The organism is Myceligenerans halotolerans, from assembly GCF_054782975.1.
The window spans coordinates 1-57,671 of record NZ_BAAGRL010000018.1 but is presented as its reverse complement, the minus strand read 5'-3'; the positions used below and the strand labels follow the sequence as shown (position 1 = coordinate 57,671).

40 protein-coding genes (1 of these 40 running past the window's edge) are annotated in these 57,671 nt (G+C 72.6%); 11 read left to right on the top strand and 29 right to left on the bottom strand.

The genetic code is table 11. From position 1 onward, the window contains the following. From ACYVK5_RS12880 to ACYVK5_RS12855, 6 genes are all read right to left on the bottom strand, one after another. On the bottom strand, positions 1 to 52 hold the 5' portion of the coding sequence (locus tag ACYVK5_RS12880; RefSeq protein WP_460705517.1) for a polyketide synthase. 1,667 nt of this gene lie to the left of the window's left edge; only the first 52 of its 1,719 coding nucleotides appear in the window; its start codon is at positions 50 to 52; the stop codon falls past the left edge of the window. Next, positions 49 to 16,857 (bottom strand): amino acid adenylation domain-containing protein, encoded by a 16,809-nt coding sequence (locus tag ACYVK5_RS12875; protein ID WP_460705515.1) that lies wholly within the window; start codon positions 16,855 to 16,857, stop codon positions 49 to 51. Before ACYVK5_RS12875 ends, ACYVK5_RS12880 begins: the two co-directional genes overlap by 4 nt. Before the next feature lie 50 nt (positions 16,858 to 16,907). Beyond that, a complete protein-coding gene (locus ACYVK5_RS12870; protein WP_460705513.1) occupies positions 16,908 to 17,420 on the bottom strand; it encodes a flavin reductase family protein in 513 nt (170 codons plus the stop codon). Next, on the bottom strand, positions 17,413 to 18,438 hold the full coding sequence (locus ACYVK5_RS12865) for a MupA/Atu3671 family FMN-dependent luciferase-like monooxygenase (protein WP_460705511.1): 1,026 nt from the start codon (positions 18,436 to 18,438) through the stop codon (positions 17,413 to 17,415). Before ACYVK5_RS12865 ends, ACYVK5_RS12870 begins: the two co-directional genes overlap by 8 nt. Positions 18,439 to 18,615: 177 nt before the next feature. Continuing rightward, positions 18,616 to 19,272 carry a biliverdin-producing heme oxygenase gene (locus ACYVK5_RS12860; RefSeq protein WP_460705509.1) on the bottom strand — a complete coding sequence of 219 codons (657 nt, stop codon included), beginning with the start codon at positions 19,270 to 19,272 and terminating at the stop codon, positions 18,616 to 18,618. A 302-nt stretch (positions 19,273 to 19,574) separates the two neighbouring features. Then, positions 19,575 to 20,498 (bottom strand): undecaprenyl-diphosphate phosphatase, encoded by a 924-nt coding sequence (locus ACYVK5_RS12855; protein WP_460705507.1) that lies wholly within the window; start codon positions 20,496 to 20,498, stop codon positions 19,575 to 19,577. A 38-nt stretch (positions 20,499 to 20,536) separates the two neighbouring features. Between ACYVK5_RS12855 and ACYVK5_RS12850 the strand changes: the two genes are divergently transcribed. Beyond that, a complete protein-coding gene (locus ACYVK5_RS12850) occupies positions 20,537 to 21,478 on the top strand; it encodes an aldo/keto reductase (protein WP_460705505.1) in 942 nt (313 codons plus the stop codon). Between the two features lie 16 nt (positions 21,479 to 21,494). Here ACYVK5_RS12850 and ACYVK5_RS12845 read toward each other — a convergent pair whose 3' ends face one another. Further along, positions 21,495 to 21,821: a primosomal protein gene (locus ACYVK5_RS12845; protein WP_460705503.1), complete on the bottom strand. Its 327-nt coding sequence runs from the start codon at positions 21,819 to 21,821 to the stop codon at positions 21,495 to 21,497. Positions 21,822 to 21,966: 145 nt separating this feature from the next. Between ACYVK5_RS12845 and ACYVK5_RS12840 the strand changes: the two genes are divergently transcribed. Together ACYVK5_RS12840 and mshC are read left to right on the top strand one after the other, a co-directional pair. Further along, entirely contained in the window at positions 21,967 to 22,182 is a 216-nt protein-coding gene (locus ACYVK5_RS12840; RefSeq protein ID WP_460705501.1) for a DUF5703 family protein, read from the top strand. Positions 22,183 to 22,257: 75 nt separating this feature from the next. Next, entirely contained in the window at positions 22,258 to 23,529 is a 1,272-nt protein-coding gene (mshC, locus tag ACYVK5_RS12835) for a cysteine--1-D-myo-inosityl 2-amino-2-deoxy-alpha-D-glucopyranoside ligase (protein ID WP_460705499.1), read from the top strand. Between the two features lie 9 nt (positions 23,530 to 23,538). Here the strand turns inward: mshC and ACYVK5_RS12830 are convergent, their stop codons facing one another. Next, positions 23,539 to 24,441, bottom strand: a complete 903-nt coding sequence (locus ACYVK5_RS12830) for a PAC2 family protein (protein WP_460705497.1) — start codon at positions 24,439 to 24,441, stop codon at positions 23,539 to 23,541. Positions 24,442 to 24,566: 125 nt separating this feature from the next. Here ACYVK5_RS12830 and ACYVK5_RS12825 point away from each other — a divergent pair, with 125 nt between their 5' ends. After that, the gene (locus ACYVK5_RS12825) at positions 24,567 to 25,013 is read left to right on the top strand and encodes a nitroreductase family deazaflavin-dependent oxidoreductase (RefSeq protein ID WP_460705495.1); all 447 of its coding nucleotides are present in this window, start codon (positions 24,567 to 24,569) and stop codon (positions 25,011 to 25,013) included. Positions 25,014 to 25,049: 36 nt separating this feature from the next. Here ACYVK5_RS12825 and ACYVK5_RS12820 read toward each other — a convergent pair whose 3' ends face one another. After that, positions 25,050 to 25,910: a Crp/Fnr family transcriptional regulator gene (locus tag ACYVK5_RS12820; protein ID WP_460705493.1), complete on the bottom strand. Its 861-nt coding sequence runs from the start codon at positions 25,908 to 25,910 to the stop codon at positions 25,050 to 25,052. A gap of 150 nt (positions 25,911 to 26,060) precedes the next feature. Between ACYVK5_RS12820 and ACYVK5_RS12815 the strand changes: the two genes are divergently transcribed. Continuing rightward, the gene (locus ACYVK5_RS12815; protein WP_460705491.1) at positions 26,061 to 26,621 is read left to right on the top strand and encodes a hypothetical protein; all 561 of its coding nucleotides are present in this window, start codon (positions 26,061 to 26,063) and stop codon (positions 26,619 to 26,621) included. Positions 26,622 to 26,758: 137 nt separating this feature from the next. Here the strand turns inward: ACYVK5_RS12815 and ACYVK5_RS12810 are convergent, their stop codons facing one another. From ACYVK5_RS12810 to ACYVK5_RS12800, 3 genes are all read right to left on the bottom strand, one after another. Further along, entirely contained in the window at positions 26,759 to 28,117 is a 1,359-nt protein-coding gene (locus ACYVK5_RS12810) for a M20/M25/M40 family metallo-hydrolase (RefSeq protein WP_460705489.1), read from the bottom strand. 80 nt (positions 28,118 to 28,197) lie between these two features. Then, positions 28,198 to 29,577 (bottom strand): ricin-type beta-trefoil lectin domain protein, encoded by a 1,380-nt coding sequence (locus ACYVK5_RS12805; protein WP_460705488.1) that lies wholly within the window; start codon positions 29,575 to 29,577, stop codon positions 28,198 to 28,200. Positions 29,578 to 29,657: 80 nt separating this feature from the next. After that, on the bottom strand, positions 29,658 to 31,748 hold the full coding sequence (locus ACYVK5_RS12800; protein ID WP_460705486.1) for a M3 family metallopeptidase: 2,091 nt from the start codon (positions 31,746 to 31,748) through the stop codon (positions 29,658 to 29,660). 172 nt (positions 31,749 to 31,920) lie between these two features. On the opposite strand from ACYVK5_RS12800, the gene ACYVK5_RS12795 reads away from it, so the two are divergent. After that, positions 31,921 to 32,538, top strand: a complete 618-nt coding sequence (locus ACYVK5_RS12795) for a DUF6314 family protein (RefSeq protein WP_460705484.1) — start codon at positions 31,921 to 31,923, stop codon at positions 32,536 to 32,538. 332 nt (positions 32,539 to 32,870) lie between these two features. Here ACYVK5_RS12795 and ACYVK5_RS12790 read toward each other — a convergent pair whose 3' ends face one another. From ACYVK5_RS12790 to ACYVK5_RS12745, 10 genes are all read right to left on the bottom strand, one after another. After that, positions 32,871 to 34,325 carry an FAD-dependent oxidoreductase gene (locus ACYVK5_RS12790; RefSeq protein WP_460705482.1) on the bottom strand — a complete coding sequence of 485 codons (1,455 nt, stop codon included), beginning with the start codon at positions 34,323 to 34,325 and terminating at the stop codon, positions 32,871 to 32,873. Between the two features lie 128 nt (positions 34,326 to 34,453). Continuing rightward, the gene (locus ACYVK5_RS12785) at positions 34,454 to 34,981 is read right to left on the bottom strand and encodes a DUF4190 domain-containing protein (protein ID WP_460705480.1); all 528 of its coding nucleotides are present in this window, start codon (positions 34,979 to 34,981) and stop codon (positions 34,454 to 34,456) included. A gap of 154 nt (positions 34,982 to 35,135) precedes the next feature. Further along, positions 35,136 to 35,690, bottom strand: coding sequence for a DUF4190 domain-containing protein (locus ACYVK5_RS12780; protein ID WP_460705478.1), 555 nt, complete (start codon positions 35,688 to 35,690; stop codon positions 35,136 to 35,138). 92 nt (positions 35,691 to 35,782) lie between these two features. After that, positions 35,783 to 36,631 carry a GNAT family N-acetyltransferase gene (locus ACYVK5_RS12775; protein ID WP_460705477.1) on the bottom strand — a complete coding sequence of 283 codons (849 nt, stop codon included), beginning with the start codon at positions 36,629 to 36,631 and terminating at the stop codon, positions 35,783 to 35,785. Positions 36,632 to 36,692: 61 nt separating this feature from the next. After that, positions 36,693 to 37,157, bottom strand: a complete 465-nt coding sequence (locus tag ACYVK5_RS12770) for a DUF4190 domain-containing protein (protein WP_460705475.1) — start codon at positions 37,155 to 37,157, stop codon at positions 36,693 to 36,695. A gap of 66 nt (positions 37,158 to 37,223) precedes the next feature. Then, entirely contained in the window at positions 37,224 to 39,026 is a 1,803-nt protein-coding gene (aspS, locus tag ACYVK5_RS12765; RefSeq protein WP_460705473.1) for an aspartate--tRNA ligase, read from the bottom strand. Between the two features lie 159 nt (positions 39,027 to 39,185). Next, on the bottom strand, positions 39,186 to 40,967 hold the full coding sequence (locus ACYVK5_RS12760) for a M16 family metallopeptidase (protein WP_460705471.1): 1,782 nt from the start codon (positions 40,965 to 40,967) through the stop codon (positions 39,186 to 39,188). Beyond that, positions 40,964 to 41,911, bottom strand: coding sequence for a hypothetical protein (locus ACYVK5_RS12755; protein WP_460705469.1), 948 nt, complete (start codon positions 41,909 to 41,911; stop codon positions 40,964 to 40,966). The genes ACYVK5_RS12760 and ACYVK5_RS12755 overlap by 4 nt, the downstream gene beginning before the upstream one ends. Beyond that, positions 41,908 to 43,674 (bottom strand): M16 family metallopeptidase, encoded by a 1,767-nt coding sequence (locus tag ACYVK5_RS12750; protein WP_460705467.1) that lies wholly within the window; start codon positions 43,672 to 43,674, stop codon positions 41,908 to 41,910. Before ACYVK5_RS12750 ends, ACYVK5_RS12755 begins: the two co-directional genes overlap by 4 nt. Then, positions 43,671 to 44,615, bottom strand: a complete 945-nt coding sequence (locus ACYVK5_RS12745) for a hypothetical protein (RefSeq protein ID WP_460705465.1) — start codon at positions 44,613 to 44,615, stop codon at positions 43,671 to 43,673. Before ACYVK5_RS12745 ends, ACYVK5_RS12750 begins: the two co-directional genes overlap by 4 nt. A 233-nt stretch (positions 44,616 to 44,848) precedes the next feature. Here ACYVK5_RS12745 and ACYVK5_RS12740 point away from each other — a divergent pair, with 233 nt between their 5' ends. Both ACYVK5_RS12740 and ACYVK5_RS12735 read left to right on the top strand, forming a co-directional pair. After that, positions 44,849 to 45,319, top strand: coding sequence for a PPOX class F420-dependent oxidoreductase (locus tag ACYVK5_RS12740; RefSeq protein WP_460705463.1), 471 nt, complete (start codon positions 44,849 to 44,851; stop codon positions 45,317 to 45,319). A gap of 303 nt (positions 45,320 to 45,622) precedes the next feature. After that, positions 45,623 to 46,627, top strand: a complete 1,005-nt coding sequence (locus ACYVK5_RS12735; protein WP_460705461.1) for a DUF2332 domain-containing protein — start codon at positions 45,623 to 45,625, stop codon at positions 46,625 to 46,627. Positions 46,628 to 46,753: 126 nt separating this feature from the next. Here the strand turns inward: ACYVK5_RS12735 and ACYVK5_RS12730 are convergent, their stop codons facing one another. From ACYVK5_RS12730 to ACYVK5_RS12705, 6 genes are all read right to left on the bottom strand, one after another. Continuing rightward, positions 46,754 to 49,138, bottom strand: coding sequence for an exo-beta-d-1,3/1,6-glucosidase (locus ACYVK5_RS12730; RefSeq protein ID WP_460705459.1), 2,385 nt, complete (start codon positions 49,136 to 49,138; stop codon positions 46,754 to 46,756). Beyond that, on the bottom strand, positions 49,135 to 50,013 hold the full coding sequence (locus ACYVK5_RS12725; protein ID WP_460705457.1) for an ABC transporter permease: 879 nt from the start codon (positions 50,011 to 50,013) through the stop codon (positions 49,135 to 49,137). The genes ACYVK5_RS12730 and ACYVK5_RS12725 overlap by 4 nt, the downstream gene beginning before the upstream one ends. A gap of 1 nt (position 50,014) precedes the next feature. Next, entirely contained in the window at positions 50,015 to 50,998 is a 984-nt protein-coding gene (locus ACYVK5_RS12720) for an ABC transporter permease (RefSeq protein WP_460705455.1), read from the bottom strand. Next, on the bottom strand, positions 50,995 to 51,807 hold the full coding sequence (locus ACYVK5_RS12715) for an ABC transporter ATP-binding protein (RefSeq protein ID WP_460705453.1): 813 nt from the start codon (positions 51,805 to 51,807) through the stop codon (positions 50,995 to 50,997). The genes ACYVK5_RS12720 and ACYVK5_RS12715 overlap by 4 nt, the downstream gene beginning before the upstream one ends. Continuing rightward, positions 51,804 to 52,646, bottom strand: a complete 843-nt coding sequence (locus ACYVK5_RS12710; RefSeq protein ID WP_460705451.1) for an ABC transporter ATP-binding protein — start codon at positions 52,644 to 52,646, stop codon at positions 51,804 to 51,806. Before ACYVK5_RS12710 ends, ACYVK5_RS12715 begins: the two co-directional genes overlap by 4 nt. 89 nt (positions 52,647 to 52,735) lie before the next feature. Continuing rightward, positions 52,736 to 54,424, bottom strand: coding sequence for an ABC transporter substrate-binding protein (locus tag ACYVK5_RS12705; RefSeq protein ID WP_460705449.1), 1,689 nt, complete (start codon positions 54,422 to 54,424; stop codon positions 52,736 to 52,738). 170 nt (positions 54,425 to 54,594) lie between these two features. Between ACYVK5_RS12705 and ACYVK5_RS12700 the strand changes: the two genes are divergently transcribed. Then, on the top strand, positions 54,595 to 55,224 hold the full coding sequence (locus ACYVK5_RS12700; protein WP_460705447.1) for a TetR/AcrR family transcriptional regulator: 630 nt from the start codon (positions 54,595 to 54,597) through the stop codon (positions 55,222 to 55,224). Between the two features lie 75 nt (positions 55,225 to 55,299). Next, complete coding sequence (locus ACYVK5_RS12695; protein ID WP_460705445.1) at positions 55,300 to 55,659, top strand: DoxX family protein; 360 nt, start codon at positions 55,300 to 55,302, stop codon at positions 55,657 to 55,659. Positions 55,660 to 55,693: 34 nt separating this feature from the next. Here the strand turns inward: ACYVK5_RS12695 and ACYVK5_RS12690 are convergent, their stop codons facing one another. Next, positions 55,694 to 56,659, bottom strand: coding sequence for an HAD family hydrolase (locus ACYVK5_RS12690; protein ID WP_460705443.1), 966 nt, complete (start codon positions 56,657 to 56,659; stop codon positions 55,694 to 55,696). 184 nt (positions 56,660 to 56,843) lie between these two features. Between ACYVK5_RS12690 and ACYVK5_RS12685 the strand changes: the two genes are divergently transcribed. Next, positions 56,844 to 57,629 carry a hypothetical protein gene (locus tag ACYVK5_RS12685; RefSeq protein WP_460705441.1) on the top strand — a complete coding sequence of 262 codons (786 nt, stop codon included), beginning with the start codon at positions 56,844 to 56,846 and terminating at the stop codon, positions 57,627 to 57,629. The last annotated feature ends 42 nt before the right edge of the window (positions 57,630 to 57,671 follow it).

The window sequence follows — 57,671 nt, the reverse complement described above, 5'->3', positions numbered from 1 at the left end:
TGATCACGACCGGTGCGGTGGACGGGGAGGTGGTGGAGGTGACGGCGGTCATCGCGGCTCTCCCGCTTCCTGCGGCACCCGGACGGCGCTGATCCACTCGAGGTGGAGGGCGTCGTCGTCGTGCCAGACGTTGATGTGGGTGCGCGCCAGGGTGGGTGCCCCGCCCGGCGCGTCCTCGGGGATCTCGTGCGGGGGGATGTGGCCCTGGAAGTTGACGAGGGTCAGGTCGAGCCTCCCCGGGTCGTTGCGGTAGGCGGCGCGGAGGGCGTGGGCGTCCTCGGCTCCGAGGGGTCCGGCCCCGCCGGGGTCCTCGGGCCCGCCGGCCAGGGCGTGGACGAAGTGCAGGCCCGCCCGCTGCGCCCGCGCCAGGCGGTCCGCCACCGCGGCCTGGTCGCCGTCGCCGGTCAGCAGCACGGGGACGACGTCGAGGAACTCGCCCACGCAGTCGGACCAGTCCTCGCCCGCCCATCGCCGCGAGCTGTTCACGAAGCCGACGGCGACCTGCTCTGCGCCGCTCAGCCGGGCGAGCTGCGCGTGGACGAGGGTGAGGGCCGCGTCCAGCGGGTTCTCGCCGTCGACCAGCGGAGCGCTGTACCGCCGGGGCGGTTCCCCGGACGCCGCGGCGTCCTCGGCCTCGGCGTGTCCCAGCGCCCGGTTCGCCGCGAGCCAGGCGGCGTGGTCGAAGTCCTCGAGGCCGGCCTGCCAGTCCGGGTCCTGTCCGAGGGCCGCGAGGTACGCGCCGAACTGCCGCGGCGCGGGGAGCTCGGCGCCCCGGGCGGCACGCACCGTCTCGTCCCGCAGGATCCCGGCGCTGAACCCGTCGAAGACGCCGTGGTGGAAGGCCCAGACCAGCCGCAGCTCGTCGTCGGAGACCCGGACCGCCACGCACCGCCACAGCAGGCCGTCGGTGAAGGGCTGTTCCTGCAGGGCATGCGCCAGGTCGCCGACGACGGCGGCGGCCTGGTCCCGGTCGATCCGGCGGGCGTCCTGGACCGCGATCAGGCCGGACAGGTCGCCGAACGCGCCGGGGCCGACGATCTCGAAGCTGTCCCCGGCGAGGCGGGCGCGGAGGGCCTCGTGGCGGATCGCCGTCGCCGCGATGCCGTCCCGCAGGTCCTCGACGCCGACGCCGGTGACGGTCTGGATGAAGCCGCCGGTCTCGCTGCCGCTCGCGCGGTGCAGCCGGGCCAGGGCACCGATGTCGAAGCCGTGCGCGGCGGGCTCGCCGGCGTAGGACTCCGCGACGCGGCGGGCGTCGTCGGCGGCCCAGGACACGATCTTGCGGAGCTGTTCCGCCGGGACCACGCGCCGCGGCTTCTCGGGGATCCTCGCGGGCTCCGGCGCCGCGCCGGCCGGGGGCGCGGGCTGCCGGAGCGCGCGGAGACCGTCCGCCGTCGGGTTCCGGTACAGGTCGCTCACCTGCAGTTCCACGCCGGATTCGCGGAGCTTCCGCACCACGGCGATCGCCTGGAGCGACTGCCCGCCGGCGGCGAAGAAGTCGTCGGCCCCGGTGAGCCCCGGCGCCGCGAGGACCTCCCGGAACACGGTCAGCACGTCGGCCTCCGGCTCGGCCGGGGCCGGCGCGACCGGAGCGGCGCCCGCCGGGGTGTCGATCAGGGTGGCCAGCTGCTTGCGGTCGACCTTGCCGTGCGCGGTCAGCGGGAACTCCGGCAGGACGATCACGCGCTGCGGGATCATGTAGCGCGGCAGCTTCGTGGCGAGCCGTTCGCGCAGCCCGGCCTCGGTCGGTGCGCCGTCCGTCGCCGGCTCCGCCTTGCAGAACCCGGTCAGCCGGCTGTCGTTGCCGTCCTTGGTGTGGAGGACGACGGCGTCGGACACCCCGGGGCAGCCCTGGAGCGCCAGCTCGATCTCGGAGAGCTCGATCCGGTACCCGGCGTGCTTGATCTGCCGGTCGATGCGGTCGAGGTAGACGATGCGTCCGGCCTCGTCCAGCACCACGCGGTCGCCCGTGCGGTAGACGCGACCGGCGTCCCCGGCCAGGCCGTCGACGAACTTCTCGGCCGTCAGCTCGGGCCGCCGGTGGTAGCCGAGCGCTACGCTCGGGCCGCCCACGCAGAGCTCGCCGGGCACCCCGCGCGGCACGTCGGAGCCGTCCGGGTGCACGATGTAGAGGTCACGGTTCCGGGCGGGGACACCGATCGGCATCCGCGCGAAGTCCGGGTACTCGTCGACGCGGAAGTACGTCGTGCAGACCGACGCCTCCGTGGGCCCGTAGAGGTTGTAGAGCTTTCCGGCCCCCAGCTGGTCGAAGGCGCGCTGCGCCGCCCACGGCTGCATCGCCTCGCCGCCGACGTACAGCGCGGACATCCCCGCGACGGCCTCGGGGCGCTCGGCCATCAGCAGGTGGAACACCGCGGTGATGAGGATGCCCGCGTCGGCCCGCTCCTCGCGGAGGAATTCCGCCAGGAGGTTCATGTCCATGTTGTGCTCGTGGCCGCCCATGACCAGGGTCGCGCCGGCGAGGAACGCGCTGTGGACGTCGAGCAGCGACGGGTCGAACGTGTATCCCGTCAGGTGCAGGACCCGCATCCCGGGGGCGTAGTCCATGTAGCCGTTGTCCGCGCAGGTGCTGAGCACACCGCCGTGGGTGACGAGGGTGCCCTTGGGCGTGCCCGTCGTGCCCGACGTGTAGATCATGACCAGCGGGCTGTCGGCCGTGACGTCCGACGGCGGCGCGTACGTCCCCGTCAGGTCCTCGGGCCGGTGGGCGACGACGGCGCCGGGCCAGTCCCGCGCCTCCGGCGTCGTGGCCAGGACGACGGCGGCGCCGCTGTCGGCCAGGATCCCGGCGACCCGTTCGTCCGGCAGGCCCGCGTCGAGCGGGACCTCGATCGCGCCGCACTTCATGAGCGCGACGCGGGTGAACACCTGCCACGGCCCGCGCTCCAGGAGGCAGAGCACGAAGTCACCGGCGCGGACCCCCGCGTCCTGCAGCCCTCCGGCCAGGTCGTCGGTGAGGCGGCCGAGCTCCGCGTAGCTCCACTCCTGCCCCTTCCAGCGCAGCGCGGGCAGGTCCGCGTGCTCGGCGAACGAGCCCTGGATCCGGGCGAGCAGCGACCCGGTGATCGCGGGCCCCGCGGCGGTCAGTTCCGCCCGCCGCAGCTCCCGCTCGGCGGGTGTCTCCAGCGGCAGTTCCGCGACGCTGCGCCCGGCGTCCTGCGTCATGGCGAGCAGCAGCTGGTCCAGCTGGGTGCCGAGGCGCGCGATCGTGGCGTCGTCGAACATCTCCGTGCGGTACTCGATGTCGACGGTGAAGTCGTCCGCACGCTCCGCGACGCTGACGGAGAGCGCGTAGCGGCTCTTGATCCGGCCGTGCGGCAGCGGATCGATCCGGACGCCGTCGAGCTCGAGCTCCTCGGTGCCGGTGCTGACGTAGTTGAACAGGACGTCGAACAGCGGGTTCGCGTCACCCCCGGGCTGGATGCCGAGCCGGGCCAGCACCGCCTCGAACGGCGCGTTCGAGTGCCCGAGCACGGCCGCCGCGCTGTCCTTCGCCGCCGCGACCGCGTCGCGCACCGCGCGCTCCGACTGGTCGGCGACCCGCAGCGGCAGGGTGTTCACGAACATCCCCACGGTGTGCTCGCTCCCGGGGACGGTGCGCCCGGAGACGGCCGTGCCCAGCAGGAACTCCCGCTGGCCGCTGTACAGGCCCAGCACCCGGGTGAGCGCGGCGAGGAACACCATGTACGGCGTCGCGCCGCACTCCCGGGCCAGGTCGGTCACGGCCCGGCGGCTCGCCGTGCAGGTGAGACCGAGCCGGTCGCCGTCGAGGGTGGCGAGCTCCGGCGGGGTGCGGTCCGCCGGGAGCTCGAGCCGCGGCACGTCGCCGCGCAGCCGGGTGGCGAAGTACTCGACGTCCGCGTCGAGCCGGCCGGTCTCCTCGAGCCGGGCCTGCGCGGCGACGTGGTCGGCGTACGGCAGGGGCGCGGCGCCCAGGGAACGGCCGCGCATCGCGCGGGCGAGGTCGTCGGCGATGATCCCCAGGGACGCCTGGTCCCCGACGATGTGGTGCATGTCGAGGAGCAGGTAGTGCAGGTCGTCGTCGACGCTCAGGATCTCGGCCCGCAGCAGCGGGGCGGTCGCGAGGTCGAACGGCCGCGGTCCGGCCGCGAGGCGGGCCTCGACGTCGGCGGCGGTCACGGCGGTGACACGGACGACGTCGGGCACCTCGGTGTGCACGCGCTGCACCAGCGTGCCCTCGGCGGCCAGGTGGAACGACGTGCGCAGCTGCTCGTGCCGCCCGACGACCTGCCGGAACGCGTCCCGCAGCCGGTCGACGTAGAGCCGGCCGGTCACCCGGTACGCGAGGGCGAGGTTGTAGGCCGTGTCGTCGTCGCGCAGCGCGCAGACCGCGTACATCCGGCGCTGCGCGGGCGACGCCGGGGTCTCGACGATCTCGGCGGGCGGCGGGGGCGCGGACTCGGCGGGGGGCTCGGCGGAGGACTCGGCCGGCCGCTCGACGGTGCGCTCGGTGGCGGGCGCTGCCTGCGCCCTGGCGGCCAGGATGTCGCGGATCGCGGCGTAGCTCGCGTCGGCGAACATCTCGCCGACCGTGATCGCGATGCCGGTGCGCTTCTCGACGAGGGCGGTGAACCGCACCGCGGTCAGGGAGTCGCCGCCCGTGCGGAGGAAGTCCGCGTCGTCGGTGGGCTCTGAGCCGAGCACCTCGACCCAGGCCTCGCGCACGGCGTCGAGGTCGAGTCCGGCCGCGGCCGCCGCGGGCCCGGCCGCGACGGCGGGCTCGGTCGCAGGGGCCGGCACGGTCGCGGGGGCGGAGGCCTGCCGGTCCGGCGCCGTGGGGACGCCGCCGATCTCGTCCCAGCGGACGTCGGATGGGAAGGGGCGCGGCTCGAACGCGTAGCCCGGGGCGGGGACACGCCGGCCGTCCGCGCAGAACAGCGTCCGGTCGACGTCGCCGCCGCGCACCCAGCGGGAGGCGAGCACGCGCCGCAGCACGTCCGGGGTGACCACGCCACCGGCCCCGACGGGGGTGACCGCCGTCGGCACCGCCTGCCGCGCCCGGTCCGGAGCCGTCCCGGCCCGCAGGTGCTGCATCGCGTCACCGGAGCTGATCTCGGCGCTCGCCACGCCGAGGGCGATGCGCAGCAGCCGGTCGTCCCCGCCGCGCGCCCGCAGGCCGTCGTACCCGGCGAAGCGGGCGATCGCCACCCGGACCACGAACTGGGAGATGCGGTCGACCGGGAGGTCCTCCGGCGTGACGGCCTCGGACAACGCCGCGCGCACCCGCGCCCGCAGGCCGTCCTCGAAGACGCGCAGCACGCGGTCCAGGGCCCGGACGAACGCCTGCCCGGCCGGGGAGGTGTCGTCCGGCAGGTCGGCCGGGACCGTCAGCCGCACCCCGTCGGACGCGTCGATGGCGAGGGCGTGCGCGCCCGGCTCGATCCACTCGAGGGCCCCGCCGGGCACGCGGATCGCGGCGGCGCGGTGCTCGAACTCCGCGCGGCCCCGGGCCAGGGTGGCCGAGATGTCGCGCACCGGGCCGCCCTCGCCGACGAAGTCCGCCAGCGTGTCCCGCATCCGGCGCAGGGAGTTCCCGGTGCGCGCGGAGACCGGGAGGATCCGCTCGCCGTCGTCGTCCGTGTCCGACGACGCCGGACGCGCCGGCGCGGGCTCCAGGATGACGTGCGCGTTGGTGCCGCCGATCCCGAAGGAGCTCACGGCTGCGAGCGCCACGCCTCCCACGGGGGCCGTCGCGCGGGTCGGCACGTAGATCGAGCCGTCCCCGTCGATGCTCGGGTTCATGGCCGTGAAGTTGGCCATGGGCGGGACCATGCCGCGGTTGACGACGCCGACCGCGCCGAAGAATCCGGCGACGCCCGCGGCCGCGTCGAGGTGACCGACGTTGGCCTTGGCCGCGCCCAGTGCGACCGGGCGGTTCTTGCCGTAGACCTTGGAGAGCGACTGGAACTCGATCGGGTCGCCGTGCAGGGTGCCCGTGCCGTGGGTCTCGACGTAGGCGACGTCGTCGGGGTTCACGCCGGCGTCGGAGAGTGCGGTGCGGATCACCTGTTCCTGGCCGCGCACGCTCGGAGCGGTGTAGCCGACCTTGGCGCGGCCGTCGTTGTTCGTCGCGCTGCCGGCGATGACGGCGTAGACGTGGTCGCCGTCGGCCAGTGCCGCGTCGAGCGGCTTGAGGAGGACGACGCCGGCGCCCTGGCCGCCCACCGTGCCGTTGGCATCCTGCGAGAAGGGGCGGCACACGCCGTCGGCCGAGAAGATCATCCCCTCGTGCCAGGTGTAGCCCTCCTTGCGCGGGAAGTTGAGGGCGACGCCGCCCGCGAGCGCCATGTCGGCCGCGCCCTGGCGCAGGCAGCTGACGGCCTCGTGGATCGCGACGAGCGACGTCGAGCATGCCGTCTGCACGTTCACGGCGGGGCCGGTGAGGCCGAGTTTGTAGGCGACCTTCGTGGTGAGGAAGTCCTTCTCGTTCATCGTCATCGCCTCGAACGCCCCGATCGGGTCGTCCTTGCGCCGGAGGAATCCGGCCATCCAGGGGAAGTTCGTGCCGCTGCCGGCGAAGAGCGCGATGTCGCCGGGGAACTCGCCGGGCACGTAGCCGGCGTCCTCCAGGGCGTGCCAGGCGGTCTGGTGCAGGAGCCGCATCTGCGGGTCCATGGTCTCGGCCTCGCGGGCGGAGTACTCGAAGAAGTCCGCGTCGAAGGTGTCGGCGGCGACGTACCCGCGGGCGCTGACGTAGCGCGGGTCGTCGACGGTGGCCTCGTCGAACCCGGAGGCGAGCAGCTCGTCGCGGGTGAAGAGGGAGATGCTGTCGCGGCCGGCGAAGCGGTTGTCCCAGTACTCGGCGACGGTGGCGGCGCCGGGCAGGACGCCGGCCATGCCGATCACCGCGATCTTGCGGTTCGGGTCCCGCGCCTCGGCGTCGTCCCGCCGGTCGGCCCACGCGGTGATCCCCGCGATGTCGACGGCGGCGATGGTGCCGGTCTCGCCGGCCAGCTCGGCGCCGAGACTCTCGAAGTACGACGAGTCGGGGGCGGCGTCGCGTCCCTCGACCACGCGCGCGGCGGCTGCGGCGCGTCCCGCGGCTGCCCCGCGGGCTCCGGCGGCTGCGGGCACGGCGTCGACGGAGATCCCGGTGGCGGTCGAGGCGGTCGAGGCGGAATCCGCCGGGGTGGCTTCCGCGGACTCCCTGCCGCGGACGGCCGGGGGCGTGTCGCCCAGCGCCTCGGCCAGGGCCTGCGGCGTCGGGTTCTCGAAGAGGCGGACGAGCGGGATGTCCTGCTGGAGCTCCTCGCCGAGGCGGTTGTTGACCAGCATGAGCTTGTAGGAGTTCCCGCCGGCGTCGAAGAAGTTGTCGCCGGCCGAGACGGTCCGCCCGAGTACCTCCGCCCACACCCCGAGGATCACGCGGAGCACGTCGCCGCCGGTCCTGGCGTGGTCGGCGGCCGGCTCGCCGCCGCTCGCCGCAGCCGCCTCCAGCGCCTTGCGGTCGACCTTCTTGTTGGGGAGCGTCGGCATCTCCGCGAGCCGGCGGAGACGGGTGGGGCGCATGTAGGCAGGGAGGGCCGCGTCGATCTCGGCGAGGATCGCCGTCGACCGGTCGGAGGCACCCCCGGCCGGGGTGTCCGGCGCGGCGCCGTTCGACGTCGCGCCCTCTGTCGTCGTGCCCTCCGTCGTGTAGTGCAGCACCAGGTCGCCGTCGGACACGGTGACGACGGCGTACTCCACCCCGTCGGCGCGCATCGCGGTCTTCTCGATCTCGCCGAGCTCGATGCGGTTGCCGTTGACCTTGACCTGGTGGTCGAGGCGGCCGGACAGCACGATCTCGCCGTCCGGCCGCCGGTATCCGGCGTCGCCGGTCCGGTAGACGCGCACGCCGGGCAGCTCGCGCAGGGCGGTGAACGCCGCGGCGGTCTTCTCCGGGTCGTCGATGTAGCCGGCGGCGAGCCCTTCGCCCGCGATGCACAGCTCGCCGGTCTCGCCGTCGGGCAGGATCGTCCCGTCGTCGCCGACGACGATCACGGCGGCTCCGGACACGGCGCTGCCGATCGTCACGTCGTCGCCGGGCGCGAACTCCTTGACGGTCGCGGTCACGGTGGTCTCGGTGGGCCCGTACATGTTGAAGATCCGCGCGCCGCTCTCCTGGAGCAGCAGCGTCAGCAGGTTCTCGGAGAAGTGCTCGCCCCCGCAGACCACCACGCGCAGCGCGGGCAGCTGGGCGCGGAACCACCGGTTGCCGCAGAGCGCCGCCATCTTCGACACCGGCACCTGGAGGTGCGTCACCCCGTACGCCTCGACGCGTCCGGCGATCGCGGCGGCGTCCTTCTGGTCGCTGACCGGGCACATGTGCACGGCCGCGCCCGAGGCCAGCGGCAGCAGGCTCTCGAAGGTGAAGATGTCGAACGTCGGGTCGGCCAGGCTGATGATCACGTCGCCCGGCGCGAAGATCCCGCGCCCGGCGTGGTCGTGCCACAGGTTGGTCACGCCGCGGTGCTTCACGGAGATGCCCTTGGGCCGGCCCGTGGAGCCCGACGTGTACACGGCGTAGACGGGGACGTCCGGCCCGACGACGCGCCCGGTCGGAGCGGGTGCGATCAGCTCGGTGCACCGCGAGAGGTCGAACACGGCCGGCGACGCGGCCGGCCCGTTCCCGAGAGCACGGGCAGAACCGGCGATCTCTCCGTCGACCACCGACCAGCCGCGCGCCGCCGCGAGGCCCGGCTCCGCGAAGGCGAACCGTGGCGCGGCGTCGGCGAGGATCCGCTCCTGCCGCGCGACGGGCTGCTGCGGGTCGATCGGCAGGTAGGCGCCGCCGGCCTTGAGGATGGCGAGCTGCGCGACCAGCAGGTTCACGTCCCGCCGCGTGAACAGGGCGACGTGCTCGCCGAGCTGCAGCCCGGCGTCGATCAGCCGCGCGGCCTGCGCGTTCGCCATGCCGTCGAGCTGCGCGAGCGTGTAGCGGTCCCCGTTGCCGTCGATGACGGCGGTCGCGTCCGGGGACTCGGACGCCCGCCGCGCGATCATGTCGTGGACCGGGGTGAACGGCGCGGCGATCAGACGGCCGAGGACCGTCTCCGCCGCGTCCCCGGCGTCGGTCCCGGTCGAGGCGCCGGCTCCCGTACCGGCGCCGAGCGGGATCCGGCCGACCGGGAGGCTCTCGTCCTGGCACACGGCCGCCAGGAGCGCCTCGAAGCGCGCGGCCAGCCGCTCGATCGTGTCCCGGTCGAACAGCCCGGCCGCATAGTCGAGCTCGACGGCGAGACCGTCGGCGGCCTCCGTGCACGTGATGACGAGGTCCATGCCGACGCCCGCCGGCATCACCTCGAGCTCGCGGGCCGCGATCCCGTCGATCGCGACGTCGTGCCGCTCGATGTTGTGGTAGTCGAACGACACGTCGCACAGCGGGTGCCGGCCGGGGATCCGCTCCAGGCCGAGCCCGTCGACGAGCCGGTCGAAGGGCACGTCCTGGTGCTTCAGGGCGTCGAGCACCGCGCCGCGGCTCGCGTCGAGGTAGTCGCCGAACGACGCGACCGGCTCCGGGCGGAGCCGGATCGGCATCATGTTCACGAACATGCCGACCATCTCCTGCGTCTCCGCGAGGGTCCGGCCGGTCACGGGCGCGCCGATCACGAGGTCGTCGCGGCCGGCCGTGCGGGCGAGCGTCGCGCCCCAGGCGGACAGCAGCACCATGAACGACGTCGCGGCGTGCTCCTCCGCGAGGGTTCGCACGCTCCGCATGCGGGCCGGGTCCAGGTGCAGTTTCACGCGTCCGGCGGCCCCGTCCTGCGCGGCGCCCCGCGGCCGGTCCGTGGCGAGCAGCTCCGCCGACGGCGCGTCCCGCAGCGTGTCGAGGAGGTGCGCCTCGGCATCGGCGAGTGCGCGGGCCCGCGTGTCGTCGTCGTGCATGACGACGTCCTTGTAGTGCACGGCGAGCGGCGGGAGCTCCCCCGCGTAGAGGTCCCCGAGGTCGCGGGCGATGATCTCGGCGGAGACCGCGTCGCCGACGATGTGGTGGATGTCGAAGAGCAGCAGGCTGCCGCTGCCGCCGCCAGCTTCGTGACGTAGCGTTTCCGGACCTTCGGAGGGGGGCGTCCGCCCCAGGTCGACCAACTCCATGCGGAACAACGGGCCCGCCGCCAGGTCGAAGGGCCGCACGAAGCGGTCCATGAGCCCGTCGACGGCGTCCTGGCCGACATGGGCCGCGGTGGAGAAGGCGAGCGGCAGCGGCCCGGTCGTGCCGGGAGCCGCGATCCGCTGGCGGATCTCGCCGTCGCGCAGCGCGAACGTGGTGCGCAGCGGCTCGTGCCGCGCGACCAGCCGTTCCACCGCCGTGCGCAGCTTGGCCGGGTCGAGCGTGCCGTCGAGCCAGGTGGCGGACGCCATGTTGTAGACGAGCGTGGCGGGGTCGAGCTGCGCCGCAACGTACATGCGCGTCTGGGCGGCGCTGATCGGGTAGTCGTCCTGCTCGGGCGCGGCCGTGAGGCGGTGCCCGTCCGACGTCGGCACGCCGTCCGCCCCGGCTCCCACCGCCGGGCCGAACCGTTCCGCGAGCGCCGCGGGCGTGGGCGCCGCGAAGACGTCCGCGACGGTGACGCCCACCCGGAGCCGCGACCCGAGTTGCGCCGCGAGTCCCGTCGCCTTGAGCGAGTCCCCGCCGAGCGCGAAGAAGTCGGCCTCGGCGTCGATCTCCGCGTACCCGAGCACGGCGACGAACGCCTCTTGCACCGCTCCGAGCACATCCCCGGCCCCCGCGTCACGCGGTGACGGACCCGAGGCGGACGCTCCACCCGCGGAGCCGGAAGGAGCCGCGTGCCGGGACGGCGTGCCGTCGCCCGCGGGGGGTGCGGCCTCACGGGCGGTGACGCCGTCCCGTACCGATGCGGGCGACTGCGGCCGGCCGGCCGCCGCGGCGCCGCCCGAGGCCACCTGGGTCGACGTGGTGACGGGGTGGGGGTGGCGCTCGAAGGAGTAGGTCGGCAGCGAGATGCGCCGGCCCGTGGTGTGGTGGCTCCAGTCCACGGCCAGGCCGGCGCTCCACAAGGTGCCGAGGGCGTTCAGCAGCCATGCCTCGTCCGGGTCCTGCTCCGCGGCGTGCTTCAGCACGTTGACGAACACGTGGTCGGGTCGCTTGCCCGGGGCGTGCGCCGCGAAGGTCGAGAGGCTCGGGCCCGGCCCGAGCTCGATGCCGCACAGTGGCCCGTCCGCCAGCAGCGTCGCGAGGCTCTCCGCGAACCGGACCTCGCCGGTGATGTGGTCGCCCCAGTACGCCGGGTCGGTCATCTCGCCCGGCCCGGCGACCCGGCCCGTACGGTTCGAGATGATCGGCACCGCCGGGTCGCGCGTCTCGACGCCGGCGACCGCGGCCTCGAACGCCTTCGCGGCGTCGCTCATCATCGGCGTGTGGAAGGCGTGCGACGTCTGCAGCGGGATACCCGCCAGGCCGGCGTCGTCGAGGTGCCGCACGACGTCGTCGAACACCTCGCTCCGCATCCCGGCCACGGACCGCTCGGCGGAGTTGTCCAGCGACAGCCAGACGCCGTCCATGCCCTCGATCACGCCCCGGACCTGTGCCGCGGGCGCGAGCACCGCGATCATCACGCCCGGATCCTGGGCCTGCATGAGCCGGCCTCGCTCGCGGACCAGCCGCACCGCGTCGCCGAGTTCCCACACGCCCGCGAGCGCCGCGGCGGTCAGTTCGCCGATGCTGTGTCCCACCATCACGTCGGGGACGACGCCGAACGACTCCAGCACCTTCGTGGCGGCGAACTGGGAGGCGAACAGCGCGAGCTGCGACCATTCGGTGCGGTTGATCCGCCCGTCGGCCTCGGCGCCGTACAGCACGTCGCGGAACTCGGCGGCCTCGTCGTCGGCGAGGTGGCCGATGATCTCGTCCATCCACCGGCGGAAGACCGCGCCCGACGGGCTGTCGCTCCCGTACAGGTCGCGCCCCATCGCGTGGTACTGGTTCCCCTGCCCGGAGAACAGCAGCGCCGTGCGCGCGCCGGTCCCGGCCCGCACGGTCCGGGCGGCGCCGATCCGTTCGGCCCACCGCTCCGGGTCGCGGGGCTCGGCCGCCGACACCACCATCGTCTTGCGGTAGGCCAGCTCGGCGCGCCCCTGGCGCAGTGTCCGGGCGGCGTCGCTCACCGAGATGCCCTCGTTGCCCGCGACGTGCCGGACGACGGCGTCCGCCGTCCGGTCCAGCGCCTCGGGGCCGGCCGCCGAGAACTGCAGCACCTCGTACGCGTTGTCCTGGGTCGGCCCGGGCTGTGTCGTCCCCTCCTGGGGGGCCTCTTCGACGATCATGTGCACGTTGGTCCCTCCGACACCGAAGGAGTTGATCCCCGCGCGCCGTTCGCGCCCGCGCCAGGGCTCGCCTTCGCTCGTGACCCGGAACGGGGTGGTCCGGAAGTCGATGTTGGGGTTGGGGTTCGCGTAGTTGCGCGTTCCCGGCACGTACCGGTGCCGGAGGCTGAGCGCGACCTTGCTCAGCCCCACCGATCCGGCGGCGGAGTCCGTGTGGCCCACGTTCCCCTTCACCGAGCCGAGCAGGACCTCGCCCGCGGGGACGCCGTCGAAGGCCCGGGTCAGCGACGCGACCTCGATGGGGTCGCCGAGCAGGGTGCCGGTGCCGTGCGCCTCGACGTAGGTGACGGTCGCCGGGTCGATCCCGGAGGACTCGTAGGCGGCGCGGATCGTCTCGTACTGGCCGTCCTCGCTGGGGGCCGTGTACGAGAGCTTCCGCCGCCCGTCGTTCCCCACGGCCGAGCCCTTGATGACGCCGTAGACCTGGTCGCCGTCCCGCACCGCCGCGTCCACCGGCTTGAGCAGCAGCAACGCCGCCCCGTTGGAGAACATGGTGCCCGCCGCGCCCGCGTCGAACGGGCGGCAGTGGCCGTCCGGGGAGAACATCATGCCGTCGGCGTAGTGGTAGCCGGCGTCGTTGGGCAGCTCGATGGTGACGCCGCCCGCCACGGCCAGGTCGCACTCCCCGAGGCGGAGCGACTGCACGGCCAGGTGCACCGTCAGCAGCGACGTCGAGCAGCCGGTCAGGGCGGACAGGGACGGTCCCGTCAGGTCGAACTGGTACGACAGCCGCGTGCTGAGGAAGTGGTTCGTGGCCAGGGTGAAGTTCTGGTAGGCGTCGCCGTACCGCTCGGCGCCGATGACCTTGTCCTGGTACCAGGCGAAGTCGTCGTTGCCGCCCGCGAACACCCCGACCCGGCCGGGCAGCGCGGTCGGGTCGTAGCCCGCGTCCTCGCAGGCCTGCCAGAAGGTCTCGTAGAGCAGGCGCAGCTGTGGCGAGGTGTCGCCGGCCTCGGCGGGCGGGATACCGAACAGGGTGTGGTCGAACGTGCCGACGCCGTCGAGGCGGCCGGCGGCCTTGACGTATCCCGGGGCGGCGATGTCGCTCTCCGGGATGCCGAGCGCGCGCAGCTCGTCGTCGTCGTAGAACGTGATGCCCTCGGCGCCGCGGCGCAGGTTCGACCAGAACTCGTGCACGTCGCTCGCGCCCGGGACCTGGATGCCGATGCCGATGATGGCGATGTCGCGGGTTGCGGCGGCCGGGGCAGCGGGAGACTCGGCGGACTCGGTCGGCTCCTGGTGCGCGGGCTCCTCGAGATCAGCGAACAGCCCCGCCTGTGCCTCGATGGTGGTGTGCTTGAGGAGGTCCGTGATCCGGAGCTCGCGGCCGAACTCTTCCTTCAGTTCCAGTTGCAGGGTCATCAGGCTCAGCGAGTTGCCGCCCTGTTCGAAGAAGGTGGCGCGCGGGTCGAGAGTGGTCGTGGCGAGCACGGTCCGCCAGAGGGCCGCGATCCGCTCGGTGACGGAAGGGCCACCGGGTGCGGCGGCGTTTCCGTCCGCCGCTGAGCCGCGGGGGGCCCGCGCGTCGGCGGATGTCGCCGCCTGGTTTCCCGGTGCCGACTGGTCCGGAGCGCCGCCCGCGCCCAGCTCCTGGCGCAGCTCTGCGAGTTGCTCCTTGAGCGCCCTGCGGTTCAGCTTGCCGGCCGTCGACGTGGGGAGCGCCTCCAGCGCGACCAGCACCGGCGGAATCATCTGCGGTTCGAGGCGGCGGGCCAGCGCGGCCCGCACGCCGGCCGCGGTGAGTGGGGTGGCCGTGCCCGTCGCGGCCCGTGTCGTGTAGAAGCCCGCCAGGCGGGGCGGGACGACGTCGTCGTCGATCACGACCGCCGCCTCGGCGACGCCCTCGGTGCGCAGCAGCGCGTGCTCGATCTCGCCGAGCTCCATCCGCACGCCGCCGACCTTGACCTGGCGGTCGATGCGCCGGACGAACGCGAACCGGCCGTCCTCGCGCAAGTGGCCGAGGTCGCCGGTGCGGTACATGCGGCGCATGTGCTCGGGGTCGGAGGCGTCGTCGAAGAACGGGTTCTCGACGAACTGCGTCGCGTTGAGCTCGTCCCGGTTCAGGTAGCCGACGGCGACGCCCGCGCCCGCGATGCACACCTCGCCCGGGAGGTCGACGCCGCACAGCGCGCCGGAGCCCGCCACGACGTAGACGCGGTAGTCGTTCAGGGGCGTGCCGATCGGGGCGATGCGCGTGGTGCCCGCGGAGGTGATGGTGCTGTGGGTGGCCCACATCGTGGCCTCGGTCGGGCCGTAGACGTTCTCCAGGGAGCAGGTCAGCGGCAGGGCGCAGAACCGTTCGACGATGTCCGCGGTCAGCGCCTCGCCCCCACTGAACAGGAACTTCAGTGACGCGAGGGCGTCCGCGCGGTCGTCCGACTCGGCGGCGCCGAGCAGGAGGCGCAGCATGGTGGGCGTGAAGTTCACGTGCGTCACGCCGGCGGTACGGATCGCGTCGATCACCGCGAGGACGTCGCCCTCGTGGCCGGGCGGCAGGATGTGCAGGCGGCCGGCGCCGGCCAGCCAGCCGTAGACCTCCGTGCCGAAGATGTCGAACGTGAAGGCCGTCTTCAGCAGGTAGACGTCCTGCGCCTCCAGCGGGAAGCGGCGCTCCAGGTCGAGGGCCGTGTTCTGGATGTTGGCGTGGGTGATGACGACGCCCTTGGGGACACCCGTGGATCCCGAGGTGTACTCGATGTAGAGGACGTCGTCCGGGGAGACGTCGACGTCGGCGGGCCGCACGCCGGTCTCGGTCCGCTCGTCGTCGCGCAGGGCGGCGAGCTCGTCGATCGTGTCGACGTCGAGGCGCGTGACGCCGTCGGGGAACGCGGCGTCGGCGTCGGACGTGGTCAGGACGACCGCGATGTCCGCGTCGGCGAAGATCTGCGCGAGCCGCTCGGCGGGCGTGCCCGCGGACAGCGGCACGTAGGCGCAGCCGGCGAGTGCCGTGCCGAAGACGCCGGCGAGCAGTTCCGCACCGCGCGTGAGCAGGACGGCGACGCGCTTCTTCTCGCCGCCCGTGACGTCGAGCAGGCGGCGCTGCACGACGGCGGCCGCGTCGTGGGCCCAGGCGTTCGAGTACTCGCGGGACGCGTCGGACCAGGCGATCCCGGCGGGGTCCGCGGTCGTCCTGGCGAGGAACAGGTCGCCGAGGTGGGTCGGGGTCCAGTCGGCGAAGTGGGTTCGCGAGAGGTCCGCCAGCAGCGCGGCGTCGTGGGCGGGCGACGACTCGCGCAGCGACGCCGCGGGCTCGTCCAGCGCGGTGGGGAGCTGTTCGAGGAGGGTCACGTAGCGGTCGGCGAACCGGCGGATCTTCTGCTCGGTGAGGACCGGCTCCTTGTACTGGAGGACCAGCTCGGTGCCGCCGTCGACCTGCTCCACGATGACGGTGAACGTGCCGGGGAAGGGAACCGGGTCCTGCCGCACGGCGCCGCGCACGCCGTCGGGGTAGGCGAAGCTGTCGTGGATGAAGGTCACGTCGAACGCGCGGGCCAGGGCGGGGTAGTCGCCCAGCAGGCTCGTCACCGGATGGTCGACGTGCTTCCAGGTGCCCAGCACCTCCTGGCTGAGCCGGCCGAACAGTTCCCGGAGGGTCGCCGTCGGCGCGGCGTCGACGTGGACGGGCAGCGTCCGGATGAAGCAGCCGATGCTGTGCTCCATCTCGAGGGCCGGCCGGTCGGTGAACGGCATCGACACGGCGACGGCGTCGGCGTGCGCGTACCGCGCGAGCAGCAGGCCGAACACGCCGAGATAGACGGTGTACTCGGAGACCCCGGCGTCCCGGGCGCAGGACCGCAGCGCGGCGGCCAGCTCGGCGTCCAGCGGCACGCGGAGCTCCCGTCCGACGACGTCGCCCGTGGCGGGCTCGAGCCAGTGCGACAGGTCCGGGACCTCCTGGCGGGCCAGCGTGCCCGCCCAGAACTCCTGGTCGCGGGCGGCCTTGCGCTCGCCGGGCTGCCTGGCCTGCTTCTCCTGGTAGACGGCGAACCCGGCGTCCTCCTCGGCGTCCCCGGCGGGTTCGTCGTCGCCGAGCGCGAGATCCATGACCTGCTCGACCAGGTAGCTGACCGACAGTCCGTCCGCGACGAGGTGGTGGCAGACGAAGAGGGCCTGGTCCTCGCCGTCGAACCGGGCGTGGACGACGCGGAACAGCGGCGCGGCCTCCAGGGCGAAGGGAGCTGCCGTCGCCTCGGCCGCGATCGCGTCGAAGGCCGCCGGGGCGTCCTCGCGCCCACGCAGGTCGTGGGAGGTGAACGGCGTCTCGACGTCGCCGGCCGGCACGACGGCGTACGAGACGCCGCCACGGACGTTCCGCACGCCGCTGCGCAGCGCGGGCTGTGCGGCCATCACGCGCCGGACCGCGTCGCCGAACCGCTCGGGCGCGACCTGCTCGATCCGCAGGCGCAGCGCGACGTGGTAGTCGGACGCGTCCCGGAGCTGGGCGTCGAAGTACATTCCTCGCTGCGACGATGACATCGGGACGACATTCATGCCTGCGTGCTCCCTCTGACGGGCTGTGACGTTCGGGTCGACGGGGAGAGTCATCGGTTGCGGGGCTCCGCGTTGCGGGGCTCCGCCGAGAACCGTTCGGCGCCCCGCCACGAGGAGAACTGGCGATACCCGTAGAGCAGGGGGTCGCCCTCGCGCTTCGACGTGCCGGCGACCTCGCCGAAGACGACGGTGTGGTCACCGCGTGCCACGGTTCCCGAGACACGGCACTCGGCGTTGGCGTGGGTGTCGTCCTCGAGCCAGGGCAGCCCCAGCAGCGGGGAGGGATTCCATCTGACGTCGGAGAACCGGTCTGCCGCGGTGCGCGACATCAGCCTGGCGGTGCCCGTGGCGCCGTCGTGCAGCAGGTTGACGGCGAAGGCGCCCCGGCCGAGCAGGACCGACAGCGTGCCGCCGGAGTTCTGCCGCAGGCACACCAGGAGGGTCGGCGGGTCGAGCGCCACGCTCGTCAGGGACGTGCAGGTCAGCCCGTAGGGCTCACCGTCGCGGCTCGTCGTGGTGACGACGGCGACGCCGGTCGGGAACCCGCTCATGAACTCACGCATGGGACTCGCTCGACCGCGTGCGGAGCCTGCCGAGCGCTCGCACCGTGTCGGTCCACGCGTCGCCGTGCGGCAGGAAGTCGACCAGGCAGGTGATCTCGGTGACGCCGAGCCCGGCGAGCTTCTCCGTGAAGGCGGGCCACTCGGACTCCGGGCCGACGAGCGACAGCCCGTCGCGGAGCCGTTCCGCGGCCGCCACCATCCGGGGCTTCCACACCTCGGCGTCGACCGACTCGGGGTCCTCGCTGGAGCTGCTGAAGGTGGAGAGCATGTACCGCTCCAGCGCCTCCATGTTCCGCTCCTCCGAGGCCTGCCCGTCGGAGACCGCGGCGTGGACCAGCACCGTGATGTCACCGCCGCGGCCGAGCCCGCCGTCGATGCGTCCCTGCTGGTACCGCTCGATGTTGGCGGCGAGCTGGCCGAGGTCCTGCATGATCAGGTTGGTGAGCACCCCGCGGCCGCCACGACCCGACTCGTAGTACGAGTCCGGGTTCCCGAGGCACGCCTGCCAGAGCCGCAGGTCGCCGACCGGGCGGGGGTGCAGCCGCACCGCCGCCCGTTCACCGGAGTGCCCCTCGAGCTCCAGCGCCTCGCCCCTCCAGAGGCGTTCCAGCTGCCCGATCCGCGTCCGCAGGAGCTCGCGCCGCTCGGCATGCGGGGCGTCCGACAGGACGAAGTCCCGCTGCATCCAGCCGAACGCCACGCCGATGCCGACCCGGCCGCCGGAGGCCGCGTCCACCATCGCCCAGTCCTCCGCGACCGACACGGCCGAGTGCAGCGGCAGGACACTGCTGCCCGCCCGGATCCCGAGCCGCGTCGTGCGCATCGCGACCATCGCGCCGAGCACGGCCGGGTTCGGGGAGAAGCCGCCGAAGTCGTCGAAGTGCCGCTCCGGGAGCCAGACGTTCTCCAGCCCTTCGGCCTCCGCGAGTTCGACGAGGTCGAGCAGCCGGTCGTAGACGCCGTCCTGGCCGTCCGTGGTGAAGCCGAAGAGGGAGAGGCTGACCGCGGGCTCGGACACCGGGGCAACGGTGGCAGGCAGGGGTGAATCAGGTCGAGTGGCCATGCCGCCCATCCTGGACAGGCGTCCAGGCGGGCGAAAGGCTCCGGGCCCGCCAAGATCAGGCGGGGTCCCTCCCGAGAAAAACGGGCTAGAGCCACTGCCGGGCCGGAAGGCACGACGGCCCCGGCGCGACCCCTACGGCCGGTGCACCTCCGCGAGCGCCGCGAACACCGCGCGATTCAGGCGGAAGGCGAGCCGCGCCTCGGACAGCGCGGTGTCGATCTCGGCGTCGTCGAGCGCGAGGGCGTCGAGGCGCTCGCGGTAGACGTCCTTGAAGACCTTCGCCTTGGGGATGTCGGGAAACGCGTAGAACGCGAGCCCGTCGCCGTCGAGCCCGTAGTGGCGCTCGAGCATGCGCCGGACGATCTGCCCGCCGGACAGGTCGCCCAGGTATCGCGTGTAGGCGTGCGCGGCGTAGTGCGGCAGGCTCGCCCCGACCTCGCGGACCCGCGCGGCGTAGTCGTGCGTGGCGGGCAGGATCCGGATCTCGTCGCGCCAGGCGGGCCCGTAGAGGAACGTCAGGTCCTGTTCGATCGCCGGAACCCGGGTCAGCTCGTCGAACACGAGCGGCCGGCCGCGCGCGTCGCGGCACACCGCCGCGCTCGCCTCCTCGAGCGCCTCGTAGACGACGAGTTGCTGGGCGGCGAGGTCCGCGTAGGCGGCCCGGTCCAGGTCCCCGGACATCAGGTGCTCGATGAACGGCTCGGTCTCGGCGGCCGTGTGGTCGGCCCGTGTGCCGTCGCGGAGGAGGGTGGACAGGGTGGGCGCGGTGTCGGCGGGGAGTGCGCTCATGGGACCTCCGAGGGTGCGGGTGCCGCCCGGGCGAGCGGCATGCGGTTCATCGTAGTGACAATGTGTCACGACGTTGCCGCATCCTAGCAAGAGAACTTAGGCATACCTACCCTTATCCACGATGCATCAGGGAGCGGACGAGCCCACGGCTCGGCCCTGCCGTCGACGAGATCCTGGCCGCGCTCACGCCGATCGTGGAGCTTGGGCTGGTGGTGGCGACCGGGCCGGTGGTGACGACGCCCGGTACGGCGATCATCGGTCTCGGCGTGGGGGCCGGATTCGTGGCAGGGGCGCCCTCGGGGTCAGCCCACCCCGCCGGTGGCGTCGATCGTGCCGGTGACGAGCAGCACGGCCACCACGGCCGCGAGCGCGAAGCGGTAGTAGACGAACGGCGCGAACGAGTAGCGCTTGACGATCTTGAGGAACGCCACGATGACGAAGTAGCCGACGACACCCGCCACGATCGTCGCGATGATGGTCGCGTTCCAGCCGGGCGCCCCCTCGGGGATCGGCTCGCCGATCGTCTTCAGCAGCTGGTAGAACCCGGACCCGAACACGGCGGGCAGCGCCAGGAGGAACGAGTAGTCCGCGGCCGCGCCGCGCTTGAAGCCCATGAACAGGCCCGCGGCGATCGTGCCGCCGGAGCGCGACACGCCCGGGACGAGCGCGAGGGACTGCGCGAACCCGTACCCGAGCGCGCTGCGTGTGGTGAGCGTCTCGAGCTCGCGCTCCTGGCGGGCCGTCCGGTCGGCCCACAGGATGATCGCCCCGAACCCGGCGAGCATCGCCACGGTCAGCCACAGGTTGCGCAGACTCGTCTCGATGTAGTCCTGGAACAGCAGGCCGAGCACCACGATCGGGACGGAGCCGAGGATGATGTACCAGCCCATCGCGGCGTCCGGGTCGGCGATGCTGATCCCGGGCCTGGCGTGCCGGACGCTGATGGAGCCGGACGCCGGGCCGAGTCCCAGCCGTGAGCGCCAGTCGGGGCCGTTCGCGCCGGTCAGTGCGCGGAACCAGGCGACGAGGATCTGGCCGATCTTCCTGCGGTAGTAGATGACGACGGCAGTCTCCGTGCCGAGCTGCGTGATCGCGGTGAACGCGGCCCCGGCGTCACCGGCACCGATCAGCTCGCTCGTGATGCGCAGGTGCGCGCTGGAGGAAACCGGGAGGAACTCGGTCAGACCCTGGACGAGACCCAGGAAGATGGCTTGCCACGACGTCACGGGCGGTAACCTTACCCGCTGCCAGGTAGCCTGCGAGCATGGATCACCGCAGGGTGGGGGCTTCCGGACTGCGCGTGTCCGAGCTGGGACTGGGCACGATGACCTGGGGCCGGGACACCGACGAACTCGACGCCGCCGAGCAGGCGCGCGACTTCCTCGACGCCGGAGGCACGCTGATCGACACGGCCGCCGCCTACGGCGAGGGCGAGGCCGAGAACGTCATCGGCACGCTCCTGGCCGGAAAGGTGGCACGGGACGACGTCGTGCTGGCGACCAAGGCCGGCACCCGCCGTGACGCGTCCCGCGGCGCGCTCCTGGACTCCCTGGACGCCTCGCTGCGGCGGATGGGCACCGACCACGTGGACCTGTTCCTCGTGGCCTGCCCGGACGGCGCCACCCCGCTCGCGGAGACCTGCTCGGCGCTGCGGCTGGCCGTGACGTCGGGCCGGGCCCGCTACGCCGGGCTGTGCAACCACCCGGCCTGGGCGGCCGCGCGGGCCGCCTCGCTCCTGGAGGGCGACATCGGGCTGCCCGCCCTCTCCCTGGAGTACTCCCTGGTGCAGCGCGGAGCGGAGCGGGAGGCGCTCCCGGCCGCCGACGCGCTCGGCATGGGGCTGCTGGCCTGGTCGCCGCTGGGGCGCGGGGTCCTCACCGGCAAGTACCGGCACGGCACCCCCGCGGACTCGCGGGCGGCGTCGAACCATCTGGCCGGGTTCGTGGCGCCCTACCTGGAGGGGGATGCGGCGTCGGTGGTCGATGCCGTCGGCATCGCCGCGGACGGCCTCGGCCGGACGCCCGCGGAGGTCGCGCTGTCCTGGCTGCTGGAACGGGACCGGCTCGCGTCGGCGATCGTGGGTGCGCGCACCCCCGCGCAGCTGCGCACGAGCCTCGGGGCCACGGACCTGAGGCTCCCCGCGGAGGTGCTGTCCGCGCTGGACGACGTCTCGGCGCCGCCCATCGGCTATCCGGAACGCTGGTAGGCGTTCCCCCGGCGCCTCAGCGCGCGGGCTCGCCCGCCGGCGCCGCGGACTCCGTGTCGTCGACATCCGCGAGCTCGTCCTCGAAATCGAAGTCGAGATCGTCGTCGTCCTCGTCACTGCCGTCGTCGTCCTCGTCGTCGAGATCCTCGGCCAGGTAGAACGGGGTGACCTCGCCGAAGCGCGTGGCCAGGGCGTCCTCGTACACCTCGTAGGCGTCGGCGAGCACGTCGTAGGCGTCGTCGACGGCGGGGTCGTCGTCGCTCCGTCTCGTGGCGACCGCGTTGTAGTGGGCCTCGAGTGCGGCCACGAGGCGGTCGAGTGCGGCGCGCGGGTCAACGGTCATGCATCGAACTCTACTGCCGCGCGCTGGCCTGCGGTATCGGTCAGCGCCATTCGATCCCCAGGACGTGACCCAAACCCCTTGATCCCCGCAACGGATGGGACACAATAGTCGGACGAATTGTCGTCTGTGACGGGGACGGTGACACATGGCGAGTGACGGCTCCACATGGCGTAAGCACGGCCAGTACGAGTACCGGGTCCTGACCATCGACAGATCCACGAGCGTGCCCGACGCTCGCAAGCTCCTCACCGACGAGGCCGAGTACGGACGCTGGGAGCTGGCACGCACCCGCATCTACCTGGGCGGCGAGCGCCGGGTGTGGCTCCGGCGCAAGATCATCCGCGTGCAGCCGACCCTGTGATCCCGGCGGTGTGACCTGCGTCGGGAACGGCGCCCGCCGTCCTGGCGTGTCGTACCGACCGTCTAGGCTGTGCGGGTGCATTCCTGGCCCTTCCCGCAGATCCCCGCGATCCCCGGCAGCTCCGACAAGATCCAGGTGCACGACACCTCGACCGGCGGCCTCACCGAGGCCGCGCCCGGAGCGACGGCCGGGCTGTACGTCTGCGGCATCACGCCGTACGACGCGACCCACATCGGCCACGCGAACACGTACGTGACCTTCGACCTGCTGGTCCGCGCCTGGCGCGACGCCGGCAAGGAGGTCACGTACGTGTCCAACGTGACGGACGTCGACGACCCGCTGCTGGAACGCGCCGCCGCCACCGGCGTGCACTGGAGCGACCTCGCGCGCGACCAGGTGGCCCTGTTCGCCGAGGACATGACGGCGCTCGGCGTCGTCCCGCCGGACGTGTACAGCGGGGTGGTCGAGTCCATCCCGGAGGTCGCCGAGGCCGTGGCCGCGCTCCTGGAGGCCGGTGCCGCCTACCGCGTCCCCCCGTCCGACGACGGCGTGACGGGCGACGACATCTACGCCGACCTGTCCGCCGACGCCGGCTTCGGCACGGTCTCCCGCCTCGACGCGGCCACGATGGGCACCCTGTTCGCCCAGCGCGGCGGCGATCCCGAACGGCCCGGCAAGCGCGACCCGCTCGACCCGCTGCTGTGGCGCGCCGAGCGCCCGGGGGAGCCCGCCTGGGACGGCGGGACCCTCGGCCGGGGACGGCCAGGCTGGCACATCGAGTGCACGGTGATCGCGCGGGCGGGGCTCGACCTGTCCGGCGCGGGCACGTTCGACATCCAGGGCGGGGGCGCCGACCTCGCGTTCCCGCACCACGAGATGTCCGTCTCCCACCTGCGCGCGCTCGGCGTCCGGACGGCCCGCGCGCACGTGCACGCGGCACTGATCGCCTACCAGGGCGAGAAGATGAGCAAGTCGCGCGGGAACCTGGTGCTCGTCTCCCGGCTCCGCGCCGACGGCGCCGACCCCATGGCGATCCGGCTCGCCCTCCTCGCCCACCACTACCGCACCACCTGGGAGTGGACGGACGCCGACCTGGCGTCGGGCACCGAACGCCTCGAGCGGTGGCGCGCGGCCCTGTCCGGCAACGGCGGTCCGTCCGCCGACGACACCCTGGCCGCCGTCCGCGCCGCCCTGTCCCACGACCTGGACGCCCCCGCGGCCCTCGCCGCGGTGGACGACTGGGCGGCCGCGGCCCTGGACCCGGCGCGCGACACCGCCGACGACGAGGAGGGCGCCCCGGGCGTCCTCTCCCGCGCGGTCAACGCCCTCCTGGGCGTCCGTCTCTGACCCGACGCGTCAGATCGAACCGGCGCTCCCCGGGTCCTTGCCGTCCTTGCCACCGATGTCACGGCGGCGCAGGTACCGCTCGAACTCCCGCGCGATCGCGTCACCGGAAGCCTCGGGCAGCTCCGCGGTGTCCTTCGCCTCCTCGAGCTGCGCGACGTACTCGGAGATCTCGGTGTCCTCGCTCGCCAGCTCGTCCACGCCCTGCTGCCAGGCGGCGGCGTCGTCCGGCAGGTCGCCCATGTCGATCGACTCGCCCAGCAGTTCCTCGATACGCGTCAGGATCGCCAGCGCCGCCTTGGGCGAGGGCGGGTTCGCCACGTAGTGCGGCACCGCGGCCCACAACGAGACCGACTGCAGCCCGCGCTCGGCCGCCTCGTGCTGCATCACGCCGACGATGCCGGTCGGGCCCGTGTAGGTGTTGGGCTCGATGTCGAGCACCGCCTGCACGCCCGTGCTGTCCGACGTCGCCGTCATCGGGATCGGCCGCGTGTGCGGCACGTCCGCCAGCAGCGCGCCGAGCGTCACGAACGACTCCACGCCCAGATCCCCGGCCATGCCGAGCAACTCGGCACAGTACTTGCGCCAGCGCATCGACGGCTCGATGCCGTGCACCAGGACGACGGTGCGCTGAGGCAGGTGCGCCACCCAGACCGACGTCGTCGGCCAGGTGATGAACTGCTTGCCGTCGTCGTCGAACGCGACGGTGGGACGGTTCACCTGGAAGTCGTGATACTCGTCCGGGTCCAGCTCGGCAACCTTCTCCGCACCCCACACCTCGCACAGATGCGTCAGGGCACTGGTCGCCGCGCCACCGGCGTCGTTCCAGCCCTCGAAAGCAGCCAGAAGGACGGTCCTGCGGACCGTTCGTGAGGTCGGGGCCTGGTCGTTCGGCTCGGACTGGGCGTCGGTCATCCTCCCACCCTATGGGGTACGCCTGCCGCTCCGGCATGCGTTCGCCCGTGGCGTGGCGCGGTGTGTCCGCGGCGTGTCCGCGGCGTGTCAGGGAATATCCGCGCACCTCCGCGGTTGGCAGGAGCATGACCGAACTCCAGGGCGAATACGTTCCGAGCACGGCCGGATGGGTGCGCGACCAGGTGGAGGCGTTCGAGGCGTCGGACGGCGCCGAGGCGAACACGCTGCGCGGAAGCGGCGACCCCATCGTCGTGATCACCAACCGCGGCGCGAAGAGCGGGAAGATCCGCAAGACGCCGCTGATGCGCGTCGAGAAGAACGGCTCCTACCTGGCCGTCGGGTCGAAGGGCGGCGCGCCGAAGAACCCCGTCTGGGTGCACAACTTCCGCGCCAACCCCCGCGTCGAGCTCCAGGACGGGCCCGTGCGCAAGACGTACGTGGCGCGCGAGCTGTCGGGCGACGAACGCGCCGAGTGGTGGGACATCGCCGTGGCCACCTGGTCCACGTACGCCGAGTACGAGAAGAAGACGGACCGGCTGATCCCGCTGTTCCTCCTGGAGCCGGTGGACTGAAGCTCGACAGGCCGCGGGGCCGCGCCGCGCGGCCTCTCAGGCACCCTCCGCGAGGAGCGCCAGGCGCTCGCGGTCCAGGACCACGATCCTTCCCCGGCCCAGGGTGATCAGGTCCCGGTCCGCGAGCTCGCCCAGGACCTTCGTCGTCGTCTCCCGTGACGTCCCGGCGAGCGCCGCGACCTGCTCGTGGGTGAGCCGCACCTGGACGCCACGCGTGAGCGGGCGCGCCTGCCCCGAGTCGGCGAGCGTGGCGAGGGTGCCCGCGACCCGTTGCGGGACGGACTTGAACACGGCGTCGGACAGCCGTCGCTCGAGGTCGCCGATCCGGCGGCCGAGGGTCTCGGAGATGCGCGCGGCGATGCGCGGGTCGCCGAGCAGGAGCCGGCGCACGTCGGTGGTGGTCATCACGCAGACGACGACGTCGTCCATCGCCTCCGCGAAGCTGCCGTGCATCTGCTGCCCGAGCACCGCCATCTCGCCGAAGATCGTGCCCGGCGAGATGATCGCCGTGGTCAGGGCGCGCCCGTCGGCGGAGAGCCGGAAGATCCGCACGCGCCCCTTCTTGAGGATGAACAGCGTCTGGACGGGTTCGTGCGGCGTGTAGACGAGGGTGCCGGCGGGATAGCGCGTCATCGGGGCCGCCTGCGCCATGGCGTCCATCTCGCGCTCGTCGAGGTCGGCGAAGATGTCGACCTCGGCCATGCACCACAGGCGCTCGGGGTCGTTGGCCGCGCCCGGTCGTGTCGTGCCCGAGGTCGTCATGCGCTCTCTCTCCTGCGGCACCCCCGGCTGCGGTGCCCACGGTGGCGTGCGTTCGACCAGCCGCACGAACCCCGCATCGGGCACGCATCCGCAGCCCTCCGCCGGGCTGTCCGGGTCGATCGCGTCGTACCTCATGTTTTCACACGCTAGGCGCGGCTTGTCACCCCTTCTGTGATCGCGCTCACGGACGCCGGTCCGCGGCACGGCTTGGCTGAAGATGTCCGGCGTCGATCGCCGGGCCCCGGCGGGCGACGCCGGGAGAGGTGACGACACGAGGAGACAACCATGACCACGATGGAGACACAGCACCGGGTGGGGCTCGGCCGGGCCGCGGTGACCGGCGCGGTGGCCGGGCTGCTGGCCTCGGTGGTGATGGGGATGTACGCGATGATCGCGATGTGGGCCGGCGGCACCGGCTTCTTCACGCCGCTGCACCACATCGCGACGCTGTTCGCGAGTCCGGACGCCATGACGGGCTCGATGGAGGGCGCGATGGCGGGCGACGCGTTCGTGATCTCCGGCGGGGTGGCGGTCCTGGGCCTGGTCATCCACATGGTGACCGGCGCCGTCTACGGCGCGATCTTCGGACTGCTGGTGGCGCGGCTACGGCCCGCGACGCTCCTGTTCGGCGGGCTCGGGCTCGTCTGGGGCGCGGTGGTGCTGGTCGTCAGCGCCTTCGTCGCGCTGCCGGTGGTGGCCGCGCTCCTGGGCGTGGGCGACACCGAGATGGGCAACCCGATCGCCGACATGGCCACGATGGCCGGCTGGGGCACGTTCACGATCGAGCACCTGGTGTACGGCCTGGTCCTCGGCCTGCTGACGGCGGCGGGCCTGCGGAGGGCCTGACTCGCCGCGCAGCGGCGGGCCCGGCGAGCCGCCGCCCGCGTGATCGGTCCTCGTGTGAGTGATCGGCAGCTCAACGTGCCGACCGCTCACGCACGGACCGATCATCCGAGCGTGCCGTCAGCCGGGCGGGGGCGCCGTCAGCAGGTCGCGAGGAGGCGGTCCAGGACCCGGGTGCCGAACCTCAGCGCGTCCGTCGGCACGCGCTCGTCGACGCCGTGGAACATGCCGGCGAAGTCGAGGTCCGCGGGCAGCCGCAGCGGGGCGAAGCCGTAGCCGGTGATGCCGAGGCGGGACATCCACTTGTTGTCGGTGCCGCCCGACAGCGTGTACGGCAGCACGGTGGCGCCCGGGTCCTCCGCGTCGATCGCGTCGACCATCGCGTCCACGAGGGAGCCGGTGAACGGCACCTCGAGGGACACGTCCTGATGGATCGGCTCGACCCGCACGCCGGGTCCGGCCAGCTCCTTCAGCGTCTCGATGCCCTCGGCCTCGTGCCCCGGCAGGAGTCGCACGTCGATCGCGGCCGACGCCGAGCCGGGGATGACGTTCGCCTTGTACCCGGCGTCCAGCTGGGTGGGGTTCGAGGTGTTGCGCACGGTGGCGCCGACGAACTTGGCGGCCGGCCCGAGCGCGGCCACGAGGTCGTCGACCATCCCGGGATCCTCGGCGAACCGGGCGGCGTCGTACGGCAGGCCGGTCAGCTCGGCGACGCCGCTCAGCAGCGCGTCCACGGTGGGGGTCGGCGTGTACGGCCACGCGTACCTCCCGATGCGGGCGACGGCCTCGGCGAGCGCCGTGACCGCGTTGTCGTGGTTGACCTGGGAGCCGTGGCCCGCGCGGCCGTCGGCGAGCAGCCGCATCCAGGACAGGCTCTTCTCGGCGGTCTGCAGCAGGTAGGCGCGGTGGCCGCCGACGTCCACCGAGAACCCGCCGACCTCGCTGACCGCCTCGGTCGCGCCCTCGAAGAGCTCGGCGTGCTCGGCGGTCATGTAGCCGGCGCCGAGCCGGCCGCCGTTCTCCTCGTCCGCGAAGAAGGCGACGACGACGTCGCGGGCGGGCTTGCGTCCCTCGCGCGCCATCTGCCGCACGACGGACAGGATCATGGCGTCCATGTCCTTCATGTCCACGGCGCCCCGGCCCCAGATCAGACCGTCGGTCTCCTCCGCGGCGAACGGGTCCACCGTCCAGTCACCGGCGGCCGCGGGCACGACGTCGAGGTGGCCGTGCAGCACGAGCGCGGGCCGTGACCGGTCGACCCCTTCGAGCCGCACGACGACGGAGGCCCGGCCCGGCTCGGACTCGAAGATCTCCGGTTGCAGGCCGACCTCGGTGAGCAGCTCCATGACGTACTCGGCCGCGGCCCGCTCCCCTGGTCCCTCGCCGTTGCCGTAGTTCGAGGTGTCGAACCGGATGAGGTCGCGGCAGATGCCGACCACCTCGTCCTGGGCGGCGAGGGCGGGAGGGGCTGGGGTAGCGGGTCGCGCAGTCTCGGTCACGTCGGACACGGTACCCGCTCCGTCCACGCCTCCGGCAGGAACGCAGGAGCGGGCGGAGCGGGATCCGGCGGGGGCTCCGGTCAGAAGCCCGCGGTGATCCTGGTGAACTCCAGGTCGGCCTGGGCGATGCCGCTGCAGTTGCTGGCGAGGCCCCCGCCCGGGCACGGCCTGTCCCGGTTGACGGACCAGAAGGCAAGCCTGCCCACGCCCCGCGCGTCCGCCCAGTCGCGGATGGCGGTCCACTGTGCGGGCGTGGTGGTCTCGCCGACGTCGGAGATCCCGTTCATGCCCGAGATCCCGACGTGCGCGTACGCCTCGGCCTCGGACCAGCCGTGCGCAGCCATGAGCTGGTCCTTGAGGCCCTGCGCGGCACTGACGGTGGCGGCGTGCATGTCGCCGCCCCCGAAGTTGAAGGGCATGATCGTGTAGTTGTCGATCGGCGTCCCGAGTTCCGCGGCGCGGTTGATCAGGCGGGTGCCCCACCAGGTGGGGCCGTTCTGCCCGGTGCCGAACGTGACCACGACCTTGGTGCCGGGATTGTTCTGCTTGACGATGGCGAGCCCGCGCAGGATGCGGTCCTGGACGACCTCGTTCTCGAACTCGTCGGTGTTCTCGATGTCGAAGTCGACGACGTCGGGGTGGTGCGCGTCGATCACGCGCTGCACGGCTCCGGCGTAGGCCTCCGGCGTCGCGCAGTTCGGTCCCAGCTTGTTCCCGGACCAGCCGCCGAAGGAGATCTGCACCTGCCCGCCGGCGGCCTTGATCGCGTCGATCGTCTGCTGGTCGGCGCCTCCGGTCAGCGGGCGCGAGCCGTCCCACGCGGGGTTGCAGCCGCCCGAGGACAGCATGAACGCCATGGTGAACGCCCGGATGCCGGTCTGGTTCATGACGGTCACGGCGTTCTGCGGGTCGCCCCAGCCGAGGTAGAGGTAGGGGGCTCCGGGCATGCGGCCCGGCTGCGGGTCGCCGTCTCCGCCGTCGCCGGTGGGCAGCGTCCACTGCTGGTTCGCGCCGCCGTGGCAGTCCCAGATGATCAGGGGCGTGCGGTCGGCGCTGTTCCAGCCGTCGACGTCGAGGCACTTGCCCAGCGCGCGCAGCGTGCCGTCCGCATGGTGCGTCCACTGCTGGGCGGCGTTGCCGTTGCAGCCGACGATCTGCACCCTGGTGCCGTTCGCCGGGTCCGCCCAGGCGACGTCGAGACATTTGCCCAGCGCCCGGATCGTTCCGTCGGCGCGGACGTCCCAGGTCTGCGCCGCCGTGCCGTTGCACGTGTACAACTGCACCTGGGTGCCGTCCGCGCTGTTCCCGCCGTCGACGTCGACGCACTTGTCGGCGTAGCCGACGATGGCGCCCGTGGCGGCCTGTGCCGGCACGATCCCGCCGAGTCCGGCGACGGTGACGAGCGCGACGAACAACGAGGTGATGGCGGCGCTCGTGCGCCGCCGGAGCCGTGCTTGCATGGTCATCTCCAACCAACCGACGAGTAAGTAAGGAGAACGTACGACCGTGCGCTCCGGCGGCGCATCAGTGCTATCCCGTATCAGCCGTCCAGGCCGAGGCGTGCCAGCAGCGGGGCGATCTCAGGATCGCGGCCGCGCAGGTCCCGGAAGGACTGCGCCGGGTCCTGCGATCCGCCGCGTGCCAGCAGCCGCCGCCGGAACGCCTCCCCGTTCTCGCGGGTCAGGCCGCCGTTCTCGCCGTACCACTCGACGGTGTCGGCGTCGAGCACCTGGGACCAGATGTACGAGTAGTACCCGGCCGCGTAGCCGCCGCCGAAGATGTGGTTGAAGTAGGTGGTGCGGTACCGCGGCGGGACGGGCCCGAAGTCGACGCCTGCCGCGGCGAGGGCGGCCTGCTCGAAGCCGGCGACGTCGTCCGGCGCCACGGGGACGTCCTCCGGGGCGAGCTGGTGCCACGCCTGGTCCAGCAGGGCGGCGCCGAGGTACTCGGTGGTGGAGAAGCCCTCGCCGTACTGGCGGGAGGCGAGCATCGTGTCGATCCACTCGCGCGGCATGGGTTCCCCGGTCTCGTGGTGGACCGCGAAGCCGCTGAGGATCTCCGGGTCCCACGCCCACATCTCGTTGACCTGCGACGGGTACTCGACGAAGTCGCGCGGCACGTCGGTGCCGGACTGCGACGGGTAGCGCACGTCGGACAGCAGGCCGTGCAGCGCGTGGCCGAACTCGTGGAACATCGTGGTGACCTCGTCCCAGGAGAGCAGGGTGGGCTCGCCGGCGGGCGCACGGACGATGTTGAGGTTGTTCACGACGACGGCCCGCTGGCCCAGCAGGTGGTTCTGGTCCACGAGGTTGTTCATCCAGGCGCCGCCGCGCTTGGACTCGCGGGTGAACCAGTCGGCGACGAACAGGCCCAGGCCCTGGTCCCGCTCCCCCGGTTCCGGCTGGTCGAACACCTCGAAGATCCGCACGTCCGGGTGGTAGCCGACCAGGTCCTCCCGCTCGGTGAAGGACAGTCCGAACAGCAGGTTCGCCGCGCGGAACACCCCGTCACGCGCGACGCGCCCCAGTTCCAGGTACGGGCGCAGCAGCGCGTCGTCGAGCGAGAAGCGCTCCTTGCGCACGGCCTCCGCGTAGTAGGACCAGTCCGCGGCCGTGACGGGGCCGCCCGCGAGCGCCTCCAGGTCGGCGTGTTCCGCCCGGGCGTTGGCGACGGCGGGCGGGGCGAGCCGGGTGAGCATTGCGTCCACCTCGCGGGTGGTGCCGGCGGTGGCCTCCTCGGCGACGTACGCGGCGTGGTGCTCGTAGCCCAGCAGGCGGGCGCGCTCGGCGCGCAGGCGGACCATCTCGAGCAGGGTGGCGCGGGTGTCGTGCTCGGAGCCGTCGCGGCCGCGGTTCTCGGAGGCGGCCTGGACGCGGGCGCGCACGTCGGGGCGGGCGAGAGAGGCGAGGACGTGCTGGTGGCTGAAGAGCTGCATCTCGAGCAGCCAGCCCTGGCTGCCGCGGGACTCGGCGGCGGCCCGGGCGCCCGCCCTGGCGGCGTCGGGCAGCCCGTCGAGCTCGGCCTCGTCGGCGATGCGGACGCTCGCGGCGTTGGCGCCGGCCAGGAGCTTGCGGCCGAACTCGGCCTGGAGCGTCGTGAGCCGGGCGTTGATGTCGCGGAGGGTGTCCTGGTCGGCGTCGGACAGCTCGATGCCGGAGCGGCGGATGCGGGTGAGGAGTTTGTCGAGGAGGTAGGCGGCGTCGGGTGCGAGGGTGAGCGTCCCGGCGTCGGCCTGCTCCTGGAGGGCCCGGGCCCGCTCGTAGAGGCGGGCGTCCATGTAGATGGCGTCCTCGTGGGCGGCGAGCTGCGGGGCGAGGCGGGCCTCGATCTCCTCCAGGCCGGGTGTGGCGTCCGCGGCGAGCTGGTTCCCGAACACGCGCAGGGCCCGGCCGAGGAGGGCGCCGGACCGTTCGAGCGCTTCGAGGGTGTTCTCCACGCCGGCCGGGGCGGGGTTCGTGACGATGTCCTCGATCTCGGCGCGCTGGGCGGCCATCCCGGCCACGATCGCGGGCTCGTGGTGCTCCTCGCGGATGGCGGTGTAGTCGGGCAGCTCGTACGGGAGCGTGGAGGGTGCGGCGTACGGGTTGGCGGGATCGAGGGTGGCCGCGGTGGCGGCGTCGGGGATCGTCATGCGTCCATTCTCGCCTGGCCGTCGCCTGGTGAGGACGGCTTTCCCGCTGGTGCAGGTGTGGTCGGCCGGTTGTCGTACGGTCGGTCGCTCGGGGGACCGACTTCTCGACCTCTGACCGACCGCACGACAACCGGCCGATCACACCCTGCCGCGCGGCCTCTACAGTGGGGCCGTGGATCCGTCACGACTCCTGGGCGCGTGGGAGTTCCGCCGCGAGGTGCGTGACCACCTCGACGGTACGGAGTACGTCGCCTCCGGCCGCGCCACGTTCGCGCCGGAGGCCGACGGCCGGATCCGGTGGGCGGAGGAGGGCACGCTGCGCGGGGCGGACCGGAGCACGCCGGTGAGCCGCACGTTGTTCCTGGTGCGCGGGCGGTCGGGCGTCGTCCCCGGCAACGACGAGCCCGGGAACGACGACGCCGCCGGCGCCCCCGCAAGCCACTGGCGGGTCACGTTCGAGGACGGCCGCGACTTCCACCCCTGGACCGCCCGACCGGTCGAGCACGTGTGCGGGCGCGACCTCTACGAGGGCACCATGCGGTTCTTCGCGGACCATGCGGTTCCTTCCACTCTGAGCCCGGAAGCGGAAGGAACCGCATGGTCCGCGAAGAACCGCATGGTGGTCCGCTGGGACGTGCGCGGACCCGCGAAGGACTACGCGATGGTCACCCACTACACGCGGGCGACCGCCGGTGCTCCACCCGGCACTCGCGGCGCAGCTTCCGCCGGTCGCCGTCCGAGATCTCGCCCGCCTGCTCGTGCCAGTTGCGCCCGGGCAGTTCGGTCATGAGCAGCCAATCGCCGTCCACGACCTCGCGGGAGAACTCCACCCGCACCACACCGGGCACCGGGAGCACGCCCGAGGCCGTGTCGTAGAACATCGCCTCGGTGCGCATCAGGTCGCGCTCGTGGCTCAGCCCGGGCGCGGCCGGGTCCGGCGCGACCTTCAATACCAGTCCGGTGCCGTCGTCGAGGCGGATCCGGTAGGCCGTGTTGTAGGTGGCCGCCCCGAGCTCCTCCCACCGGTCGAGCCGCTCCCGGCCGACTCCCGAGACCTCGAGCACGCGGTTGATCCCGGCGTCGGCCAGGCGCCGCCGGTGCCTGTTGACGGCGACCATGCGGTCACGCCGCCCAGGCGATGTAGCCGTCCGGGCGGACCAGGACGGTGGTGGCCTCGCCGTCCGCGCGCCGGACCTCGACGGCGCCCGCCGCCCACTTCGCGTACTGGCTGCCCGGCGGCGGGTCCGCGGTGGCCGCGCCCGTCGCGCCGTCGTCGGCTCCCCGGACGATGACGAAGCCGCCCGAGCGCAGCGCCTCGTAGAGGCGTGTCGCGCCCCCGGACTCCTCCGGGACGAGCGGGAGGTCCGGCGCGCGGCGGCCGGCCAGCCGGTGCCCGCCGCGCGGACGGTCGTAGTTGATCCCGACGCCGGAGATCATGCCCATCGCGCGCCGCCGGGCCGGCGGGAGGTTCCCGATCACTCCCACGACGAGCACGCCCAGCGCCCGCGCGACCACGCCCTTCCCGCGTGCCGCGCGGACCAGCGCGCCGCTCGCGCGCAGCACCATCGTGCCGACGGGATGGCGCTCGGACTCGTAGGAGTCGAGCAGTGCCTCGGCGGCCCCGCCGCTCACCTGCCCCGACACCACCTGCGCGAGCTTCCACGACAGGTTCGCCGCGTCCTGCAGGCCCGTGTTCATGCCCTGACCGCCCGCGGGCGAGTGCACATGGGCGGCGTCGCCGGCGACGAAGACACGGCCCACGCGGTAGTGCGGCGCCTGCCGCTCGTCCGAGTGGAAGCGCGACGTCCAGCGGGCGTCGATCATGCCGAAGTCGGTGCCGAACGCCGCGCGCATGGTCTCGCGCACCTCGTCCAGGTCGAGGGGGGTGTCCTCGGGCACGTCGCGGCCGTACCGCCAGCCGATGACGCGGTGGTACCCGTCGCCGAACGGGGCGATGAAGCAGAACGACTCGTCGCGCACGGCGACCGTGAGGACGTCCGACGGCGGCTCCGCGAGCCGCACGTCCGCCAGCACCATGGACCGGATCACGGCCCGGCCGGGGAACGGCAGCCCGACGGCGTCGCGGACGGCGGAATGGTGCCCGTCGCAGCCCACGACGTAGCCGGCGCGCAGGGTGCGGGGGCCGTCCGGTCCGGCCATCCGCAGGGTGACGCCGTCGGCGTCCTGGTCGAGGCGCTCCAGCTCGGTGTCGTAAGCGAAGGTGACGCCCTCGGCCTCGGCACGCTCCAGGAGAACCCGCTCCACCTCGTACTGCGGGACGGCCATGACCTGCGGGAACCGGCTGGGCAGGACGCTCAGGTCCAGCGCGAACCGGTTCAGCAGCCGCAGGTTCCGGATCACCTGCCCCCCGGCGATGATCGGCTCGGCGAGCTCACGCGCGTCCAGCTGCTCCAGCGCGCGTGCGTGCACGGCGAACGCCCGTGACAAGTTGCTGATCTGCCGGGGCCGCCGCTCCACGAGCGTGGTGCGCACACCGGCGGCAGCGAGATCTCCGGCCAGCAGCAGCCCGGTGGGTCCCGCTCCGACGACGACGATGTTAGCGTCAACAGCAGCCATGGGGCACATCTTGCCTGGTTACAGGGCTGGCCGGAAGAGGGACAAGGCGGTCTACAGGCCCCGGCCGAGCGGCTTCGTCCCCGCTGAGGCGCTCGCCGGGGCGGTCACTGGGCCCCGGAAGCGCCACGTCAGTAGGAATAGCTGGACGGGGAGGAGTCGAAGCCCCCGCTGACGCCGATGGCGATGATGATCCCGTAGAAGACGACCACCAGGATACTGAGCGCCGTGCCGATCCAGCCGGTGATGATGCCCGCGCGCGCCATGCCGTCGTTATTGGCCTCGCCGTTGCGGACGGCCTGGCGCGACTTGTTGCCGACGATGATCGCCGGGATGCCGGCGAGGAAACCGCACATGACGATGCTGACGATGCCGAGCACGAGTGCCCACACGCCCAGGTCGTTCTTGGGGAACGGCTGGCCGCCGTACTGCGCGGGGTAGCCGGGCGCCGCCGGGTACGGCGTGGCGCCGGCCTGCTGCTGGTAGGGCGACTGCTGCTGGTACGGCGACGCCGGCGGCGGGGTCTGTCCCGGCTGCTCGTACGGTGACGCGGGCTGCTGCGGAGCCTGCCCGGGCTCGTAGGGCGACGGCTGCTGCTGGCCGCTCCCCGACGGGTCGTACGGAGACGGCGACGGGCCGCCGGGGTTGTTCGTCGACATGGTGGCAGTGTCCTCTTTCAGAATCAGAAGTATCCGTTTGAAGCAGTCTGAACCCTACCGAACCGGGCCGGGTGCGGTCGAAGTTTTCCGCCGGGAGCCCGCCCGGGGAGCGGGCTCCGGGGCGGGCTCGGGCGGCCCCGTGGTGTCGCTGCCGTCAGGAGTCGATGGTGGGCCAGGCGGACGGGTCGTCGAGGAAGTCCTGGAAGGCCGGGTCGTTCATCACCGCGCCGAAGGCCACGACGAAGATGATGACCGCGACCACGGAGAGGATGAGAGACGCCCAGCCGAGGATGATGCCGGCGAGGCCCAGCCCGCCGTTGTCGGCCAGGCCCTCACGCGTCGCGCGACGCGACATGTGGCCGGTGATGATCGCGGCGATGCTCGCGATGACGGGGCAGACGAACCAGCTCAGGATGCCCAGCACGAGCGACCACACGCCCAGGCTGTTCTTCGGGTAGTGCTGGCCGGCGTACTGCATGCCCGGCGCCGGGGTCGGGTACGCCGACGGCGGGACTCCGCCGGCGGCGTACGGCGACGCCTGTCCGGGCTGCGGCGCCCCCGGCGGCGGGGTCGGCGCTCCGGGCTGGTACGTGGGGCCTCCGGGCCGTTCCGGCGGCCGGCTCGCGGGCTGCTCGGGCGCCCGGCCCGAGTCGTCCCCGCCCGACGGCGGGTCGTACGGGTGCTGTGCTCCCGGCTCGTTGGTCGACATGCGCGACCGCCTCTCGCTCGCAGTGTTCCGGCCCTTCCGACCCTAGCCACGAGGACGGCACTCCGCCCGGTGTATCACCGGGCGTTTCCGCGTCACGCGCGCGGCCGCCAGGTCTCGACCTCGTGGATCACCCGGAATCCGAGCCGCTCGTACACGCGGCGTGCTGCCGTGTTGTCCGCATACATCCCGAGCGTCACCATGCCGTGCACGGCGATCCCCTCCGCGGTGAGACGGGTGGTCACGGCCGAGGCGAGCCCTCTGCCGCGCAGCGCGGGCCGGGTCGCGATGCCGCCGAGATGGGCGAACGACCCGTCGGGCCCGTCCCGCAGGACGGACCCGCCGACCGCGGAGAGCGTGCCGTCGGGAGCGCGGACGCCGTACCAGGTGTGCCCGGGCTGGTCGGCGCTGTGATCGGTCGTGGGGCTCGCGACGGCCAGCAGTTCCGTGATCGCGTCGTGGTCGCGCTCCGGGTCGAGACGCTCCACCACCGCTTCGACAGGGGTCCGCGGAGCCTCCACGGTCGCCAGCCGGTCCCACTCGCCGCCCTTCGCGAGCCCCCAGGCGTCCAGCGTCGCGAGGGCGTGCTCACCGGTCCCCCGGGTGATCGTGACGGCGCGCGGCGAGGTCGTCAGGTCGCCCGAGACACGCTGGAGCACCGGCGCCAGCCGGACCGGCTCCCCCACCGCGGTCAGGACGGAACCGCCGGAGCCCCGCTCGAGTTCGAGCACGGCCGGCGCACCCTGATCGTCCCGGTCGCCGGCGGGCGCGTCCCGGTCGCCGGGCGGGATGCGTACCCGCCCGTCCTCGGTCCAGCACCCCACCACGGGCAGGCCGCTGTCGAGCGTCCGCAGGAAGGGGTGGGCGAGCCCGGACCCTGCCCGGAGGCGGTCGCGGCCGGCCTGATCGGTCCCGCCACGGCCGCCGTCGGCCAGCGCCGTCACGTCGCGTCCGCGACCCGCTCCGGGCGGATCGGGCCGGCCGGGATGCCGGCGGGATGCGTGATCAACTGCCGCTCACCACGCCTGCACCGACGAACAGGACCGCGAACACCACCCAGGCGAGCCACATGAGCAGGAACGCGCCGACCAGGCCGACGTTGAGCCAGCCCAGGACGAGCCCGGCGGTCGCCGAGCCCGGGTTGTTCGCCAGCCCCTCCCGGATGGCCTTCCTGCTCGCGTTGCCCGTGGCGATCGCGACGATGCCGAGGACGAGGGGGCACACGATCCAGCTGAGGATCCCGCACACGAGGGAGATGGTCCCGAGGTCGTTCTTCGGCGGGGCAGGAGCGTACTGGGCATAGGGCGCTCCGGCGTAGGGCACGGCGGCCTGACCCGGTGCGGGCCCCGCCGGCCCGGAGGGCGGGTACGGATACTGCCCCGGCTGCTGGGGAGACCCGGGTGGCTGTTCGGGCCCGCCGCCCTGCGGCTCGTACGGGGACGACGGGCCGCCGGGGTAGTTGGTCGACATGGTCAAAAAGGCCTCTCAGCTCGCAGGCAAAGTGGTCCAACCATACCGAAACCGGTCGCCGTCACGTCACTTCACGGCAGCGACCGGCTCCGCCGTGGAGCCCGCGCGCGGCTCCGGCACGGCGTCCACGCCCGCCTCCTTGCGCTGCTCCGGCGTGATCGGGGCGGGCGCGTCGGTCAGCGGGTCGTAGCCGCCGCCGGACTTCGGGAACGCGATGACGTCGCGGATCGACGGCACACCCGCCAGCAGGCCCGCGATACGGTCCCAGCCGAACGCGATACCGCCGTGCGGCGGGGCGCCGAACTTGAACGCCTCCAGCAGGAAGCCGAACTTCTCCTGCGCCTCCTCATGGCCGATGCCCATGACGTCGAACACGCGCTCCTGCACGTCGCGGCGGTGGATACGGATGGACCCGCCGCCGATCTCGTTGCCGTTGCAGACGATGTCGTAGGCGTAGGCCAGCGCGCTGCCCGGGTCCTGCTCGAAGCGGTCCAGCCACTCCGGCTTGGGCGAGGTGAACGCGTGGTGCACGGCGGTCCAGGCGGAGTGGCCGACGTCGATGTCGTCGTCCTCGCCGGCCGGCTTGAACAGCGGCGCGTCCACGACCCACACGAAGGACCAGGCGTCCTCGTCGAGCTCGCCGGTCTTCTTCGCGATCTCCAGGCGGGCGGCGCCCAGCAGCCCGCGGGATGCGGCGGTCTTGCCCGCGGCGAAGAACACGGCGTCGCCCGGCTCGGCGCCGGTGACCTTCGCGAGGTGCTCGCGCTCCGTGTCGGACAGGTTCTTCGCGACGGGACCGCCGAGCTCGCCCTCGTCGCTGAACGTCACGTACGCCAGCCCCTTGGCGCCACGCTGCTTGGCCCACTCCTGCCAGGCGTCGAACTGGCGGCGCGGCTGGCCCGCCCCGCCCTTCATCACGACGGCGCCCACGTACTCGGCCTGGAACACCCGGAACGGCGTCGCCCGGAAGTAGTCCGTGAGCTCCGTGATCGGGTTCCCGAACCGCAGGTCCGGCTTGTCCGTGCCGTACAGGCGCATCGCCTCGGCGTAGGTGATGCGCTCGATCGGACGCGGCACCTCGACGTCGATCAGCTTCCAGATCTCCGCGAGCAGTTCCTCCGTCAGCGCGATGACGTCGTCCTGGTCCACGAAGCTCATCTCGACATCGAGCTGCGTGAACTCCGGCTGCCGGTCGGCGCGGAAGTCCTCGTCGCGGTAGCAGCGCGCGATCTGGTAGTACCGCTCCAGGCCGCCGACCATCAGGAGCTGCTTGAACAGCTGCGGCGACTGCGGCAGGGCGTACCAGGAGCCCGGGGCGAGGCGCGCCGGGACCAGGAAGTCGCGCGCGCCCTCCGGCGTCGAACGCGTCAGGGTCGGTGTCTCGACCTCGGTGAAGTCGTGCGCCTCCAGCACCCGCCGGGCGGCCCGGCTGAGCTGGGCGCGCAGCTTGAGGGCGCGCGCCTGCGCCGGGCGGCGCATGTCGAGGTAGCGGTGCTTGAGACGCGCCTCCTCGCCGATCTGCTCGGTGTCCGCGAGCGCCGTCGAGACCTGGAAGGGCAGCGGCGCCGACTCGTTGAGCGTGACGACGTCACTCGCGATGAGCTCGATCTCGCCGGTGGCGAGGTTCGGGTTCGTGTTGCCCTCGGGACGCCGGGCGACCTCACCGGTCACCTGCAGCACGTACTCGGAGCGCAGCGGGTGCGCGGTCTCCTCGTCGCGGATGACGACCTGGGCGATGCCGGACGCGTCCCGCAGATCGATGAAGGCCACTCCCCCGTGATCACGACGGCGATCGACCCAGCCCGAGAGGGTGACGGTCTGACCGATGTGCTCGGCCCGCAATGAGCCGGCCGTGTGAGTGCGGAGCACGGAGGAAGTCCTTTCGTACGGAAGGTGTGGTACCGCCGCGCCGGGGATGAACCGCGGGCGACGACGAGTGAGCGTACGCGCGGTACGCGAAAGCGAGTCTAGTCGCTGAGGCAGGCACGGAACCTTCCGATTTCCACAGGCGGGCCGGTGCCCGCGGGCTCACCTCCGGCGCCGGCGGCGCCGGAGGACGCGCCACGCGACCACGCCGGCGACGATCAGGCCCATCGTCGCCAGCCATGGCACAGTGAGGCTCTGCCCGACCGCTCTCTCGACGACGCCGAACGTCACCGTCACGACCACGAAGGCCAGGAACGCGAGAATCGCCCAGCCGACCGCGTGCACCATGGCGATCCCGAGGCGCGCCAGTCGCGCGCCGTGATCGGGCCGAGGCTTGTCCACCGGCAGCGGCTGCGGCACGCGCTGCGGATCGCGGGTCCGGGATATCACCAGGTGTGGCGGGACCCCGCCGTCCACCAGCCGGGACACCGTCTCGGGTGTCAACCCGCGGAACAGCGTGGGTTCCACCGCGACACGGAAACCGTCGAGGCCGATCAGCGTCCGGCCGCCGTCCGCGAACGCGATCATCGCGGCCGTCTCGGCGAAACGGACGGTGACCGGGCCGTCCGGTGTCACGAGCGACACGCCGTCGGTCCCGATACGCAGCGTCGTCTCCCCTTCCTCGGCCCGGAAGGAGGTCCCCGCGACCGGCGCGTCCGACCACTGGGGGGTCGAGACCATTCCGGCCCAGTCGGCGCCTCGCGCGGGCATCTGCAGCAACGCGCTCTCCCAGACCTGCCGCGCCACTGCCCGCAGGTCCTCGACCGTCACCGCCTCGGCCTCGGCCAGGTGCTGCTCCGGGTCCAGGACCGGCAGGCCCAGGAGGACGTCCACGCACGCCCGGGGCAGCATCTTCGCTCCGCGGTCGGGGACGTCGTACAGCTTGCGCATCCTCTCCTTGGCGGCCTTCAGTTCCTCGGGCTCGATGGTCCCCAGCCGGAGCCGGGCGAGCGTGTCGATCATGCCGCCGACGACGGCGTCCTGCTTGTCCGGGAGCGCGTCGGCGGACAGGGTGACCACCGCCGAGCTCCCGTCCCGCGGGGAGTAGTCGGCGTCCGGCCGGTAGGAGTAGCCGCCGTCCTGCCGCAGGTCGCTGAACAGCGCCCGGCCGGCGACCTGGGCGAAGAGGCTCGCGGAGGGGCTTCGCGGGACCACCGCGTCGAGCACGGCCCCTCCCGCGGCACCGCAGAAGTACGCGGGTGAGCCGCCGGCGAGCGCCGACGACGGGTCGGGCGCGGGCCGGCGCCGGCCCTGGGGAAGGCGCAGGTCGAGGCCCTCCGGAATGTCGTCCGCGGTGAGGAAGAGCACGGCGTTGTCACGGGTGAACCGGGTGCGCGCCCAGTCGAGCACCTCGTCCGGGCCGAGCCGGTCGAGCCCGAGCTCCGCGTAGCCCGGCAGGCCGTAGGCCGAGGCGCCGTAGCGCTCGATCCGCATGGCCTGCGTGATCCCGCCCTGGCGGCCCGCCGCCTCGGTGCGGAGGATCTCCTTCTCGGTCCCGATCCTGTGCACGGGCAGGTCCCGCAAGGCGGCACACACCTGGTTGAGATGGTCGACGACCTCGTCGAGCGTGCCGCTGACGTGGAACGTGGTGGTGATGTCGCTCGTGACGCCGTTGTGGTGCGTCTCGGCGAGGTTCTGGCCGTGCAGGGCGAGATGCTCCACGAGGTGGGTGATCCCGCGCGTCGCGAGCGTCTCGTCCGCCTGCCCGACGCGGAACACCAGTCCGCCGGTCACCTGGTTCTCGCGCCACGGGGCGTACAGCACGGGGATCCCGTCCACCTCGCCGGTGGAGATCAGGTCGGCGACCCGGAGCGGTGCTGTCGTCCCACCGGTCCCCGTGTTCGTCCCGCCGGCCGTGATGGGCGCGTCGGTCGTCCCGGTCATCGTCCACCTTCCGTTCCCAGCGCCGCGGCGCGGTATTTCCGGTACTCGCCCGCCGAATCGGCGGTGTAGGCCCACAGGCCCTCGGCCGGGGTGTCCCCGAGCGCGCGGAAGTGGGGCGCCGCCAGGTCGGGCATCCCGGCGAGCGCGAAGGCCATCGCGAGGTTCGCGTGCACGGTCGCCGTCGACGGGCCGGGCACGTGGTCCGGGTGCCAGACGGTGGCCATGGCTGTGGTCCTGAGGTCCTCCAGGACGGCGGGCTGCCGGAGATAGTGCATGCCGGACCGCCCGCCGTCGAGGTCGATCCAGTGCTCCAGGTGCAGGTCCACGCCGACCGCCGGGCTGAGCGTCCCGGGTGGTGCCCCGTCGCGGCACTCGGCGACGAAGGCATGGGCGGCCTGCCAGGAACCACCCCACTTGGGGCAGATCTGCTGAAGGAACGCGGCCTGCGCCGAATAGCACCACGGGTCCAGCGCCCGGACCCGGTCGTAGCGCCGCCGCCCCTCGGACAGACCCAGTTCGAGCCCGCGGGCCGTGGTGATGCGAACCTCCCAGGCCGGCAGGAACTCCGGATGGCGTGCGCACACCTCCAGCAGGTGCCCCTCGGCGAGGCGCAGCCGCGCGTGAAAGCGTGCGAACTGGTCGGTGGACACCTGCTCGGCCCTGGACGCGGAACGGATCCGCCAGCCCTCGACGACGTGATGCTGTGCCAGCAGCACCTCCACGGCCGGGGTGGCGTGCCCGGTCTCCAGGTGCGGGGCCAGCCGCCGCTCCAGGATGCCCAGATCCGCCAGGATGCTGATCGCGAAGGAGAGCTCGTCGCCCTTCAGCGCGTCCAGGCCCGCCGACAGCCTCGCGACGTCGCCGGACAGCACCGCGTCCCGCAGGGCTGTCAGGTGCGGTGCGCGCGCCCACGGGTCGAACGGAAGGCGTGTCAGCGTGCTCATGGCGCACCGTCCTTGTCGGCCTCCGCCATTCGGAGCCCGAGGATCGTCCCGACCACGACGGCCGCGGCCGGGACGATCCAGGCCGGGATCAGCCAGGCGCCGCCCGTGAGCACGCCGGTCTTCACGAGGATCGAGGCCACCAGGGCCCCGAGGCACAGCAGTAGTCCGCCCAGGGTCAGGATCAGGACGAGCAGTGCGTAGGTCCCCCGCCGGGAGAGCTCCTTGGACGCCGTCTCGTGTCCCGCCCGTGTCCCGTCCACCGGAAGCAGTTGCGACACCTCACGTTGCTGGCGGGCCTCCTTGACCTGCTTGATCCGCGCGGGGTCCGGCCGTACCGGCGGCTCGTGCCGGGCGGGCGCGTGCACGATCACCTCCGGGCTCACGCTCGCGTCGATCCGCTCCACCGTCCCCGGCCACAGGCCGTCGTGCAGCACGGGCTCCACCGGGACGGCGAACCCGTCGCCGCCTGCCAGGCGGCGCCCGCCGTCCGGGTAGACCGTGAGCATCACGCAGTCGTCGTAGCGCACGGTGACCGGTCCCTCGGGCAGGAGCATCGAGACACCCTCCTCACCGATCACCAGGGTGGCGTCGAGGTCGAGGCGGTCGAACCGCTGTCCCGCGACCGCGTGCCCGGACACCTGGGGCGTCTCGGGGAGCCCCGCCCAGCCGCGCCCCTCGCCCGGCACGCCGAGGAGCCCCGTCTCCCAGACCTGCCGGGCCACGGCGTCGACCGCCTCCGCGGTGACGGCACGGATCTCGGCACGGCGCCTGCCCAGGTCCCGGAGTTCCCGGCCGAGCAACAGGTCGACGGCATGGGTGCCGAGCAGCACGTGCTCGCCGGGTGCCTCGTCGAGCGACCTCAGGAGCCGGGCGCGCGCCCGTTCCAGATCCTCCACCGCGACCCCGTGGGCGCGAAGGCGCCCCACGACCTCGCAGAAGGCACCGGTGACCACCTCGACCTTCTCCGGATGCGCGTCGGCGTACAGGGTCATGTGCGAGGTGCTGGCATCGCGCGGCCCGTCGACGACGCCGGCGTCGTAGGTCCATCCGCCCTCCACCCGCAGGTCGCGGTACAGGGCTTCCTGGGCCACGGCGGCGAACACCCCGAGTGCGGGCGTCCTGCTCACGACGGCGTCCCAGATGACGTGCCGCCCGGGAAGCCTGAACCACGCCGGACTCTCCCGCAGCGCCGACTCCGGCTCCGGGGGCGGCACCCGGTTGCCGTCCGGCAGGGACAGATCCAGCCCGTCCGGCACCTCGCCGGCGACCCACAGCACCGCGTTGTCGCGAGTGAACCGGCCGCGGGCCCATGCCTCGACACGCGCAGGATCCATCTGGCCGAGCCCGGCCTCCTCGACCAGGCCGTGCGTCCTGCTGCCGTACCGCTCCGCACGGGCAGCCGCCAGAGGACCGTTCGACGCCGTCTCCGCGGCGATTAGCGGCAGGACGACGGGCGCCCGGTCGTGCGGGATCTCCCGCAGCCGACGCACGACGTCGTTCATCGCCGTGACCACCTCGCCGGGAGTTCCGGAAAAGAGGAACCCCGTCGTGGTGGCGCCGACGTCCATGACGTCGTGCGGGGCCCCCGCGTCGTACAGCGCCACGTGCGCGAGAAGGTGCGTGATGCCGCTGGTCGCCCAGGTCTCGTCGGCCGTTCCGACGCGGAAGACGAGACCGGCGCGCAGCTCGCCGTCACCGGGCGCGACAAGTGCGTCCAGGCCGCAGACCGTGGTCCGCTCGAACGTCAGGTCCTTGGTGGTCATCGGGTTCCCTCCCCTGCCGCCCTCATCGCGGCCTTGCGATACCTGGCGTAGGTCCGGCCGCCGACCGCGAGCAGCGATCCCGTGGCGGGCTCCGTCTCGCCGAGCGCCTCGAAGTGCGGCCGGGCGGCGGCATGGTGGCCGCCCAGGGACAGCAGGACGGCGAGCTCGTGATGCAGGTGCGTCCGCGAGGGCCCGTCGGGGAACCCGGGATGCAGCACGGACACCGCGGCGGCCGCCACGAGCCGGTCGCGCACCTCGGGCGCCGTGAGATACCTCGCCGCCTCGCGGTCGGAGGCGTCCTCGTAGAGCGGCGCGCGGAAATGGCGGGCCACCCGCAGGACGTCGAGACCTGCCGACGGCGTGCCGGGCGGGGCGACAGCGAGACAGCGGTCGGTGAACTCGTCCACGTGGGACCGTGAACCGGCCCACCACGGGGACAAGGTCTCGAGCACGAGCTCCTGGGCGTTGAGCAGGTCTGTGCCTTCCGGCGCGTGCTCGGCCAGCAGGTCGTAGCGCCGCAGCGTCTCGTCCGCACCCATCTGCAGCGCCCGCGCGCAGACGATCCGGGCCTCACCGACGTTCACGTCGGCGGGGTCCCGCAGGTGGGACTCGAACGCCACCCCCTCGGCCCGCCGGAGGAACTCGAAGAACGCCCGGAACTGCCGGGCGGACACGTCCTTCGCCCGCGCCGTCGAGCGCGCGGTCCAGCCCTTCTCGATGTTCCGCCAGGCCAGGCACGCGGCCAGGAGGGACGACGGCACCGACGCATACTCGGGTTCGAGAACGTCCTCCACGCCGTCCAGAGCCGCGAGCGCGCCGATCCCGAACCGCCGTTCGGCCGGCGCCGCGTCCAGGACGACCTTCTCGACCGCCGGCCACTGCTTCGTCGCGGCCGCCTCCTCGGCGGCCCGCACCAAGGGTCCGGGCTCCCAGAAACCCATGTTTCCACCATCCATCGACACCATCGGCACGGCCGGGCGCCGCGCCAAACCAGGAGAACCTAGCAGGGCGTGATACCCGGATCCGCCGCCTTGGCCCCATATCGGACACTCTTCACCCGCCTCGCGCCGGAATTCACCCGGTCGCGGGCGTCGGCCGCCGGGGTTCCAGGCCGAGAGGTCCGCGTCACGACGGCGGCACGCCTCGGCCCTCCTCCGCGACGTACGCTGCTTCCATGCCTCGCACCATCGCCACGAACACCAAGGTCAGCCGCGACGAGCTCCTCGATGTGCTGCGCTCGCGGCACAACGGCGTCCTCGTCACCACCCGCTCCGACGGCCGGCCCCAGCTGTCGCCCGTGACGTTCGGGGTGGACGGCGCGGGACGCGTCGTCGTCTCGACCTATCCGGACCGGGCCAAGGTCGCGAACCTGCGACGCCGGCCCGAGGCCTCGTTCCTCGCGCTCGGCGACGACTTCGGCGACGCCTGGGTGCAGGTGGACGGTACCGCCGAGGTGCTGGACATCCCCGAGTCCGTGGAGCCGCTCGTCGAGTACTACCGCGTCGCCGCCGGCAAGGAGCACCCCGACTGGGACGAGTACCGCGAGGCCATGGTCACGCAGGGCAAGTCGCTCATCCGCATCACCGTCGACCGCTGGGGCCCGGTCGCCACGGGCGGCTTCCCGGCTCGCCTCGCGGAGGGGTGACGCCGCGGGGTTCCCGGCCCGCCTCTCCCGAGCGAGGCGCGCCCACTACAACGGTGTCCTGGTCGCCTTGGACGGAAAACTGGAGCGAGCCCTCACCCCCGCAGATCGGAAGTATGTCCTGACGCTCCAGCCCTGATATCGACGGCTGCGGACCGGGCCCGTCGGCACGGCCGACAACGTCGCACCACCTGTGATCGCCCTCGCCCGGTGGCGTTAGGCTGCACGGGATCACCCTCGTCCCCCGGATCATCGAGGCAGGCCACAGCGCCCCCACCCCGCATCGCCGAGCCGCAGGAGACCGCATTGGATCTGTACGCCGACGTCGCCGCCCAGTACACCGAGTTCGCCGAGTACGCCGCCGCGTCCGCCTCCCACTGCTTCGAGCAGTGGGGACACGCGGTAGCCGCCGACCAGGACGTCCTGAGATGGATCTCGGGCCTGCCGGGCATCAAGAAGCAGCCCAATCTCGTGTTCGCGGCCGCCCGGTTCCACGGCGTCGAGGCGCCCGGTCCGTACGAGGCACTGCGGTCGGCGCTGCTGGACGACGACGGCACGATCCGCGCCACGATCCTCGAACGCTCCACCCAGACCAACGAGGCCGGGCGGCTGGCGACGCTCACCCCCGTCTTCGCCCGGCTGTCCATCGAGGCGGGGCGGCGGCCGCTCGCCCTCGTCGAGGCGGGTGCGAGCGCCGGGCTGTGCCTCTACCCGGACCGGTGGGGCTACGACTGGACCGCCACCGGAACGCGGAACGCGCGGACCGCCGTCGTCGGCCCCGAACCACGGCTCGCCTGCCCGGTCCGCGGCGACCTCGCGCTCCCGACCGCCCTGCCTGAGATCACCTGGCGCGGCGGCCTCGACCTCAACCCGCTGGACGTCCGCGACAAGGACCAGATGGCCTGGCTCGAGATCCTCGTCTGGCCCGAGCACGACGACCGCCGCGAGCGCCTGCGCCACGCGATCGAGATCGCGCGGGCGGAGCCGCCGCACCTGGAGCGGGGCGACATCCTGACGGACCTGCCGCTCCTGGTCGCCGACGCGTCCCGGCACGGCGAGGTCGTCGTGTTCCACAGCGCCGTCGTCGCGTATCTCCCGCCCGAGGACCGCGAGCGTTTCGACACGATGATGCGCCGCCTCGTGTCCGACGGCGCCTGCCGCTGGGTGAGCAACGAGGGCCTGAAGGTCATCCCGAGCGTGCTGGACGGCGCGCCCGAACCGCCGGACCGAACGACGCTCGCCCTCGCGGTGGACGGCCGCGCGGTCGCCTGGTCGCACCCGCACGGCCGCTCGATGCGCTGGTTCGGCTGACTCTCCGCGGTGTGGCGGCTCAGACGCTGGCATGGTCGGCAGTTCGTCGTGTGATCGGCAGCTGGAACTGCCGATCACACGACGAACTGCCGACCTCACCGGAGCGGCGCCCCCCGGCGCAGTGGGCTACCGGGTGATCGTGAAGCCAGCCGTGAGCTGGTCCTCCCGCCTGGACGAGTGGCCGACGCGCAGCTCGAAGTCGCCCGGTTCGACGACGCGCGCTCCAGCCGCGTCCACGATCGTGCAGTCCGCGGCCGGGATCTCCAGGTCCACGGTGATCTCCTCCCCCGGTGCCACCGTCACCTGGCGGAACGCCTTGAGCTCCTGGTCCGCCCAGCTCGCCGACGTGACCAGGTCGCTCACGTACACCTGCACCGTCTCCAGCGCCGGCCGTGAGCCCGTGTTCCGCACACTCACCTCGGCGCGCACCACGCCGTCGGGCCGGAGCCGCGGGTCGGCCACACGCAGCCGGTCGTACTCGATCGTGGTGTAGCTCAGCCCCTCGCCGAACGCGTACGCAGGCCGCTGCGTGAGGTCCGCGTACCGGTCGCCGTGCTGGCCCCGCACCTGGTTGTAGTACGTGGGCTGCTGCCCCACGTGCCGGGCGAACGAGATCGGCAGCCGCCCGGACGGCTCGATCTCGCCCAGGAGCAGCTCCGCGAACGCCTGCCCGCCCCGCATGCCGGGGTTCGCGGCCCAGATCACGGCGGCCGCGGACTCCTCCACGACGGGCGGCAGCACCTGCGGCTTGGACGCCAGGAGCACCACGATCAGCGGGGTGCCGGTCGCAGCGACCGCTTCCAGCAGGGCGTTCTGCCCGCCGAGCAGTTCGAGGGTGGCGGTGGACCGGCCTTCCCCGACGAGCTCGATGCGGTCCCCCACCACGGCCACCACGTAGTCCGCGTCGCGCGCGGCGGCGACCGCCTCGGCGAGCTGCGTCTCGTCCACGGGTGCGGAGGTGACGACCGGGGGCCGCGGCTGCCCGTCGGGGAACGTGTCGCCCTCGGGGTCGGGGGTGAGCTCGAGGATCTCGGCGCCGCGGGCGTGCGCCACCGACCAGCCGTCCGGCACCCGCTCGCGGAGCCCGTCCAGCACGGTGGTGGTCAGGTGGCGCGGATGCCCGTCGGGGATCCATCCGGCCTGCCCGGAGTTCCCGGCCCAGTCGCCGAGCTGCGTCCCGGCGTCGTCGGCGAGCGGTCCGACGACGGCGATCCGCCGCGTGGGAGCGGTTCCAGCGGCAGGCGTCACGGCGGAGCCCGCCGTCGTACCAGCGCCGACCACGCCGTTTTGCTCGATGTGAGCGTGACCATCACCCGAAACGGCGTGGTCGCGCGCCGTGCCCGACGGCGTGGGGACCGTCGCGAGCGGCAGCGTGCCATCGTTGCGCAGGAGCACCAGGGAACGGCGGGCGACCTCCAGGTTGAGCTCGGTGTGCGCGGCGGCGCCCACGACGGCCTCGATGCGTTCGGGCGCGGGCCGGCGCCGGTCCTCGAACAGGCCCAGCTCGAACTTGAGGGTGAGGATGCGCCGCACGGCGTCGTCGAGGTCGGCGGACGCCAGGCGGCCCTCCTCGATGGCGGCGAGCGCCCCCTCGAAGAATCCGGGCGTGGTCATCACCATGTCGTTCCCGGCGCGGACCGCGGCGGTGGCCGCGGCGGTGAGGTCGGGCTGGACGCGCTGCTCCCAGACCATGCGGCCCACGTTGTCCCAGTCGGTGACGAGGGTGCCGGTGTAGCCCCACTCGCCGCGCAGCACGTCGGACAGCAGCCAGTTGTTCACGGTGATCGGCACGCCGTCGATGGTCTGGTAGCCGAGCATGAAGGTGCGGCAGCCCTCGCGGGCGACGCGCTCGAACGGCGGCAGGTGCCAGGCGCGCAGCTTACGCCGGGACAGGTCCGCCTCGGACGCGTCGCGGCCGCCCTGGGTCTCGGAGTACCCGGCGAAGTGCTTGGCCGCGGCGAGGATCGCCGTCGGATCGGTCAGGCCGTCGCCCTGGTAGCCGCGGACCGCCGCCGAGGCGAGCTCGCCGATCAGGTGCGGGTCCTCGCCGAAGGTCTCGTTCACGCGCCCCCAGCGCAGGTCGCGTGCGATGCACAGCACCGGGGAGAACGTCCAGTGGATGCCGGTGGCGCTCACCTCGACGGCGGTCACCCGCGCCACCCGCTCGACGAGCACCGGGTCCCAGGTGGCGGCCATGCCGAGCTGGGTGGGAAAGATCGTGGCCCCCTCGAAGAAGGAGTGGCCGTGGATGCAGTCCTCGGCGACCAGCAGCGGGATCCGCAGCCGGGTGCGGTCGGTCAGCTCGTGCGCGGCCCGGATCCGCGCGGGCGAGGCGTGCAGGACGGAGCCGGCCTGTCGCCGCAGCACATGGTCGTCGAGGTCGTCCCGCGCGTCGAGCTGGAGCATCTGCCCGACCTTCTCCTCGGGAGTCATCCGGGCGATCAGGTCGTCGACCCGCTCGGCGACGGTCAGGGCGGTGTCGAGATAGGGCACGTCGATGACGCTGGTCACGCAGGACTCCTCTTCGTTCGCTTCTTCTGCAGGCGCTTTCTGGCACGGGTGCGTTCGCCCGCCGAGCGCAGGCGGGGGTTGACGTACTCGTCGATGCCGAAACTGATCAGGCTCAGCGCCGCGCCGAGCAGCGCGATCGCGAGGCCCGCCGGCACGTACCACCACCAGAAGTCGGGGAACGCGCCGTTCTGCTGGGCCCAGTACAGGATGGTTCCCCAGTTCAGGTTCGTGATCGGGATGACGCCGATGAACGCGAGCGTGGTCAGGCCCAGGACCGCGGCGGTCACCGTGCCGACGAAGCTGGACGCGATCACGGCGGTGAGGTTGGGCAGCATCTCCACGGTGATGATCCGCCACAGCGGCTCCCCGTTGGCGCGGGCCGCCTGCACGAAGTCGCGGCTGCGCAGCGACATCGTCTGGGCGCGGAGCACGCGCGCGCCCCACGCCCAGCCGGTGATCGCCAGCACGGCGGCGACGAGGAACAGGCTCGGGTCGTCGTACTGGGAGGCGACGATGATCATCAGCGGCAGCGCGGGCAGCACGAGGAACACGTTCGACAGCGCGGACAGCGACTCGCCGCGCCAGCCGCCGAGGAAGCCGGCGCTGACGCCGACGATCACGGCGACGACCGTGGCCAGCACACCGGCCGTCAGTCCCACGAGCAGCACGCCGCGGGTCCCGTAGGCGATCTGGCTGAAGATGTCCTCGCCGAGGTGGGTGGTGCCGAGCCAGTGCATGGCCGACGGCGGCTGCTTGAGCGCGGTGTAGTCCTTCTCCAGCGGGCCGTACGGGGCGACGACGTCGGCCAGCGCGGCGAGCAGCGCGAACAGGCCGAGGACGACGAGGCCCGCGACGGACTTGCGGTTGGTCAGCATGTCAGGACTCCCCCTGCCGGGTGCGCGGGTCGAGCGCGGCATAGGCCACGTCCGCCAGCAGGTTGGCGACGAGCACGGTCAAGGTGATGACCAGGAACAGGCCCTGCATCAGCGGGTAGTCCTTGGCGGTGGTGGCGTCGAGCAGGAGCTTGCCGACGCCGGGGTAGGAGAACACGAGCTCCATGACGAGCGTGCCGCCCACGATGAAGCCGAGCGCGAGCGCGAAGCTCGACAGCTGCGGCAGCACCGCGTTGCGGGCCGCGTAGGCGAACACGACGCGGCGCCGGCTCAAACCCTTGGCCTGCGCGACGGTGACGTAGTCCTCGTCGAGGACGGTGATCATCATGTTCCGCATGCCCAGCACCCAGCCGCCGAGCGAGGCGAGCACGACCGTGAGCGCCGGCAGGGTGCCGTGCGCGACGACGTCGCCGACGAACTCGAGGCTCAGGCTGGGCGACGTTCCCTTGGAGTAGGCGTGCGACGCCGGGAACCAGCCCAGCCCCGTGGCGAAGACGGCGATGGCGATCAGGCCCATCCAGAAGTACGGGACGGCGGAGAAGAACGTCGCCACGGGCACGATGACGTCGCCGCGGCCGCCGCGGAACCAGCCGACCAGCGTGCCCAGCGTGGTGCCGAGCAGGAAGCTCAGCACGGTGGCGATGCCGACGAGCCCGACCGTCCACGGCAGGGCGACACCGATCACGTCGGTGACGGGGGCGAGGCCGTGGGAGAAGGACCGGCCCAGGTCGCCGCTGAACAGCAGGACCCAGTAGTCCGCGTACTGCTGGGCGAGCGACTTGTCGCTGTCCAGCCCGAACAGGGTACGCAGGGCGTCGGTCGCCTCGGGACTGATGCGGCCCTGGTTCTTCTGCAGGTAGGCGCTCACCGGGTCGCCCTTGAGCATGCGCGGCAGGAAGAAGTTGATCGTGATGGCGGCCCAGGCGGTGAACAGGTAGAACGCCGCGCGGCGCAGGAGGAGTCTCATGAGCGGCTCCCGGTGGTCTCGGGTTGCCGGCCGCCGCCGAAGTGCCGCTCCGGGTCGGGCGAGGCGTCCCGGAGCGCGCGCGTGTACTCGTGCCGCGGGTTCAGGATGACGTCGTCGGCCGGGCCGCGCTCCACCACCCGCCCGTGGTGCAGCACGACGATCTCGTCGCTGAAGTGGCGGGCGGTGGCCAGGTCGTGGGTGATGTAGAGGACGCCGAGCCCGTCGGCCTCCTGGAGCTCGGCCAGCAGGTTGAGGACGCCGAGGCGGATCGACACGTCGAGCATCGAGACCGGCTCGTCGGCCACGAGCAGCGCCGGCCGGGAGGCGAGCGCACGCGCGATGGCGATGCGCTGGCGCTGCCCGCCGGACAGCTCGTGCGGGCGCCGGGACGCGAGCTCGGGCTCCAGGCGGACGCGCTCCAGCAGCCGCGCCACCTCGTCGTCGACCTCGTCGCGCGGCACGACCCGGTCCAGCAGCAGGGGCCGCGCGATGTGGTGGTGCACCGTGTGGTACGGGTTCAGGGAGGCGAACGGGTCCTGGAACACCATCCGCACCTGCTGGCGGTAGGAACGCAGGGCCTTGCCGTGGCGCGGGATCGGCTCGCCGTCGAGCAGCACCCGGCCGGACGTCTCCCGCTCCAGCTGCGTGATGATCCTCGCGATCGTGGACTTGCCGCTGCCGCTCTGCCCCACCAGGGCCACGGTCCGGCCGGACGCGATCGCCAGGTCGACGTCGTCCAGGGCGAGCATGTGGCCGGCGCCGCGCACGCGGTACCGCTTGGTCAGCCCGGCCAGTTCGAGCGTGGTCATACCGCCGCCCCCTTCCGGACGAAGTCGCCGCGCTCGCCCGTCAGGCTCGGGAACGAGGCCAGCAGGCGCTTCGTGTACTCGTGCCGCGGGCGGTGGTAGAGATCCGCCGCCGAGGCTGCCTCCACCACCCGCCCCGCGCGCATCACCGCGATGCGGTCGCTGATCTCCAGCAGAAGCGGCAGGTCGTGCGTGATGAACACGACCGAGAACCCGAGTTCCTCGCGCAGCCGCGAGATCTCCTGCAGGATCTCCCGCTGCACCAGCACGTCCAGCGCCGTCGTCGGCTCGTCCATGACCAGCAGGCGCGGGCGCAGGGCCAGCGCCATCGCGATCATGACGCGCTGGCGCATGCCCCCGGACAACTCGTGCGGGTAGGACCGCAGCCGGGCCGCGCCCACGCCGACCATGTCGAGCAGCGCTCCGCACGCCTCGGTGCGTTCCGCCCGGCGCATGCCCGGCCGGTGCCTCGTGAACACGTCGGCGAGCTGGTCGCCCACCGTCAGCACGGGGTTGAGGGAGTTCATCGCGCCCTGGAACACCATGGCGATCCGGTCCCAGCGCAGCCGGTCCATCCCGGCCGGCGGCAGGGTGGTGAGGTCGACGTCGGCGCCGTCGACGTCGTGCAGCACCACGTGACCGCCCGTGATCTCCGCGGGTGGTCTCAGCAGCCGCTGGACGGCGTAGGCGAGGGTGGACTTGCCGCAGCCGGACTCGCCGGCGAGGCCGAGCACCTCTCCCCGGCCGACGGTCAGGGAGACGTCGCGCACGGCCTCGACCGGCGGGTCGACGTCGTAGGTCACGCTGAGCCCGGACACGCTCAGCACGGGATCGCTCTTCACGCACAAACTCCTGTCTGCGTCCGCGGTACCCCGACGTCGTGGGCGATGCTGCCGCGACACGACGCCAGGGCCGGGGATCGGGGTGAGGGTCAGCCCTTGGCCTCGAGCGAGGTCAGGATGAGCACGGCCGACGGCTGCGTCGGATCGGGGCTGGTGTAGGGGTCGTCCTCACCGGGCCAGCCGACGTAGGTGCGCGTGTTGTACTCGCCGATGAACGGGCGGTTGCCCACCGGCATGACCGGGACCTGCTCGACGAAGATCTCCTGGACCTCCGCCAGCGCCTCGGCGCGGGCGGCGTCATCGGTGGCGGTCAGGTACGCGTCGAGCGCCTCGGTCGCCTCCGGGCTGTCGAAGCGGCCGAAGTTGTAGTCCGCGGCCTCGCCGACGGGTTCCAGCCAGCGGCCGTCCATCGTGTCGCTGTACAGGTCGTACGGGGTGGCGCCCGTGTCGGTCCAGTGCAGGATGGCCTGGAAGTCGCCCTCGATCTTGGCCGCCCACCAGGAGTCGGCGTCGGGTGTGTCGAGCGTCGACGTGGCGCCGAGCTCCTTCGCGGCGTCGGAGATCAGGCTGATGCCCGTGACGTAGTCGCTCCAGCCCTGCGGGACGCTGAGCTCGAACTCGACCGGATCGCCGTCGGGGTCGACGAGTTCCTCCCCCACGCCCGTGTAACCGGCGTCCTCGAGGACGGACATCGCGCCCTCGACGTCGACCTCGTACGCCTGGCCGGCGTACTCGGGGGCCAGGAACTCGTCGCCCGCCGGGCTCGGGAGGCCGGTCACCGACGCGAGGGGCGGGACGCCGCCCTCGCGGGCGATCTCGGCGTGCTTTTCGCGGTCGATCACCATGTTCATCGCCTGGCGGAAGGCGACGTCGCCGAACGGCTTCTCGGTGGTGTTGACGAACATCGCGTCGATGCCGAGGCCGGTCGCGGCCCAGTAGACGTTGTCCTCGTCCTCGTCGAGGTACGCCGACTGCACGTTCGGGATGAACGCCTGCGCCCAGTCCGCCTCGCCGTTGGCCAGCGCCGTGGTCAGGGCCGTGTTGTCGTTGTACGACACGTAGTAGAGCGTCGGCACGGCGAGCTCACCGCCCCAGTAGTCGTCGCGCGCCGACAGCTCGACGGACTGCGTCGTGAACTCGGTCAGGGTGTACGGGCCGGTGCCGACCGGCTCGGGGTTCTCGTACGTCGTCGGGTCCTCGACGCCGGCCCAGACGTGCTCGGGGATGATGTGCCGGTGCAGGACCTTGTCCTGCTTGGCGTACATCGAGCCGGCGAAGGCGATCGTCACCTGGCCGCCCTCGGTGGTGACCTCCTCGATGCCGAGCGCCGCGGTGTCCAGCTCGGGCTTTTCCTGGAGCAGGCCGAACGTGAACGCGATGTCGTCGGCCCCGAACGCCTCGCCGTCGTTCCACGTCACGCCCTCGCGCGCCGTGACGGTGAGCGCGGTGTAGTCCTCGTTCCACTCGAGCTCGGAGGCGAGCCACGGGCGGACCTCGTCGGACGGGTTCACCATGTTGACGAACGCGAGCGGCTCGAGGATCGCGTTGACGTACCCGAGCGTGAGCGCCGACGAGTCGCCCACCCAGGGGTTGTTGGATTCGGTCGTGATCGCGCCGTCTGGCTTCGCGATCGTGAGCGAGCCGTCGCCGGAGGCGGTGGACTCGTCGCCGCCGGCGCCGCCCGCGCAAGCGCTGAGCAGCAGTGTCGCGGCAAGTGTCGCGGCGGCGGCCGCGACGGAGCGTGAGGCACTACGCCTCGGACGGGACGTCGGTGTCACGTTCGGTACTCCTCGTCATCGAGAGTGGCTGTCGTGGAGCAACTTACTACTCGGTAAGTAACTTTGTGAAACGCCGGGGTGTCACGGTGTCGTCACGATCGCCGGCGACGGCGCACCGCTTACACTCGACGCACCACGACGACGTAGGACAAAGGTGTGAACGACCCCCGATGAACTCGACGACGCGACAGCCCCGACGCTCACGCCCGGAGACCCTCGCCCGGCGCGAGCGGATCCTCGAGGCCGCCATGACGACCTTCGGCGCGCGCGGATACAACAAGGGCCCGCTCACGGAGATCGCCGAACAGGTCGGCATGACCCACGCCGGCGTGCTGCACCACTTCGGGTCGAAGGACCAGCTCCTGCTCGAGGTGCTCCGGTACCGCGACGAGAGCGACGTCAAGGACCTGGAGGGGCAGCACATCCCCGGCGGCATCGACCTGTTCCGGCACCTGGTGCGCACCGCGCTGCTCAACGCCCGGCGCGCCGGGCTCGTGCAGGCGTACGTCGTCCTCTCGGCCGAGTCGGTCACCGAGGGTCATCCGGCCCGGGACTGGTTCGTGGAGCGCTACCGCACGCTGCGCCGCGAGGTCGGCGAGGCGTTCCGCGTGATCTGCGACGAGCGCGGCATCGACGAGCCCGCGACCGTGGACCGGGCCGCGGCCTCGATCCTCGCCGTGATGGACGGCCTGCAGGTCCAGTGGCTCCTGGACCCGGACCAGGTCGACCTCGCCGAGTCCAGCGCCTTCGCGATCGAGGCGATCGTGGCCCAGGTCCTGGACCCCCGCGAGGCCCTCTGAGGCAGGCGCGGCGCCGCGCTGTTGAACGGCTCACAGCCCGTTGAACAGCACGGACGCCCGGCGTAGCGTCACCGTATGAGCCTTCTGCCCGACCCGGTCTGGCCCGTGGTGCTCCTGGCTGTCGCCCAGGCCGTCGATGCCGCGATCTGCGTCAAGCCCCGCGACTGGCCCGTGGGCCAGTGCCTGCGCGGCGTGAACTTCCCGGAGCACTGGTGGTGGGTGCTCCCGTGGATCAAGGCGGCCGCGGCGCTCGGGCTGGTCGCCGGGATCTGGGTGCCCGGGCTCGGGGCCGTGACCGCGGTGGCGCTGGTGGTGTACTTCGTGCTGGCGCTCGGCTTCCACGTCCGGGCCCGCGACTTCGGCATCTTCTTCGCGAGCGCCGTGGGGATGTTCGTGCTCTGCTCGGCCGTGCTGTGGTGGTCGTTCCTCGCGTAGCGGCACGACGGCGGACGAGACTCCGCGGACGACCTCACCGCACTCTGCTGCGTCGCCGCAGTTCTTCGTCGGCATGCGCCTGGCACCGCCAGTACGCGCCGAGCCGGTTTACCGCCGGGCGGTCACAGCGCTGGCGTCCGTCCGGGGTCCTGGACCGCTGGCAGCGGGCCGAGTCGGTCATCCAGGCCGCCGCATGCCCGAGAGCGTGGGCGGCACCGTCCTGGAACACCGAGCCGGTCATCTCACCACGGCGAGCCTCGACCACGGCCTTCACAGCCTCGGCGGCATCCCCCATCCCGACCGGAACAGCCGCCCACTCCAGCATCTCCACATCGTTGCCCCCGTCGCCCATTGCCGCCGTGCGGAAAGGATGCACCCCGAGGCGTTCGCGGATTTGCTCCAGCGCCGTGGCTTTCGAAAGGCCGGCGCCCGTCACATCCACCCAATTCCGGCCCACAGCGTGCGCCGTCACACCAAGCGCGCGCAGGCTCAGCACTCGCTCGGCCACGTCCTGGCCGCGCAGCACGATCCTCGGCGTGGGCTCCTTCCACAGGCCATCGAGGTTGGAGGGCACCTGCGCGCCGGGCAGCTCGTCGTCCGGGAACCTCGACGTCACGCGGTACCCGACCCCGACGATCTCCGCGGCGGCCTTGAACCGGCCCGCGACGATTCCGCTCGCGACATGCCGCAACGCCCGCTCCGCCGGAGCCGGACGCTTCTCCAGCACCCGGCACTTCCCCTCGGCGATCCAGGCAGTGACCGCGCCGTTCGAGGCAACCACATATCCCTCCCGGATCCGCAGCTGCACCGCCGCGACCAACGCGCCCGCCAGCGAACGCCCCGTCGCCAGCACCAGGTGGTGGCCCGCTTCGCGCACGTCGGCAATCGCCTCCACCACCCGCCGTGACGGATCGTGTCCCGTGCGCAAGAGCGTGTGGTCGACATCGCACGCGATGAGACCCGCCGTTGTTGTCATCGTGTCCGTGGTTGTCGTGCCCATGGTCACAGTCCCCTCGATCGGCCCGCTGTCTCCCCGGGCGTATCCCCTGGGTGGACTCGACTCTCACTGATCGCGAGTTCCGCGCCCATCCCCGTCGAGGATTACCGAGGCGGTAACCCCGGCGACCTCGACGGTTGTGGGTACACCATTTGTCCGTCTGCATGCGTCGTGGGAAATTAGGGCCATGATGGAGCCATCCGTTGCGGCGCTGCCGGCCGATGTGCTGCGCCGTGAGGATGTGCGCCTCGCTCTCGCCGAGCATGACTTTGCTGCGGCGTTCGCCCTCTTCGGTAAGTACGGCGGCATCTCGCAGAACCGCATCGCCTCCGCCTGTCAGCTCACGCCGGGCAAGGTGTCGCTCATCGTCCATGGGCGCGCGCAGGTCACCAGCTTCGAAGTGGTCTGCCGGATCGCGGACGGGCTGCGCATCCCGGGGCACATGCTGGGTCTGGCACCACGCAAGTGGGAAGACGACGATGCTGGACCGGCACGCGGCGTCGTCGGCTCCAATGCCTCCGGCAACGCCGGAACGGCTGGCTGGACCGGTGACGCCAGTGTGGCGTTGGCCTCCAAGCTCACCACGAGTGACCTCGGCCGGGACAAGCCCTTGCCGCAGCGCCCGCTGTCCGGCGGACGGCTCCTGGACAGCATGGACGGATGGCTCGGACCCGCCACGCTCATGGCCAGGCCGCGCCAGTTGGGCAGGCTGGGCATGCGCGAGGTCGAGGAGTTCGAGGCATCGGCGCGTGCGTTCCGTGCCTGGGACCGCCGCGTGGGCGGAGGCCTGCACCGCAAGGCGGTCCTCGGGCAGCTGAGCGTGGTCGCCGGCTTCCTGCACGAGCACCAGTCGCCCCAGGTGGAACAAGGGCTGTTCCAACTCATGGCGGAACTCGCCGGAACCGCGGCAACCATGGCGTGGGACTCCGGGCTGCACCACAACGCCCAGCAGTACTGTCTCGCCCCGGGTTAGATGGAGACATCGAACACCCGGAAGTTGAGGAATGATGGCGGC

Coding starts and splice junctions, on each gene's coding strand:
- ACYVK5_RS12860 (WP_460705509.1), bottom strand. CDS start 19,272: ATGAGCGCACTCCCCGCCGACACCGCGCCCACCCTGTCCACCCTCCTC.
- ACYVK5_RS12870 (WP_460705513.1), bottom strand. CDS start 17,420: ATGCGTGAGTTCATGAGCGGGTTCCCGACCGGCGTCGCCGTCGTCACC.
- ACYVK5_RS12840 (WP_460705501.1), top strand. CDS start 21,967: ATGGCGAGTGACGGCTCCACATGGCGTAAGCACGGCCAGTACGAGTAC.
- ACYVK5_RS12685 (WP_460705441.1), top strand. CDS start 56,844: ATGATGGAGCCATCCGTTGCGGCGCTGCCGGCCGATGTGCTGCGCCGT.
- ACYVK5_RS12805 (WP_460705488.1), bottom strand. CDS start 29,577: ATGCAAGCACGGCTCCGGCGGCGCACGAGCGCCGCCATCACCTCGTTG.
- ACYVK5_RS12815 (WP_460705491.1), top strand. CDS start 26,061: ATGACCACGATGGAGACACAGCACCGGGTGGGGCTCGGCCGGGCCGCG.
- ACYVK5_RS12830 (WP_460705497.1), bottom strand. CDS start 24,441: ATGACCGACGCCCAGTCCGAGCCGAACGACCAGGCCCCGACCTCACGA.
- ACYVK5_RS12850 (WP_460705505.1), top strand. CDS start 20,537: ATGGATCACCGCAGGGTGGGGGCTTCCGGACTGCGCGTGTCCGAGCTG.
- ACYVK5_RS12785 (WP_460705480.1), bottom strand. CDS start 34,981: ATGTCGACGAACAACCCCGGCGGCCCGTCGCCGTCTCCGTACGACCCG.
- ACYVK5_RS12845 (WP_460705503.1), bottom strand. CDS start 21,821: ATGACCGTTGACCCGCGCGCCGCACTCGACCGCCTCGTGGCCGCACTC.
- ACYVK5_RS12715 (WP_460705453.1), bottom strand. CDS start 51,807: ATGACCACGCTCGAACTGGCCGGGCTGACCAAGCGGTACCGCGTGCGC.
- ACYVK5_RS12770 (WP_460705475.1), bottom strand. CDS start 37,157: ATGTCGACCAACTACCCCGGCGGCCCGTCGTCCCCGTACGAGCCGCAG.
- ACYVK5_RS12825 (WP_460705495.1), top strand. CDS start 24,567: ATGACCGAACTCCAGGGCGAATACGTTCCGAGCACGGCCGGATGGGTG.
- ACYVK5_RS12725 (WP_460705457.1), bottom strand. CDS start 50,013: ATGCTGACCAACCGCAAGTCCGTCGCGGGCCTCGTCGTCCTCGGCCTG.
- ACYVK5_RS12750 (WP_460705467.1), bottom strand. CDS start 43,674: ATGACCACCAAGGACCTGACGTTCGAGCGGACCACGGTCTGCGGCCTG.
- ACYVK5_RS12700 (WP_460705447.1), top strand. CDS start 54,595: ATGAACTCGACGACGCGACAGCCCCGACGCTCACGCCCGGAGACCCTC.
- ACYVK5_RS12740 (WP_460705463.1), top strand. CDS start 44,849: ATGCCTCGCACCATCGCCACGAACACCAAGGTCAGCCGCGACGAGCTC.
- ACYVK5_RS12760 (WP_460705471.1), bottom strand. CDS start 40,967: ATGACCGGGACGACCGACGCGCCCATCACGGCCGGCGGGACGAACACG.
- ACYVK5_RS12780 (WP_460705478.1), bottom strand. CDS start 35,690: ATGTCGACCAACGAGCCGGGAGCACAGCACCCGTACGACCCGCCGTCG.
- ACYVK5_RS12875 (WP_460705515.1), bottom strand. CDS start 16,857: ATGAATGTCGTCCCGATGTCATCGTCGCAGCGAGGAATGTACTTCGAC.
- ACYVK5_RS12820 (WP_460705493.1), bottom strand. CDS start 25,910: ATGAGGTACGACGCGATCGACCCGGACAGCCCGGCGGAGGGCTGCGGA.
- ACYVK5_RS12800 (WP_460705486.1), bottom strand. CDS start 31,748: ATGACGATCCCCGACGCCGCCACCGCGGCCACCCTCGATCCCGCCAAC.
- ACYVK5_RS12755 (WP_460705469.1), bottom strand. CDS start 41,911: ATGAGCACGCTGACACGCCTTCCGTTCGACCCGTGGGCGCGCGCACCG.
- ACYVK5_RS12745 (WP_460705465.1), bottom strand. CDS start 44,615: ATGGGTTTCTGGGAGCCCGGACCCTTGGTGCGGGCCGCCGAGGAGGCG.
- ACYVK5_RS12690 (WP_460705443.1), bottom strand. CDS start 56,659: ATGGGCACGACAACCACGGACACGATGACAACAACGGCGGGTCTCATC.
- ACYVK5_RS12790 (WP_460705482.1), bottom strand. CDS start 34,325: ATGGCTGCTGTTGACGCTAACATCGTCGTCGTCGGAGCGGGACCCACC.
- ACYVK5_RS12720 (WP_460705455.1), bottom strand. CDS start 50,998: ATGAGACTCCTCCTGCGCCGCGCGGCGTTCTACCTGTTCACCGCCTGG.
- ACYVK5_RS12695 (WP_460705445.1), top strand. CDS start 55,300: ATGAGCCTTCTGCCCGACCCGGTCTGGCCCGTGGTGCTCCTGGCTGTC.